Below are 57,671 nucleotides of genomic sequence, written 5' to 3'. Positions count from 1 at the left end.
GTATGCAGTTCGAGCAGTTTCTGGCGATGATGGAAGGCGGTCGTCATTTTGGCGGGCAATATCAGCAGAATGGTCATTATCAGGGAGCCGCCCAGCAGCGTGCGACGCTGGAAGATGCCTGTAAGGTGCTGGGGGTCAGCCAGAATGATGATGCCACAACCATTAAGCGGGCTTACCGGAAGCTGATGAGTGAGCACCATCCCGATAAGCTGGTGGCAAAAGGTTTACCACCAGAAATGATGGAGCTTGCCAAACAAAAAGCACAGTCCATTCAGGCCGCTTATGATCTGATCAAGAAAGAAAAAGGCTTTAAATAACGGCTGTCAGAAAGAAATTAACGGCAATTAAAAGTCGGCGATACATTCAAAATGCATCGGAGAACCATAAGCCGGGTGAGTGATAGACAGCTCCTGTGCGTGTAATTGCAGGCGAGGAGCTAACTCTTTTGCCTGTTGATGCGCATAGAACCGATCACCCAGAATGGGATAACCAAGTGCCAGCATATGTACCCGAAGCTGATGGGAACGTCCGGTGATAGGCGCGAGCCTGACGCGGGTTGCCTGTGCTTCATATTCAAGTACCTGATATTCGGTCTGTGCCGATTTTCCCGTTTCAAAGCAGACTTTTTGTTTCGGGCGATTCGGCCAGTCGCAGATTAACGGTAAATCAACCAGCCCTTCTTCCGGTTCTAATCTCCCCCAGACACGTGCGATATAGACTTTTTTCGGTTCACGCTCACGAAATTGTCGCTTGAGCTCACGTTCAGCCGCTTTGGTCAGTGCGACCACCATGATACCACTGGTCGCCATATCCAGCCGATGAACAGATTCGGCAGAGGGAAATTCGGCCTGTACCCGGGTCATGATACTGTCTTTATGTTCCTCAGCTTTTCCCGGAACAGAAAGCAATCCGCTGGGTTTATTGACAACCATAATGTGCTCATCCTGATAAAGCACATGTAACCAGGGGTCAGTCGGGGGATTATAAAACTCCAGCATAGTCGCTCCAATGGGTTTGGAAAATTGGGTTGGAAAAAATAACGGGGCGCATTCTAACAGCATATCGATGGGATAAAACAGAGGGGCACCTCGTTATGGATGCCCCTTATGACAGAATAACTATTCTTTATTGGTGAGAGACAACGACCAGACGAATTGCATCCAGACGCCAGTTTGCCTGATCCAGATTCAGCAACAGATGCTTATGCTCGGATTCAATGGCTTCCAGTTCATCATCACGGATATTCGGGTTGACCGCTTTCAGGGCTTCCAGACGTGACAACTCAGCGGACAGGACTTCATCAGCTTCTTTTTTCGCTTTCTCGATTAACTCACGCGCCTGTTGTTCAACCAGAGGTTCAGACTGCTGCAAAACAGCATGAACTTCTTTTTGAACCGCGTTAACCAGCTTGCTGGCATTATGGCGGTTGATGGCATTCAACTGACGGTTAAAACTTTCAAACTCCACCTGAGGTGCCAGGTTAGTGCCTTTCAGGTCCATCAATAAGCGTAACGGTGTCGGAGGCAGGAAGCGGGTTAATTGCAGGTGTTTCGGTGCCTGAGCCTCAACAACATAAACTAACTCAACTAACAGCGTACCAACCGGCAGTGCTTTGTTTTTCAGAATAGAAACTGCACAGCTTCCGGTATCGCCTGACAGGACAAGATCCAGACCGTTCCGGATAATCGGATGCTCCCAGCTCAGGAACTGAGTATCTTCGCGGGATAAGGCTTTTTCACGATCGAATGTAACAGAACAGCCATCCTGTGGCAGACCCGGGAAGTCAGGCACCAGCATGTGTTCAGACGGGTTGAGAATGATAATGTTATCGTTGCGATCTTCCTGATTGATACCAATGATATCGAACAGGTTCAGGGCAAAATTCACCAAATCAGTATTATTATCCTGTCCGGCAATGGTTTCAGCCAGAATCTGCCCTTGCTCACCACCGTTAGAATTCATCTCCAGCAGACGGTCACGGCCTTGCTCCAGCTGTTGTTTGAGCTGTTCGTGATGCGTGCGGCACTCGGAGATAAACTCGCAGAAGCCCGTTTGTTCGTTAGGCTTGGCAAGGAAATTCAGCAGCGTTTCATAGTACTTATCATAAATCGGGCGACCTGTCGGGCAGGTATGTTCGAATGCATCCAGACCTTCGTGATACCAGCGCAGCAGGACAGATTGTGCGGTATTTTCCAGATAAGGTACGCTGATCGTGATATTGCGGTTCTGACCGATACGATCCAGACGACCGATACGCTGTTCCAGCAAATCAGGATTGAAAGGCAGATCGAACATAACGAGCTGATTGGCAAACTGGAAGTTGCGTCCTTCGGAACCAATTTCAGAACACAGGAGCACCTGCGCGCCTTCTTCTTCGGAAGCGAAGTAAGCCGCTGCACGGTCACGCTCCAGCAGGGAAAGCCCTTCATGGAATACCGCACTGCGGATCCCTTCGCGTTCACGCAGAACCTGTTCCAGTTGCAGGGCAGTCTCCGCTTTGGCACAGATCACCAGTACTTTTTCATCGCGGTTTGCCAGCAGGAAGCCAAGCAGCCATTCAACACGGGGGTCAAAGTTCCACCATGTTGCATTTTCGCCTTCAAACTCCTGATAAATCCGTTCAGGGTAGAGCATATCTTTTGCACGCGCTTCCACCGTTTTTTTCGCCCCCATAATTTCAGACACTTTGATAGCAGTCTGATACTGGGATGGCAGTGGCAGCTTAATTTCATGCAGTTCGCGGTGAGGGAAACCTTTTACACCACCACGGGTATTACGGAACAGCAACCGGCTGGTGCCGTGGCGATCCATCAGCATCGCAACTAATTCACGGCGGGCGATTTCACTCTCTTCTTCCTGATTGCTATTCGCCGCTTTCAGCAGAGGTTCAATATCCTGTTCGCTGATCAGCTCAACAATCAGGTTTTGCTGGTCATTGCTCAGCGTTTCACCAGACAGCAGTAACGTTACTGCATCAGCAACCGGGCGGTATTTCTGCTGTTCGTCAATGAAAGCCTGATAATCGTGGAAACGATTTGGATCAAGGAGACGCAGACGGGCAAAGTGGCTTTCCTGTCCTAACTGTTCTGGTGTCGCTGTCAGCAGCAGAACAGACGGAATTTGTTCTGCCAGTTGTTCGATAACCTGATATTCGCGGCTTGGCGCTTTTTCACTCCATTCCAGATGGTGTGCTTCATCCACGACCATCAAATCCCAGCCCGCTTCCAGCAAATGCTCAAAGCGCTGTTTATTACGGCGAACAAAATCCAGCGAACAAATAACTAACTGTTCCGTTTCAAATGGATTATCGCTGTCATGCTGGGCTTCGGAATAACGGCCATCATCAAACAGAGAGAAGCGCAAGTTAAAGCGGCGCAGCATTTCCACCAGCCACTGATGCTGGAGACTGTCTGGCACAATAACCAGCACACGTTCGGCACGACCAGCCATCAGTTGTTGATGGATAATCATACCGGCTTCAATGGTCTTACCCAGACCAACTTCATCCGCCAGTAATACGCGCGGAGCATGGCGCTTACCGACTTCATTAGCGATATGTAACTGATGTGGGATCAAACTGGCACGAATGCCGCGCAGACCACTTTCTGCCAGCCGAAATTGTTCACTTTGATGCTTACGAGCACGGAAACGCAAGGCAAAGCGATCCATTCGATCAATCTGGCCGGCAAACAGGCGATCCTGTGGCTTATTGAATGTCAGCTTACTATCCAGAAATACTTCCCGCAGGATGACATTTTCTTCTTCAGTATCTAAACGAGTACCGATGTAGTTCAGCAGGCCATTCTCTTGTTGAACTTCATCGACCTTGAGTTTCCAGCCTTCGTGACTGGTCACGGTATCGCCCGCATTAAACATAACTCGGGTGATTGGGGAATCATTGCGTGAGTAGAGGCGGTTTTCTCCGCTGGCTGGAAAAAGCAATGTCACCATGCGCGTGTCAAGCGCCACGACTGTACCTAATCCAAGTTCGCTTTCTGTATCGCTTATCCAGCGTTGACCAAGAGTAAATGGCATAAATTTTGGCTCAGTTTTCTGTTAGATAATGTTATTTATGGTTGCAGGGTGGCTGCTTTTGTTGGATATCGATCATCATTGGTTATCGATAGGATTCGTATTTATGACTAGTTTTCATGACTAGTTCTGTGACACTTTTCGGGAGTAATTTCCCTTTAAAGGGGCGTTATGTTAATTGAAGCTGAGCAAGTCGTCACCTGCAAAAACATCAATTAATCGAAAGTAAGGTTCATTTGCCCTGTCAGCAGGGTAGTAAAATCATCCTGAAGAAACGGCAGAATGGCATCTGCAATCGGCATAATCTGCTTACTGATATAGTGTTCATAGTCCGGTGGAGAGGTGAGATTTTCCAGCGGCTCAGGCCCGGATTGCGTGATAATGTAACTAATCCAACCACCGCTCTGATACTGCAATGGGCGGTTTTTCTGCTTGTTGTACTCATCCGCCAGACGAGCAGCCCTGACATGGGGAGGAACATTGCGCTGATAATCAGTGAGATTACGCCGCAGCCGTTTTCGGTAAACCAGACGATTATCAAATTCACCGGCGAGCGTACTGGCGACATAATTACGTATATAATCCTGATAAGGCTTCTGATAAAAAATAAGGGAATACAGCTCCTGCTGAAATGCCTGCGCCAGCGGAGTCCAGTCACTTCTTACCGTTTCCAGCCCCTTAAATACCAATTTATCGCCGCTTAACCCGGCATAACGCTTTTTACTCCCTTCTTCTGCTCCCCTTACCGTCGGCATCAGAAAACGGCGATAGTGGGTTTCAAATTCCAGTTCTAGTGTACTTTCGAGGTTGAATTTTGTCTTGAGGTGATCTTTCCACCACTGGTTGACGTACTGAGTCAGCGAATGGCCAATCCGGCTGGCTTCTGTTTCAGAGTGAAGGTGTTTCAGGCAGACAAACGTGGAATCAGTATCACCATAAATCACCTGATAGCCTTTTGATTCAATTAATTTTCGTGTCTGGTGCATAATCTTGTGGCCGCGTATGGTAATTGATGAGGTTAGGCGCGGATCAAAAAAATGGCAACCGGAGGCACCGAGTACGCCATAAAAGGCATTCATGATAATTTTCAGCGCCTGAGCAAGCGGAGCATTGTTTTGCTGCTTTGCTTTATCTCGCTCATGCCAGATGTGAGTGACAATATCGGGTAAGCAGTGCTGAGTGCGGGAAAAAAATGCCTCCCGGAAACCGGGAACAGAATGTTCTTTATCGGGCTGGGCGAGGCCTTCCACCATTCCGACCGGATCGATAAGAAAAGTACGGATAATAGAAGGGTAAAGGCTCTTATAATCCAATACCAGAACGGAATCATACAGACCGGGGGATGAATCCATCACAAAACCACCGGGACTGTGGTCGGTGAAACTCGTTGGCTGAACAGGAGCCACATAGCCGATTCGGTGCATACGAGGCAGATAAAGATGAGTGAATGCAGCCACTGAGCCTCCAGCACGATCCACTGCTAACCCGGTGACAGTCGCCCGTTCCAGCAAAAATGCCATGAGATTGGTTTTCTCAAAAATCCGGTTGACCAGAATACAGTCCTGCAAATTGTAGTGAGCGAGGGCGGGTTTATCTTCCTGAAAGCGGCGATTAATTTCATCCATCCGGTCATAAGGGCTATCAATCGCTTTCCCTTCCCCCAATAACGCCTGAGCGACATATTCAAGGCTGAACGAAGGAAAATTCCATGTTGCGGTTTTCAGCGCATCAATACCATCAATGATCAGGCGGCCCGCCGCAGAAGCGAAAAAATGCCCGGGTTTAAAACCATGTTCGCGCCATTCAAGTACCCCTTTTCCACGACCAAACCGCAGGGGAATGTTATAGCGTTCAGCATGTTTCTGGAGCACTCTTAAATCAAACTGAATCAGGCTCCAGCCGATAATTGCATCGGGATCGTAAACTTCCAGCCACTCATTGAGCTTCTCCAGCATTTGTGGACGACTGGCAACATATTCCAGCTTGAAATCCAGTTCCTGCTGTTCACCATTCTCCGATCCCAGCATAAATACCGTTTTCTCTCCGCAGCCTGCCAAGCCGATAGAATACAGCTCGCCATGCTGACTGGTTTCGATATCCAAAGAAACCCATTTCAGGTTGGGACGATAGTCAGGATTGGGCTTCATTTGATAACTCCCGTCGGATTTTTGGCTAAACCAGACGGGAGCAGTAATAAAACGTTCCATCATAAAGCGATCCGGCGGACGGATATCGGTTTCGTACAGGGGAATATTCTGTTCCTTGAGAACCTTTTCAAAATGCTGTAGATGGTGGTATTGTGAACAATACAAAGCGGAGACAGGCTGGCGGTTAAAATCTTTCAGAGAGAGTTTTTTCAGCTCATAATGGCGCTCCTGAGCCAGCCGTTTTTCAGCTTCAGGCAAATCACGTTGAGGGATAAAGGCGACAGCTTTCTGATGAAGGATAGTAATACGTCGGCTACCTTTATCCGTGGCTAACCAATACACCAACTCAATACCGGATGGCGTATCTTTCCAGTGACGAGACAGGATGAAACCTTGTTCAGCGTGATTTATCTGCATACTATTTTAGCTTTAAGGTAAGGCACACTTTCTTTTGTGAGGGATAGGCTTTAATTATAGCATTTCATGTTTATTTATACAGTTGTTTTTGTAGCAAGCTGATATCATGACGGTCGATAGATATCATTATTTATTCTCATATATTGAGATTTTTTTACAAACGATATTAAGGTTTGTTGATATTTGGTGTTCATCATTTACTCCTTCTTATACATAATGGATTTCAAGATGCATCGCGGCGGCAAGGGAGCGAATAGATGATCGTATGTTGGTTAAAAACAGGTTAAATATAAATGAGGTTAATATATGCCATTTGAGCCTCCATTCAGAGACAAATTTCAGAAAGGCGATTTGATATATGGGTTATCCCAAGAAATTATAAAGAGATATTCAACTAAAATTGAATTTTTTGAAGATGCAAAAATTCATTATGATAATAAAGATTATCCTCCGATAACGATTGCCAGTTACTTAATTCCTTCAGAAATAAGGAATATGAATAATTATATTAAAAATCATAAGGATAGTAAAAATCCTGAGTGTATCAATAGAATGAATTTTGCTAAAGAACAATTGCAATATATAGAAAATGAAAAGTATAAGAAATATAAAGAAAACTATTTTAATCATTTAAGATTAAATGAAAAATACCGTAGTGTCACTGAGAGTGAAAAATACACTGATCAGCTCTTGGGAAGAAAAAGTAAAGGAGGATTATCTTGGGTAACAATAGGTAATGACCTATTAAATAACCAAAATAACCAACTGACGAGAGATATGCATGTTCATTTCATACTTGATGGTCTCGAAATGGAAAGTATCGTTAACAAAAGTGGGCAATTTAAAGATAGTATAACTGGAAAAGAGTTAAGGTGGATTTTCAGAAATAGACAACATCCTAATGTTGCTGCAAGAATTCAATTTTGGAAAAATAATTGTCCTACATCTGCGCCTTGGAGACTAAACCCGATATGGAGACCGTATCTTTATCATCTGGCAGAAAAAAAGGATAAGAAGAAGAGCGATATGAAGGAAGGTTAACATGCATCAAAATGAGTATTGCAAAAATGGGAGAGCATAGATTTATGTTCTCCTAAAAAACCGACTTTCGTCATCTTGTCTTGGAAGTATTATCTAAAAAATAATTTATTGATAATAAATTGAAAGTGTATCATATATCATCAGGCAACCTAGAAAGATAAGAATAATTCCGGGGATAACTCCTAGAATCAAATGAGATTTATTGGGGGAAAGTTTTTGTATTCTAGAAAATAAGAAGCAATACAACATGTTAAAAAATGTTGCGCCTAAACAAAACACACTACCGAGAATCAGTATTAGATAACTAGGGCTACCAGAAGTTATAAATTGAGGGAAAAATGAAACAAAGAATAATCCTACTTTAGGATTAAGAACACTAATAACAAATCCTCCTAAGAAATCATAGTTTTTTGTATTTTTTTTATGACTATTTTGTTCGCTGTTTTGCTTAGTCGTTATGGGGGAAGACTGAATAATACTCTTGCCCATCCATATTAGATAAACAGCACCAATTAATTGAATGACTCCAAAGAGTGATGGGTTTGACAGAAGTATAGCGGTAATACCTAACCATGTAATAAATATATAAAAATAATAACCGACGGCTAATCCAGTAGCTGATAATACGGCACTTCTTTTCCCCTTTGTATAATACTTCCCTGTTACATAAACAACATCAGCACCAGGAATTGCGTTTATGGTAAGGCTTGCAACCAAGAAAAGCCCCCAGTTAATATCAAACATGTTACTCTCCTAGCTTATATAAATGAAATTTTTTCTCAGCCAGAAGCTTAACATCTTCAGTAAAATTTTTGCTATAAAATAATGGGCTCTCTAGACTTTCATCGGTAGGAATAACATCCTGAAAACTGAAATTTGATTTGTTTTTTAAGTAGCTAGACATGAGATCAAATGCTAATAAATAAGATTCACCTTTAACAGCCCAGATAGAAGGTAATGACCAAAGTGATTTTATTTTTTTAAACGTTATGATTTTTCCGGTATCAATTCCAGAATCCACATAATGAATGGTAGCTCCGGCTGCTTTTTCTATATTTTCTCGAGATCCGGTAGTCATAAGCTGTTCAATGGCGTACATTCCCCTTGCATAAGGCAAAATGGCAGAGTGTGCATTAACAATTCTACCTTGAAAATAGCTGAGCCAGCAAGGCTTCAAAATAACATCCAGAAAAACTATAGCACCACTATTATCTAATGATAATTGAGAGTTGATGCATTGTTCGAGAAAAGCACAATCTAAATTACCATTATCAATAACATGTGCCTTTTCAAGTGGAGTACTTCTGGGAACACCATATTTAAGAGCAAGATATTTTTCTGATTCGCTAAGGCCTTGGTATACTTGTTCTAGTAAAGAAATATCATTCTTATTGATAGTTAATTTTCTTGATAACTGTAAATGTGCCTCTTTCAATGAGTTAGGATCGAGTTTTCTAGTATTTCTAACTATCCAAAATATATTTTCCATTGAAATTTTTTCTGCAAGGTAGCTGGTATGAAAAAATGCTTCAGTCATGCATGTGTACATTATTATTTACCTCAGAATATATTTTATTATTGATATTTTAACCCTGATTTACTATTCCAGAGTATTAAGAGTAATATTATACTTTAACAGTAAATGACTTGATGGACTAACAATACAATATCGTATCTGACCACGGATTAATGAGAAAAAACCAATGAATGTTACACGTATTTCGTCGTTAATTAATATGTCAGCTAAAGTAAGTTGACTAAAGTCATAATTTTTTAACTTTTTATTTTTAATAATTAAAGGTTATTTTATAGATCAGTTTTAGAATAACGCTTGTTATTATCATACTTGATAAATAATATTGTTTTTCGTTAAAAAATAATATTATTTATTTTGATGTTTTGTCATTTTATTTTAATGATATATGGCATGGGTTTTTCATTTGATTTAATGTTATTTTAACAATAGTTATATATTTTACTTTACTTTCAACATATCTAACGCTTGTAAGGGTGTAGAAAAATAGTGAGTGGGAAATAATAAAAATGATTGTTGATAACCCATATGATTTACTGTTTTCAAAAGCATTTATAAAGATAGATATTGGTAATGGAATTAATGTAAACCTGAAACTTGAAGGGTTTTCGGCCACTGGGTCAATAAAATTTAAATCAGCACTGCACATGATAACGCAACTGGAACTTGAGGGAAGGTTATTTCCAGGTATGCGAGTTATTGAAAGTTCATCAGGAAACCTTGGTTTAGCATTATCAATGATTTGTGCTGCTAAAGGCTACAAATTTACTTGTGTCAGCGACCCTAACATTTCACCGCAGACCGCGCGCATCATTGAGGCCTACGGCGCAGAATTAATTGTTGTGCAGACACGGGATGAAAATGGCGGTTTTCTTGCTACTCGTATCAACCTGATCAAATCAATGCTTGCGCAGGATGAACAGTTGCTTTGGGTTAACCAATATGAAAATGAGGAAAATGTTAGGGCTCATTATCTCTCAACTGGACCAGAGATTCTGAACGCTTTTCCCACGCCAGATTATGTCTTTATTGGCGCAGGTACAACTGGCACATTAGGCGGGGTATCACGCTACCTTCGGGAACATGCACCTTCTGCCCGTATAATTGCAGTGGATAGTAAAGGGTCTGTCACTTTTGGCCATCCGGCCGGAAAACGTCTTATTCCCGGTCTTGGTACCAGCAACCCTCCTGCTATCCGGACCCACTCAAGTTTTGATGAATTACTGATGATCCCAGAAATTGATACTGTGGCAATGTGTCATCGGTTAGCTCAACGTGGCCTATTGTTAGGGGGATCGTCAGGCACGGTTCTGGCTGGTGTTGAGCTGTATGCTGCTACTCTCCCTGTAGGATCATGCATAGTGGCTATCTCACCGGATATGGGAGATCGTTATATCGATACCATTTATAACCCCAGTTGGGTCAAAACTCACTTTCCTACTCTGCTGCCGAAATCTGAAGTTGTATAAGACACGTTAAATAACACATGAATAAAAGGTAATTATGGCAAATACAACACCTTCTTTTACGGTAATTGGTGCCGCACAAATCGCTCCTTGGCTGGATGCGAACCCCGACATGCTTGTGAAGGCAGTCAAACAGGCTTACCTGCAACACGCTCACGGTAAAACTATCAATCCGGACAGCTACTTCCTGCGTTTTCCAAATCACCCACAACAGAGAATTATCGCTTTGCCTGCTTCCATTGAAAGTGATGATGCGATTACGGGTATTAAGTGGATATCCAGCTTTCCAGAAAATATTGATAAGGGATTGGATCGGGCTTCTGCAGTGCTGATTATCAATGATAGACACACTGGTTATCCGCGTGCTTGCCTTGAGGGTAGTCTGATCAGTGCGGCGCGTACCGCCGCTTCGGCAGTACTCGGCGCCAGTTATTTACATCCGACACCTAAAAAGATTAAACGGCTTGGTGTAATAGGCTGTGGGCCTATTGCGCATAATACTTTGGGACTACTAGTAAAGTTGGGATGGGAAATCGATAAACTTTGCATGTGCGATCTCAGTGAAACCCGCATCCAAATATTTCGTGATAAGTCTGCTGGTTGGGTCGGTACCAGCTACAGTACGTCGCTGGAATCCACAATCCGTGAATCAGATATGGTACTGATTACTACTTCAGCAACTCAGCCCTATATTACTTCACCCGCTTGGTTTAGCCATGCTCCGACTGTTCTGCATATGTCGTTGCGTGATCTGGCTCCGGAAATAATTTTAGCAGGGCAGAATATAGCGGATGATGTCAGCCATTGCCTGAAGGCGCAGACTTCCCCCCACCTTGCCAGCCAGCAGGTAGGCCATCACGATTTTATGGCGGGAGGGATCGCTGATTTAATCGAACAGCGCATTGTTCCTGATAATAAACAACCGCGTATATTTTCGCCGTTTGGCATGGGGATCCTCGATCTGGCAGTAGCGAAGCAGCTACTGGACACACTCAGTACCGATGATAAAGTATGCATTGATGACTTTTTCCCGGACTCATATAGTAGGAATTAATTAGTAAGAATTAATCGAAACTGAGTAACATAATTAGACGAGATGTTCTTCACTGTTTCTGATTTCGTCACCACTTTCCGGTGTGATGTCTGGAGAGCGGTTAATCTCACCATTAAAGATGGCCTTTTAATGTCTAATACCGCTTGTTTAAGTACGGGCGGTTACAAAATAACCTCTGAAATAGTAAAATCAGCTTTCAATTATGAAGTAATATCACTTGTACACATTATTGCTTGTGACTGTAAGAGAAAGTTACTTGAAATTGAAAACTCTTCATTGCAGAAATATAAGAAGTATTCCAATAAAAATTGATTTTCATCGGCGTGGAATAAAAAAATGAAACAACGAATAGTGTCAGGAGAATCGTATCATATTGGCTTTGAACTTGTTAAAAATTTAGTTCAATCTGAAGAAGTCGATGCCATAATGGTTGAAAGATTGCAAAGAAAGATTAGTTTAGAGGGAATATGGAAAAGTATTATTCCTATTGAATATAAATCAAACTGGGTGATGGATGGAAACCATAGATTAAATGTCGCGTATGGACTTGGATTGTTATTTATACCTGTAGTGAGGTTAAAATATAGTGATCACAGAGTAAAAGTATATGATTGGAAGGATAATAAACCATATTGCATTAATAATATCACACGCGAAATAGAGAATAAAAAAATTCTTCCCTATAAAACTACGAGGCATTTTTTTAATCCCTCACTGCCAGATGTTAACTTTGCTTTAGATACTCTTTGTGATAGAAAAGTATGGTCACAGATTAAATCTGTTGATGATTGTGTATAATTGATTAACTTAAACTAATTCCTTGTTTAATTAAATAAAATGAGATGATATTCTGAGAGTGATATAGATATTTTTGTGATGGTATAAAATAAAATTTATGTTTTATAATGAAGTGTTTCAGGATTCTAAGAAAAAACATTAATAATTGTAGGGGGAAGTATAATATCGTTTATTAAATATTTTTAAAAAATAATGACTATTATGATGAGACTATCACTTATAAAAAGGTTATTAAGTTATGTAAAATAATCTTGGGTCATTTTTATAGTAAGGCGTTTTTGTGAACTCCATAACCAATTTATTTTCTCCTGGCAGTTATTCTATATATACACAATGAATTTCAAGATGCGTCGCGGCGGCAAGGGAGTAAATCCCTAGGAGCATAGATAACCGTATGTTTATAAAAACGGTGACTGGGGTGAGTGAGCGTAGCCAACAAAGCGACAATTTAAAAGACGAAATATAAAGACGAAGTATATAGCAATACTTTGGGAATTCTGTTTTATTAAAACGCACTATTACCAGCATGAAATTTCGGTACTACTAATTATATTTAACAATTTCTGATAAGTTAGAGTTTTTTATTTATGCTAATGGCTTATCAGAACGTACACATGGGATTAGTAATGCATAGTTGTTTTCTGCCGTAGCTCTGAGTGCTGAACAAGTTAATCAGTCAATAGAAAATAACCCTACCTCTGATCATTATTTAATATTAATAAGCAGAAGAAATATGAATGAGAGCAATAAAATAAATGGTTTTATAAAAAATAGTGTTGAAGATTCTTTTTTCCCTAATGTTGATTTAAGAGAGGAAATAATCAGTTATGTAAATGAATCAATCAATGAACGCATTTCCAATTTAGATTATGCTCCGGTTAGTCCAATTTTATCTAAGCATGATATTATTGAAATTATATCAAAATATGATTTTAATAAAAATAATCATCCCCAAGATGTATTGAATGATGTCTTTGATTTGCTAAATAATGGTATTGTGCATGTTACAAGCCCAAATTATTTTGGATTATTTAACCCAACATCTTCTTTTTGGGGAGGTATAGCTGAATTTATAACATCAATATATAATCCACAAATGGCAGCTTGGAGCCATGCTCCGGCTTGCGTTGAGATTGAAAATAAAATTATTAATTATTTTGGTATTACTGCAGGTTACCGTAGTGAAGAAACAAATGGTATTTTTACCTATGGTGGGTCAGAAGCTAATTTTACAGCTCTTATATGCGCATTAGTTAAAAAATTTCCTGATTATACAATCACAGGATTATCAAAAATAAATGGTAATCCTGTGTTTTATGTTTCGAGTGACAGCCATTTGGCATGGCTCAAAATTGCAGTACAGTCAGGTCTAGGAAAAAGCGCTGTACGGCTGATTATGGTAGATAAAAATGGAAAATTTGATGTCAAAAAATTAAGGGAAGCCATTGAGAAAGATAAAATCAGTGGAAAACAACCTTTTTTTGTCTCTGCAACGGCTGGGACTACAAATGCAGGGATTATTGATCCACTTGATGATATTGCTGATATCTGTAAAGAGTATGATTTATATTATCATGTTGATGCTGCATGGGCCGGAGCAATATTGCTCAGTGATACATATAAACATCTTTTAAAAGGTATAGAGCATAGCGATTCAATAACATTGGATGCCCATAAATGGCTGGCGGCACCAATGGGTACAGGTATGTTTATTTCTTCTTGTCCCGGCATTCTTAGTAAATCTTTTGCTGTTTCAACAAATTATATGCCAGATAAATATGAAGATAATCTTGATCCTTATGCCAGCTCTGTCCAATGGTCACGGAAATTTAATGGTTTAAAACTATTCATTCCCATGGCTATCTTAGGACATACCGGTTTCAGAAACATGATTGAGCAACATATTGATCTGGGAATATATTTAAAACAGAGATTGATTGAAAATAGATGGGAAGTTATCAATCCTTCAGATTTACCTATTGCATGTTTTATCGATTCTGATGGTCATATGACAGAAAATATATTAGCGGCAGTGTTGGAAGATAATAGTCATTGGCTCTCAATGACCCATTACGCAGGTGTGAAAGCATTGCGCGCTTGTATAACCAGTTTTAGAACAACTAAAGCAGATATTGATAAACTAATTTCTTGCTTAAATAAATCAAGGGAGATGAGATAATGAGAATGGTATGAAATATTTTTTGTGGCAGTGTAGAAATAAAATTTAGATTTTATAATGAAAGTATTTCAGGCTTCTAAGCAAAGAAGCCTAATTGACATTGATCTCGGGGATGATCCGTACCGTCCATTTGCAATGGGCTTTAACTTCGTCTGTCTTATGACAGTTAACGATAAACCACATCAACTTTAGTTATATCTCATCCAGAATAAAAAGCAGCGAATTCCACAATATCTAGTCATTGGGAGCATGGCCTTAGCTTTTCACTCACAACTTATCCTATCCCCAAAATTCCGGCCTCAGGCACTTCCCCCTTCACCAACTTCTCCGTGGCACCGTCATAATAAATTTCACCATCTACAATCAACAGGGAACGCGGAGCGATTTTAGCGGCATCATCAAGATTATGGGACACCATCAGTAAAGTCAGTTTCCGATCTCTGCATACCTGATCCAGTAATTCCAGCATTTCATTACGTAAGGCGGGGTCGAGAGCAGAAAAAGGTTCATCCAGCAATAAGATGGGCTGTTGACGCACTAAACAGCGCGCCAGCGCCGCCCGCTGGCGTTGTCCACCAGAAAGTTGGGCAGGCAGGCGGTTCAGATATTCTGTTAGTGATACCTGCGATGCAATTTGTTGCAGTGTTTGCTGCTGTTGAACACTTAATTTAAGTCCGGGATGTAAACCCAGACCGATATTTTGTTCAATGGTTAAATGGGAAAACAGATTATTTTCCTGAAACAGCATGGATACCGGGCGATTGGAAGGGGATGTATTGGTATGATTTTCCCCATTCAGCCGGATATCACCGCGTTCTGCGAACTGAAATCCTGCGATTAAACTTAATAATGTACTTTTACCCGCTCCACTCGGGCCGAGGATGGCTATGCGCTCACCCGCCTCAATACTGACGTTGAAACGCATGGCAATTTGTTCATAGGTATAAGTCACATTTTCAAGTTTAATCATGGCGTCGGCCCGGTAAGCGTTCAAGCACACTGAACAAAATAAAACAGAGGAGCAAAAGCAGGAAAGCAGTGACTGCTCCATCCTGACTGCGGTATGCCCCGATTTGCTGGTAGAGATAGAAAGGCAGGGTACGGAAATTTTCGTCACCAAATAACGCCACAATGCCAAAATCCCCGATTGACAGCACACTGGCAAAAGCCAAAGCCTGTGCCAGCGGGATTTTCAGGGCCTTAAGCTCAATCCAGCGCAGTCGATTGAATCCCTTAATATTCAGGGAGTGGCACAATGGATTGTAGCGCGCTGCCAGATCGCGCATTGGGTTATCCAGTACTTTTAACGCATAGGGAATTGCGATTAAGGCATTGGTCAGGATAACCAGCCCGTAAGGAGAATCAGGTAACCCGATGGTATTATTCAGCAGAATGAAAAAGCCTGTCGCAAGCACAATACCCGGCATCGCCAGAATCAGTAAGCCACTGCTTTCCAGAGCCTGTCCCCAGCGCGATAAATGACGCAGGTATAATTCACGGCTGCTCCATAACAGCATCATCGTCAGGAAGATACACAACAACCCCGCTCCCAGCGCGATAACAATGGAGGTTGTGAACGCCTGCCATAATTCGGGTTTACTGAGGACATCTAACACCGCACTGTTCAGCCCATCCATGATGACTGCCAGTAACGGCGGGAGCAGAAGCAGTAATGCGATAGTGATAAGCAATCCGTCACATAACTTTTTCGACCAGGAATCCTGTGGGTTACGCCATTGTTGCTGATGCCCATAACCTACCGAAAGTATGCCTTTAAGCTTTTGGCTCAGTAACACCAGACCAAGACAGCAAAAGAGTTGGATAAGTGCGAGCAGAGCGGCCTGACCCAGATCGTAGTCATACTTGATAGCTTGATAAATAGAGAGTTCAATCGTGGTTGCAGAAGGGCCGCCGCCTAATGTCAGTACGGTGGCAAAGCTGGCGAAGCACAGCATGAAAATCAGTGCGCCTGTTGGCAAAATCTGGCGGCGCAGGTAAGGCCATTCGACAAAACGAAAATGTTGCCACTCATTCATACCAAGCTGAGCTGCAAGCTGCCGTTGTTCTATTGCAATATTTTCCAGTGACTGGAGTAATAAGCGTGTAGCCATCGGCATATTGAAGAAAATATGTGCCAGTAAAATACCCTGAAGACCATAAGGTGTGAAATGGTATTCAATTCCTATCCACTGGCAAAGACTGGCCAGCCAGCCAACGCGTCCGTAAACAGTCAGTATGCCAAACAGAGCGACTAAAACCGGCAGAACCAGCGTCATGGCACACAGGCGTAGGAAAAGCGTTCTGCCCGGAAAGCGGCGGCGATAGAGCGCTCTGGCCAGAAATATGGCGGGTATCACTGAAAATAAGGCGGATAAAAATGCTTGCCAGAAAGTAAAACGAATCACATGCCACAAATAGCTGTCATTCAGAAATACCTGCCAGTGACTTTCAGGCGCATAAAAAAACAGTACGCCAAAAGCGGAAAGCGCAATGAGGAGCAACAGGCCGGAGGCAATTACCCCCGGCAATAACCAACCCGCGATTAACGGCTTACAGCACTTTGCCATGTACGGATCCATTGTATTCGGTGTTTTGCTACTTCATCTGCGTTGAATTGCAGTGATTTCTCTGGCACAGGCAGTTGTTTGAACACTTCTGGCAGAGGAATATCAGTAACAGGATACATCCACTGTGTAGTCGGAAGAACTTGCTGGAATGTAGGGGAGAGCATGAATTGCATGAATTTCTGAGCCAGTTCAGGCTGCTTGCTTGAAGCCAGCTGTGCAGCAACTTCAACCTGTAAATAGTGCCCCTCATCAAATATGGCTGCGGCATAATTATTCTTTTTCTCGGACATGATGTGATAGCCCGGTGAGGTGGTATAGCTGAGCACCATATCGCCTTCTCCTTTCAGGAATAACCCGTAGGCTTCACTCCAGCCTTTAGTTACCGTCAGCGTTTTCTTGGCTATGTTCTGCCACTCTTGTGCGGCCTTATCACCATAGAGTTCCTGCATCCAGAGTAAAAAACCTAAGCCGGGGGTACTGGTGCGCGGGTCCTGATAAATAATCTTCCAGTTCTGCTGGCTGTTAATGAGCTCAGCCATACTTTTTGGGGGATTAGGCAGGGTGTTTTTATTGTAAATAAAAGCAAAATAACCGTAATCGTAGGGAATAAAAGTACTGTTATTCCAGGTGAAAGGCAGTTTTAATTTTGTGGTATCAATGCTGACAGGGGTGAATAACCCTGTCTGTTGAGCAGACTGAATCAGGTTATTATCTAAACCCAGCACGATATCAGCCTGGGTTTTTTTACCTTCCATTCTTATACGGTTCAGTAAAGAAACACCATCCTCCAGCGCAACGAGTTTTAATTCACAGTCACACTCAGATTCAAAAGCTTTTTTAATAGCCGGGCCTGCTCCCCACTCGGAGGCAAACGAATCATAAGTATAAACAGTCAGTGTAGGCTTAGCCTGTGCTGCCTGAGCAAAGGCACATGCAGAAACCGATAATGCACTGATTGCGATCAACCGGGAAAATAAACGCTTAAACACTTTGCTCTCCTGTCGTTATTAATAGTGGTTATTAATAATCGTTATTAGCACTCATAATTAAACAAGTGACCAGCAGGTTGGTAAAGGATTTGAGAAAGTGTCTGATAAAATGACTGCTATATATCAATGAGTAGTGGCTCAAATCCCTACGCCGGTACCAACCGGATCAGGTTCTACGGGTTTGCTCTCAGCGATGTTGTCCGACAACAATCGCACCCCGTTGAGATGAGCATATTGTAGAGGCTAAAGTAGTGACTGCAAAGCCTCATTAATATATCTGACATCTTTCTGACTATTTTTTCTGATTTATTGGCTGTGCTCACATTCCTGCTATCGTTTTATAAATAGGCGGAGATCCGAGTTCCAAAGGGGTGTTTCCTTACCGCCGGGATGCAATTCTAAATCCATTAGGTATAGAGGTTTACCGCTTGAGGGGAGTGTGAAACAATTAGCTATCTTTTCAAATTCGTTTTATCGAGAGGTAGTCTGGTGATCGATGATGATGGCTACCGCCCGAATGTAGGAATTGTAATTTGTAATCGTCAGGGGCAGGTTCTGTGGGCCCGCCGTTATGGACAGCATTCATGGCAGTTCCCCCAAGGAGGTATCAATCCGGGAGAATCGCCAGAGCAAGCGATGTATCGTGAGTTGTTCGAAGAAGTTGGTTTAAGTCGCAAAGATGTACGGGTTTTAGCCTCCACTCGTAGCTGGTTGCGTTACAAATTACCCAAACGTTTGGTGCGTTGGGATACAAAGCCCGTTTGTATCGGGCAAAAGCAACGCTGGTTTTTATTGCAGCTGCTTTGCAGTGAAAAAGAGATTAATGTGCAGCGCAGTAGTACACCAGAATTTGATGGTTGGCGGTGGGTGAGTTATTGGTACCCTGTCAGGCAAGTTGTTTCCTTTAAACGGGATGTGTATCGCCGTGTGATGAAAGAGTTTTCCTCCATCGTGATGCCAGTACAGGAATCAGCGCCACAACCCTACTCAGCCTATTATCGTCGTAGAAGAAGTTAGGTAATTGTTATGCTCATGCGCTTACGGGAAATTGTTGAAAAGGTTGCGATGGCAACGAATTTATCGGAAGCGCTTGAGCTGTTAGTTAATGAAACCTGTTTAGCAATGAACACGGATGTTTGTTCTATTTATCTGGCCGATCATCAGCGCCAGCGTTATTACCTGATGGCAACCCGGGGGTTGAAGAAGCCGGGAAAGCGCACGGTCAGCCTCTCCTTTGACGAAGGTGTTGTGGGTGAAGTCGGGCGCTTGTCAGAGTTAATCAACCTTGCTGATGTACGTGATCACCCCAGCTTCAAATATATTCCTCAAGTAAAAGAAGAGAATCTCCGGGCCTTTTTAGGTGTTCCGATCATCTACCGCCGCCAATTGCAGGGGATTTTGGTCGTTCAGCAAAATGAGCGGCGCTCGTTTGATGAAAGTGAAGAGTCTTTTATGGTGACTCTTGCCATGCAATTGGCGGCGATCCTTGCTCAGGCCCAGGTTCGTGGATTATCAAGTCAGTATTGTCAGACCCATATCAAAGCACTGGCGGTCTCTCAGGGTATTGCGATGGCTCAGGGCTGGCAGGATTGTTCCCAGCCATCACTTGAGCAGGTATCTGAAGCGTTAACACTCGATTATCAGGCAGAACGTTCCCGCCTGACCCGTGCGCTTGAGCAGGCAACAGCAGAATGTCGCCGGATAAGTAAACGCTTTACTGCCAGCTCGCAGAAAGAAAGTGCTGCTATTTTTGATCTCTATTCCCACTTACTGAATGATCCGAAACTTAAACAGGATCTGTTCCACTCAGTTGATAATGGTTTTATCGCAGAGTGGGCGGTAAAAAGTGTTGTGGAGAAATATGCGGAACAATTTGCCAATCTTCAGGATGCCTATATGCGGGAAAGGGCTTCTGATCTACGGGCGCTCGGGCAGCGGTTACTCTTTCATCTGGACGATGATTTTACCGGCAATAGCCAGTGGCCAGAGCGTTTTATTCTGGTGGCAGATGAACTCAGCGCTAACTTACTGGCTGAAATCCCGCAGGATAAGCTGGTGGGTGTTATTGTGCGTGATGGGGCAACGCATTCACATTCTGCAATCTTAGTCAGGGCGATGGGAATACCGGCGATTATGGGTGCTGATATTCATCCGGAATTGCTGCATAACCGAATGTTGATTCTGGATGGTTATCGGGGAGAATTTTTCATTGATCCAGAGCCGCTGGTTGTTCAGGAATATCGCCAGATCATTGAAGAAGAGCGGGTTCTCAGTAAACTGGCCGAAGGGGGGCAGCAACAAAAAGCCCGGCTTAAAAGTGGAGAGAGGGTGCGGGTTCAACTCAATGCAGGGTTGAGCCTGAAATATGAGCAACAAATAGGCGATAGTATTGATGGCGTCGGGTTGTATCGTACTGAGATCCCTTTTATGCTGCACAGCGGTTTTCCATCAGAAGATGAACAGAAAAATCGCTATCAGGAAATGCTGACACTTTTCCCTGACAAATCAGTTGTATTGAGAACACTGGATATTGGTGCTGACAAACATCTTCCTTATATGCCTATTAATGAAGAAAACCCTTGCCTTGGTTGGCGGGGAATTCGCATAACGCTGGATCAACCGGAAATATTTCTGATCCAGCTTAGGGCGATGTTGAAAGCGAATATATCGATCGGAAATCTGAAAATATTGTTGCCGATGGTAAGCTGTATTGAAGAGATTGATGAAGCCAAAAAACTGATCAACAGGGCAAAGACAGAAGTTGAACAATCCGCTGCCACAACCATTGCGATGCCACAAATTGGCGTCATGGTAGAAGTGCCCTCTCTGATCCTGCTGTTACCACAATTGAAGAAACGCGTTGATTTTATCTCTATTGGCACCAACGACTTAACTCAGTATTTACTTGCGGTGGATCGTAATAATACCCATGTTGCTTCTTTGTATGACAATCTTCATCCGGCAATGATTAAGGCCTTAAAACAGATTGTTGATGAAAGTCAGCGCATTGGTTTACCCGTTAGTGTTTGTGGTGAAATGGCGGGTTTGCCGATGGGGGTGCTGATATTAGTTGGTTTGGGTTATCGTTGCCTGAGCATGAGCGGTCGGAGTATTCCACGAATTAAATACCTATTACATCATTTAGATTCCGCAGAACTGAGTTATTTTATTCAGGAAATCCTGAGAGCAGAAACCACCCAACAGGTGAAAGAAATCTGTTCTGCTTTTATGGAAACCCACGGCCTTGGTGGGCTGGTGCGTGGTGGCATTTAGCCGCCCATGCTATTATTTACCATTGTTATTTAAGGTGATCGGTTATTTACGGTGATCTGTTATTTACAATGATCTGCCTTAGGGCATTCACACAACATTATTTTTAGTGGGGAACGATGAGCACTAGCTATCTGGCATTTCCTAATATTGATCCGGTCATATTCTCAATCGGGCCGGTATCACTTCACTGGTACGGTTTTATGTATTTGGTTGGCTTTGTTTTTGCCATGTGGCTGGCAAATCGTCGGGCAGCAAAACCAAATAGTGGCTGGGAGAAGAACGAAGTAGAAAACCTGTTGTATGCGGGGTTTGTCGGTGTATTCCTCGGCGGGCGTCTCGGGTATGTTCTGTTCTATAACCTCCCGGTGTTTATGGAGAACCCCCTGTATCTGTTTAAGGTCTGGGATGGCGGGATGTCTTTCCACGGCGGGCTGATCGGTGTTATTTGTGCCATGTGGTGGTTCTCCCGCAGGACGAAACGTCACTTCCTGCAAACCGCCGATTTTGTTGCTCCACTGGTTCCTTTTGGCTTAGGCATGGGGCGCATTGGTAACTTTATCAATGGCGAACTGTGGGGGCGTGTTACGCTTGATACACCGTGGGCAATGTTGTTCCCCGGTTCTCAAAGTGAAGACATCGCACTGGCAACTAAAGACCCTTCTTTATGGCCTATTCTGGAAAAATATGGTGTTCTGCCCCGTCACCCCTCACAACTGTACGAAATGATACTGGAAGGCATCGTACTGTTTATCATCCTTAATTTATTTATCCGTAAGTCACGCCCGATGGGAAGCGTCTCAGGATTATTCCTGATCGGTTACGGTGCATTCCGCATCATCGTTGAGTTTTTCCGTCAGCCTGATGCCCAACTCGGATTATTTGATGGGATCAGTATGGGGCAGATCCTTTCCATCCCAATGATTTTAGTCGGGATATTGATGATGATATGGGCCTATAAACGTCCCAGCAACAATAATACCGGCAACAATACGCGAAAAAATACGCAGAAAGACAAGGTACAAGAGGCAAAATGAAACAGTATCTGGATTTAATGAAAAAAGTGCTGGAAGAAGGCACAGCAAAAGATGACCGCACAGGCACAGGAACACTTTCGATCTTTGGTCATCAGATGCGTTTCAATTTGCAGGAGGGTTTTCCGCTGGTGACAACCAAGCGTTGCCATCTTCGTTCCATTATTCATGAATTGTTATGGTTTCTGAATGGTGATACTAATATCAAATACCTGCATGAAAATGGTGTCAGTATCTGGGACGAATGGGCTGATGAAAATGGTGATTTAGGCCCGGTTTATGGTAAACAGTGGCGCTCATGGGGAGCACCGGATGGCCGCCAGATTGATCAGCTGACCAGCGTTATTGAACAGTTGAAAAGTGACCCGGACTCGCGTCGGATCATCGTTTCTGCCTGGAATGTCGGAGAACTGGATAAAATGGCACTGGCACCATGTCATGCTTTCTTCCAGTTCTATGTGGCAGATGGCAAACTGTCCTGCCAGCTTTACCAGCGCTCCTGTGATGTTTTCTTGGGGCTACCATTTAACATCGCCAGCTACGCATTGTTGGTGCATATGATGGCTCAGCAGTGTGATCTAGAAGTGGGTGATTTTGTTTGGACGGGTGGTGATACTCACCTTTATAACAACCACATGGAACAGACGAAACTCCAACTGAGCCGCGAACCGCGCGCATTGCCGAAACTGGTTATCAAACGTAAGCCAGCATCGTTGTTCGATTATCGATTCGAAGACTTTGAAATCGAAGGCTATGACCCGCATCCGGGTATTAAAGCACCGGTTGCAATCTAATTCTGATTTAATTCAGTCAGTAAAAATAATTACCTATTTTTTCCGTCCCCGTTTTGGGGATGGAAATATTCTTTTTATATTTAGATATCATTGGATAAGTAAACCAGTAAAGAAAAAAACAATTTAATAAATTATCATTTCTGGAAAACCTGAATACCCTTCACAGAAGAAATAAATTAACGAAAAAGTGACAAAGATATACTGCATGGATTTCAAGATGCATCACAGCCAATAAAGAGTGAGAGTTTTTGAAATGAAAAGTAAATCTATTGAAAAAAAAGTGGAAAGTTTTTCGGAGGATATATTTCACGCCTGTTCAATGAAAGTACCGTCAAGTAGTGAAAAAATACGATTGCAACATGGAGAGCATGGCGGAAGTTGTGTCTTTTTCAATCCGACTGGTACTGATACCCGTTTTGGTTTAACTGACGGGATAAATGGCACAATGTATCTGGCGAGTGATCCCCTGACGGCAATGAAAGAAGTATTTCAGGGGAAGTTGGGGATTCGGGAATCTGATCTGGAAAATTTCTATATTGGTATTGTTGTCATCGAAAAGGATCTGAAGCTCCTTGATACAACAAAATTAATAAAGAAAACCTCGTTGACACTCAACGATATGACCACATCATCCCGGAAAACAACTCAATTACTGGCCAAAAAAGTCCATGTAGCTGGGCTGAATGGGATCAAATTTTCTTCTAACGTGACGACTGAAGAATGTTTTGCTCTATGGCATGATGTTCCCGATGGAACCGGAATTGCAGTCACTAAAGCGTATTCTATACAGCGCCTTAGTGAATTTGAATATCAGGGAGAAGCTGTGGCAGATATTCTGGTAGAACAATTAGGAATTCCGGTAGAAGAAGGCTGATATTGAAATTTATAGAATATAAAGACAGATAGGGGAAAATTATCCCCCTTTTCCTGATTATGCGGCATCCTGAGAGCCGTATAAGTGAACAAGATGATGCAATTCCTGCATAACGGCATCAGATGCCCCCTCTTGTAATAACTGGGCAACGCTAAATTCTTTTCCTTCTGGAAATATGCCATTCAATGCGGTATTACGTTTTTCCATAAAGAATGAATATTGCAGGCGATCACTAAACCCTTTTTCTTTCAGTAAAGGCAGTAATTGACCAATTCCTTTTAATACACCTTTATTAGAAATCTTGCTGTTATCAGTAAACTGAAATACTGGAAAATAAAATTCCCCATCAATATTTAGTGCTAACAGTTTTCCCGCATCTTTCCAATTTTTAACGGTCACTTTCGATACACCTAATTGCTTGGCAGCTTCTGAGGAGGAAAGTACTCCGCCATCTTTTTTCAGGTTTTCCATGAAAATGAGCTTACTTTTTAAGCGGCGCAATAGCGTTTTCTTTTCAGGAGTAATTTCTTCTATTGCCATCGCCTTAGTTGTGCTGGCCAGAACTTCAAACATAAATTCAACATCACTCTTTCCCAATATACGTTTATCGATATGGGCCTGACCTGAGGTAAATGCTTTTCTTATGATGTCAGAAACAGTTGCAATGCGGTCTATCACTACATCCGTGTCGTTGTAATCACGGGCTTGGGCATAAGTGTTCATCTGATACTCCTTATGTAAGTTGCATCTTGAAATATGCAGAAGGTAAGCTATTTTATTAACGATTTTATATTTAGCATAGTATATTAAATCATTAATGCGATCAAATTTCAATCAGTTATGTCATTATTGCAACTGTGCGGAAATGGTTTTACTCACATCTCAGATGTACGATGATTCCAGAGTCTCTTGGTGATATTACCGAGCAGGTTCGCAAATAAAATGTAACCCCGCAATATACTGATTTCTTTCCTCAAATCCTCTCGCATAAATAGAAACTGACGCTTTTACTCTCTTTCGGATTGAAGATATTTTACCTGTCGGAATGAATTGCGGCATAGGCTGAATACTGATGGGGAATAAACAAAATGGATTCACGCTATTAGAACTGTTGGTAGCAATGGTTTTAGTTTCTATGAGTCTGCTCTGGGGGCTGTATAGCTGGGGAAATTATCAGAACAGCCTGCACTTACAATCGGCAGCGCAGAATGTGTTGTCGTTTATGGAGAGGCAGCAGGCTCTGGCTAATTATCAGAACCGGGAACGGACATTATGGCTGGTGACCGGTCCGCCCTGGTGTCTGGTTTCATCAGTCACTAAAAGCAGTGATTGCCATGAAGGTGAGGGCGAACGGGTTAGCTCCCCCCATGATGATGTGTTTCTGGCATCAGCAACCAGCCATCGAATTGATTTTTATGGTATCCGGAATACCGCAATGCCAGCCAGCTTTGCGCTGGCAAATGCTGCCGGAGAAATAAGTGTTGTGATCTCAGGGCGGGGCAGGATCAGGACATGCAGTAATAATCTAAATCAGCTGCCTGATTGTGAGGGAATAAAAAACCTATGAGCTGGGCTATTGGCTATTGCAGGCAAAAACAGTCAGGTTTTTCCCTGTTGGAAGTGTTAGTGGCCATGTTGGTTGGTAGTGTCATTTTTATTGCGATGGCAAAAACCTATCCGGTTTTATCGAGTCAGATACTCGATCTTTATCGTCAGTATCGTCTTCATTATCTGGTCAACCGAGTGGTACATATGATGGAAAAAGATCTCCGGCGAGCGGGTTATTGCCTGAACAGAAAGCAATGTAAAGGGGAACCGCTGGTGATCCAAAATAAACAGGCTGAATCTATAAACTCCTGCTTTATTATCGCTTTTGATCTTAATTTAAATAATCGCTGGGAAGAACCTGAACATGCAGCCTCTGAATTCTTTGGTTATCGGCTAAATAATCGCATTCTAGAATGGAAAAGAGGGGCGGTAAACTGTCAGGACAATGGCTGGGAACGGCTTTTTGATCCCAAAGAGGTAAATATTGATAAGTTTCACCTTGAACAATCGCGGTCACCGCATGGGGTAATATTTATCACGTTATCCATCAAGGCCAGTTGGGTGAAATCTCCTTCTATTATTCATCATTATCGCACCACAATCCGGTTGCGTAATATCAGGAAATAATTCGGTGAATCAACACGGGTATTCAAGATGCGAACAGCAAAGCGGAAATGCCTTATTGATCTCTATTCTTATGATGCTGACATTAAGTTTGATGACGCTGAAAGCACTTCATTATCAACAGGAAAACGCCATGTTAATGATGTTCGATGAACAACGGTATCTGAATGCTTTTCAACAGGCAGAATCATCTCTGTCGTGGGGAAAAGTCCAGTCATGGCCGCTTGAGTCACAAGAACTGGAAAACTGGTACTGTTTACAAAAGCCCGGCTCTTATCTGAAAAGCTGCCTCCGGCACTTTGAGGACAATCTTTTTCTGTTAAGGGGAACGGCACAGTTTGCATCTGGAGAACAGCTTGAATTTTATCAATGGATGAAACGGATGAAATACTTAAATCGGGATACACTTATTCCTACTGAAAGTGGCTGGCTGGATTTTTGCCCTGTGACTCAGGCTGCTTTTTGTTTATGAACGTTGTTTATGAAAATCGTTTATGAAAATAGCCCCGATAAACCAGAGAAATAACCGACAGAGTGGCATAAGTTTGCCGGAGGTTATGGTGGCATCTGTGGTGTTCGCTATCTCCCTGTTAGGTTTGATGCGTTACCATCAGGCGCTGTCATCAAATTTTCAGCAGTACTGGCTGCAACTCAAGGCAGTAAAGCTGGCACATGAACAATTGGAACGATATGAACCATCAGAAGGCAAACCTCCACGGGATGAAACAGCTCCACAACAAGGGTGGGAAACTGAGTTTCAGCAGGAATTTGAATTATCGGGGTGCTACCGGATAACGGTGAAGGTGACAAAAGGCTATAATCCTTCAGGTAAATTAGAACGCTGGTTTTGTGCAGGTGGGAGTATTGATGTTTACAGTTTATCATTCAAATCAACTTGATCTTCTGAAGGAGTTGATGACGAGATTTATTAGGGAAAAACCTCTCGCCAACCCATTTGACAAAGAAGTGATTCTGGTTCAAAGCCCCGGTATGTCACAGTGGTTGCAAATTCAGTTGGCTGAAAAACTGGGGATTGCGGCAAATATCGAGTTTCCACTACCGGCAACGTTTATCTGGCAGATGTTCACTGTGGTATTACCGGACGTTCCTAAAGAAAGTGCATTCAGCAAAGATGCTATGAAATGGAAACTGATGACACTTTTACCTGATCTGTTAACAGAACCTGAATTTATAGCACTCAGGCATTATCTTGATCAGGATAACGATAAACGCAAAATTCACCAATTGGCGGGTAGGGTAGCTGACCTGTTTGACCAGTATCTGGTTTATCGTCCGCAATGGCTGGAAAGTTGGGAAAAAGGGCAACTTGTTGAAGGGCTGAGTGCCAGTCAGGAGTGGCAAAAGCGGCTATGGGTTGCACTGAACGAATATACTCTTCAATTGCAGCAGCCTATGTGGCATCGTGCCAACTTATATAGCCGGTTTATTTCAACGCTGGAAGAGGGCAATTTTCCACGAGAAAAACTGCCTTCACGGGTTTTTATCTGTGGCATATCTTCCCTGCCACCCACTTATATGCAGGTAATTAAGGCGCTGGGGCAACAGATTGATATCCATCTGATGTTTACCAACCCATGCCAATATTATTGGGGGGATATTCAGAGTTATACATTTCTCGCCAGACTGAACAGCCGTAAACCTAAACATTATCGCACTCAGAAAAACCTAGAGCGGTTCCGAGACCCAGAGAATGCCCCTTCTCTTTTCAACGAAGAAGGTGAACAGGAACTGAGTAATCCGTTATTGGCATCATGGGGAAAACTGGGACGAGATAATCTTTATCTGCTGTCACAGCTGGAGCCAGATGCTGATATTCATGGCTTTGTTGAACAGGAGCCGGGCTGCCTTTTACATCAGATTCAGCGTGATATTCTGGACCTTGAAGATCATGCCCAGATTGGTTCCACGGAAAACACATTCAGTAATAGCCTGAAAAAACGTCCGATCGATCGAAAAGATCGCTCAGTGTCTTTTCACTCATGCCATAGCCCACAAAGAGAAGTGGAAGTTTTACAGGATTATGTCCTGCGCCTGTTAGATGAAAATCCCTCTCTGACGCCACGGGATATTATTGTGATGATGGCGGATATCGACAGTTATACACCTTATATTCAGGCTGTATTCGGTAATGCCCCGAGTGAACGTTATATTCCTTTTGCTATTTCTGACCGTAAAGCCCGTCAGGCACATCCGGTATTACAGGCTTTCATTACGCTGCTGGATTTACCTCAAAGCCGTTTTACCGCAGAGCAGGTATTGGCACTATTGGAAGTCCCGGCACTGGCGGGTAAATTTTCAATTCAGGAAGAAGGGCTGCGTTTATTACGTCGTTGGGTAAAAGAATCCGGGATCTGTTGGGGGCTGGACGATGACAATATTGAAGCGCTGTCCCTACCTGCTACAGGGCAGAATACCTGGCATTTTGGCCTGACACGTATGCTATTGGGTTATGCGATGGATAGCCATGCTGGGCCGTGGAATGATGTTTTACCTTATGATGAATCCAGCGGATTGGCAGCAGAGCTGGCAGGGCAACTGGCTGAGTTTCTGATGGAGCTAAACCGCTGGCGCAAGATCCTGAGTGAAGAACAGCTTCTGGCGGACTGGCTCAGTATTTGTCCGCAATTGCTGGAAACCTTTTTTATTGCAGATCATGAAACAGAACTGGTATTGGCATTGATTACCCAGCAATGGCAGAAAGTAGTAGAAAATGGCCTGTATGCGCATTATGACCAAAAAATACCGCTGGTATTGTTGCGTGATGAACTGGCACTTCGTTTTGATGATGAAAAGATAAGCCAGCGTTTTCTGGCGGGTTCACTGAATTTCTGTACCCTGATGCCCATGCGTTCTGTTCCTTTTAAAGTTGTTTGTCTGCTGGGAATGAATGATGGGGTTTATCCGCGAACTATTCCGCCACTTGGCTTTGATCTCATGGCAGAAAAAAGCCAGAGAGGTGATCGGAAACGGCGTGATGATGACCGCTATCTGTTTCTGGAGGCCTTGATCTCAGCAGAAGAATGTCTTTATGTCAGCTATATCGGTAAATCCATCCGCGATGATAAAGAGTGCAACCCCTCCGTGCTGGTGAATGAATTGCTGGATTATATTTGCCAGAGTTGCCGCTTGCCGGAAGATGAGATGCTGAATGTTGATGACAGCGCAAAAAGGATCAGAAACTATTTATTGCTCCAGCATACCCGTGTCCCTTTTGCGATAGAAAATTTTCAGCCTGAACATGAACAACAAAGTTATGCGGCTGAATGGCTGCCGGCGGCCAGTTTGCAGGGCGTTTCCCCGGTTTATTTTGGTCAGCCATTAGATTGTGACACCAGCGAAATAAAAGAGGTATCACTGGATGAGCTGGTGCGGTTCTATCGCCATCCGGTCAGGGCATTCTTCCAGCAAACACTGAAAGTCCATTTTGTTATTGAAGAAACGGAGCTGCCTGAAGAAGAGCCTTTTGTATTGGATCACCTGCAACGTTATCAATTCAACCAACTATTGCTAAATATCCTGATTGAACAGGAACAGCCTGAATCGCTGTTTTATCACCTGCGTGCATCTGGCGGGCTGCCGCATGGCGCATTTGGGGAAGTGTACTGGCTTAATCAGTTGGAAGCGATGCAGTTACTGGCAGATAAGATCCGTGAAGAGAGAGTAGAGAGTTCTGTTATTGAGCTATGCTATGAATTGGATACTGTCACGTTGACCGGAAAGGTGAATAAAGTTCAACCGGATGGAATTTTATGTTGGCGTCCAGCGAACTTAACTGCCAATGATGGTATCCAACTATGGATTGAGCACCTTGCCTATTGCCTTTCTGGAGGAGACGGCGAAAGCCGCATATATGGAAGAGAAAACAGTGCATGGCGTTTTTCGTCATTATCGGTTAACGAAGCCAGAGATTATCTGAATCATCTGGTTGCTGGTTATTTTCAGGGAATGACAGAGCCTCTTCCCCTATTTTGCCGGAGTGGTTGGGCATGGCTTGAGGCTTGTTATGACAGGGAAAACCAGCAGATCGATTTTAGTGAAGAAACTCAGCAAAAAGCAGAAAGTAAATTAATGCTGCAATGGCTGGGAGCACAAGGAAAAAATGGTGAAATTAACGATGCATATACTCAAAGGGCATTCAGGCAGGTAGATCAATCGTTTTGGGTTCGCATGAAACACGAGGTACAGAGTTATTTGTTACCGATGGCGCACCATCTAAAAAAGACATAACAGGCAATAGGGAGAATATTAGGTAATGCCTAAACATGTTATTCGCATCATGACGATGCTTTTTTTATTTTTCTGGGAAGTCACCGTATATGCCAAACCGTCTTGGCAGCCGTTACCGGAAACGATTCATAAAAGTGAACGTGACTCACGTGAATATCGCGCTATCCAACTGCAAAATGGTATGACAGTCCTGCTGGTTTCAGATGAAAAAGCGGTTAAGTCTCTGGCGGCTGTAGCACTTCCTGTCGGTCATGTGGAGAACCCGGATAATCAGCTTGGGCTGGCCCATTATCTGGAACATATGGTGCTGATGGGGTCTAAACGCTACCCTCAGCCGGGCGGTTTTGCCGAGTTTTTGCAGAAAAACGGAGGAAGCCGTAATGCCAGCACTTCATCTAACAGAACCGCTTTTTATCTGGAAGTTGATAATGGAGCTTTAGCAGAGGCGACAGATCGTATGGCCGATGCACTGGCCGAGCCTTTGCTGGATCCGGTCAATGCAGATCGTGAGCGTCATGCCGTTGATAACGAGATGACCATTGCCCGTGCAGGTGAAGGGCATCGAATCTGGCAGATCCGTTCAGAAACGCTTAATCCGGCCCACCCTAACGCCCGTTTTGCTGGTGGTAATCTGGAAACACTGAAAGATAAGCCAGACAGTAAGTTACAGACGGCACTTATGGATTTTTATCAGCGCTACTATTCAGCCAATCTAATGAAAGGGGTGCTGTATGGAAAACAGCCTATAGACAAACTGGCTCAAATTGCCGCAGAGACTTTTGGCCGTATTCCTAATCGGAATGCTTCTGTGCCTGCTATCACAGTCCCGGCGATAACGGAGAAGGAAGAAGGCATCATTATCCATTATGTGCCATCCAAACCGTACAAATCATTGCAACTGGAGTTCAGTATTCCTAATGAAATTGCGAATTTTCGCAGTAAAACCGAGGGTTACATTAGTTATCTGATTGAAAACCGCAGTGAAAATACTTTATCTGATTGGTTACTGAAACAAGGATTAGCCGAAGGGATCAGCGCCAGTGCTAACCCAAATGTTGATGGTAATTCGGGTTCATTCAGTATTTATGTCGAATTGACCGACAAAGGCCTTCAACAGCGTGATCAGGTTATTGCTGCCATCTTTTCTTACATTAACCTGTTGAAGCAGAAAGGCATTCAACAGAGTTATTTTGATGAAATGGTTAAGGTATTCAATTTGTCATTCAAGTACGCATCAATCGTACGGGATATGAACTATATTGAATCGTTAGCCGATACGATGCTGATAGTGCCGGTTTCCCATGTGCTGGATGCCCCCTATCTTGCTGATAAATATAATCCTAAAGCCATTCTCAGACGATTGGATCAACTGACACCTGAAAATGCCCGCATCTGGTTTACCAGCCCGGAAGAGCCACACAACAAAGAAGCTTATTTTGTTCAGGCACCGTATCAGGTTAATAAAATCAGCCCAAAACAGCTTGAGGAATGGCAAAAACTTGAAAAAGGAATGTCATTTTCTTTACCGGAACTGAACCCTTATATTCCTGATAACTTAACTCTGATTAAAGCATCGGGTAGCCAGAAACATCCCCGAATGATTCTGGAACAGCCTAATGTGCGTTTGCTTTATATGCCGAGCCAATATTTTGCGGATGAACCGAAAGCAAACATCGTGCTGGAGCTACGTAATGCTGATGGTATGAAAAGTGCTAAAGAACAGGTGACCTACTCACTGTTATCTTATCTATCTGATCTTGCACTGCATCAGCTTGGCTATCAGGCATCAGTCGCCGGTATGAGTGCATCAGTCGGGTATGCGGATGGTCTGCAAATAGGAGTATATGGTTATACTCAGCATTTACCTGAATTATTAACTTCTACCATTAGCCAGTACATGGCATTTAGGCCAACTCAGACTGAGCTGCAACAAGCGAAGTCCTGGTATCGTAACCAACTGGAAATGGCGAATGAAGGCAAAGCTTATGAAATGGCAATGCAGCCTGTTTCCCGCTTATCCGGCGTGCCTTATATCGAACAGGCTGAACTCCTGAAATCACTGGATGGCGTCAGCATTGATGATGTTATTAAATACCGTCAGAAGATGATCCAAAGTGCTGCTTTACAAGCGATGATCTTTGGCAATTTAACTGAAAAGCAAAGCGTTGACATTATTAACTCTGCACATAAACAGCTCGGGAATCAGGGAACAGAATGGTGGAGTGGTGAGCATATCGAATTGGATCGCCCTTATGCCGTGAATTTCGAAGGTACTGCCAGCAGCACCGATAATGCGTTGGCTGAGATTTATATTCCAACGGGATATGATCGCAGTACTGGTGCTGTCTATTCCAATCTGTTGAGTAGCATTTTATCTCCCTGGTTCTATGATCAATTAAGAACAACAGAACAACTGGGCTATGCAGTTTTCGCTTTCAATACAAGGGTCGGAGAGCAGTGGGGGCTGGGATTCCTGTTGCAGAGTAACAGCAAGCAGCCGGATTACCTGCACCAGCGATATCTGAGCTTCTATCAGCAGGCTGAAAAGAAATTACGGGCGATGTCTGATGCTGAATTTGAGCAGTATAAAACGTCATTACTCACGGAAATGCGTCAGCCGCCACAAACGTTTTCTGGAGAGGCATCCCGTTACAGTCATGACTTTGGTCGTAATAACTTCAGTTTTGATACCAGAGAAAAATTACTGACTTCTCTTGAAAAAGTGACTAAAGCACAATTGATGGAGTTTTACGATAAAGCAGTCATGAAACGTCAGGGATTGGCACTTATTTCACAGATTACCGGGAAGAAAGGCTCACTTCATCAATATGCGCAGTTGAAAGGTTGGAAAACTTATCCGAATGTATCCACCTTCCAGAAAAAACTACCGGTTAAGGTGAATGCTCAGTGAGCACAGAAATACTCAGTAACATAACGTCTCATAAACTTAACCCATTAACATTGCCGTTGCATGGTCAGCGGCTAATTGAGGCTTCAGCAGGAACAGGAAAGACCTATACGATAGGTTTACTCTACCTGCGCCTGTTACTCGGACTGGGCGGCGATGCCGCCTTTTTCCGTCCTCTTAATGTTGAAGAGATCCTGGTTGTAACTTTTACCGAAGCTGCAACAGATGAATTACGTGGTCGTATCCGTGACAATATTCACCAGCTACGGCTGGCATGTATTCGGCAGGATAACGACGTGAGTGATCCGGTTTATCAGCAATTGCTGGCCGAGATCCCTGACAGGCAAAGTGCCGCCGCTTGGCTACTGGCTGCTGAACGTCAGATGGACGAAGCGGCAATTTACACGATTCACGGTTTTTGTCAGAGAATGCTGGTGCATAATGCGTTTGAATCCGGTGTATTGTTCGAGCAGACACTGATTCAGGATGAATATCCTCTGCGTAAGCAGGGGTGTGCAGATTTCTGGCGTCGTCACTGTTACCCCTTATCACTTTCAATGGCGACGGTAATTAGTCAGGAATGGAGTGGGCCGGAGGCTCTGCTGATGGATGTTTTAGCCCATTTGCAGGGGGACATGCCTTATATCGTTAATGCGCCGGATGAGAATGAAACCTTAGTCAGCCGACATGAAAAGATAATTGCCCTGATCGACGGAGTAAAACAGCAGTGGAATGAAGCAATACCGGATTTACAGGCGCTGATTGAAAATTCTGGGGTAGATAAGCGTAGTTACAGTAAGAAAAATCTGCCTAACTGGCTGAATGAGGTTTCTGAATGGGCCAACTCACAAACCAGAGATTATCAGCTTGCTGAAAAACTGGATAAATTCTGCCAGTCAAGGCTGGAAGAAAAGGCCAAAAAGGGCGAGATTCCCCACCATCCTGTATTTGCTGCTATTGATGATTTATATCAGCAACCGCTGACTCTGCGCGACATTATCCTCTCTAAAGCGATTGTTGAAATACGCCAGTCCGTTAATCAGGAAAAGCTGATGCGTGGGTATATGGGGTTTGATGACCTGCTGACGCGATTAGACATTGCCCTGAAACGGGAAGGAGGAGAGCAGCTTGCGGAGACGATCAGGCAGCGCTATCCCGTTGCCATGATTGATGAGTTTCAGGATACCGACCCGCAACAATACCGGATCTTTCAGGCTATCTATCGTAATCAGTCGGAAAATGGCCTGTTGTTCATTGGCGACCCTAAACAAGCTATTTATGCGTTTCGTGGCGCGGATATTTTCACATATATCCGGGCTCGTTCTCAGGTCAGCGCCCATTACACGCTGGAAACTAACTGGCGTTCTTCCGCACCGATGGTACAAGCTGTTAATACGCTGTTTTCTCATACTGAGAAGCCGTTTCTGTTTGACCAGATCCCGTTTATTCATGTCAATTCCGCAGAGAAAAATCAGAACCTGAAATTCCTGCTCAATGGTCAGGAACAGACGGCCTTACAGTTTTGGCTTCAGTCTGTAGAAGGCGTTTCAAAGGGTGAATATGAAAAGGGGATGGCAAAACTGTGTGCCGCCCAAATCAGAGACTGGTTACAGGCAGGGCAAAACGGTGATGCCTGCTTGCAACAAAATGAAAAGTGCCGTCCGGTTACTGCGGCGGATATTACGGTACTGGTGCGCAATCGCCGTGAAGCAGCGTTGATCCGTGATCAATTGAATGAACTGCAAATCCAGTCGGTCTTTCTTTCCAATCGTGAAAGCGTGTTTGATACGCTGGAAGCGAAAGATTTGCTCTGGCTTTTACAGGCGGTGTTAGCACCGGAAAAAGAACGTGTACTAAGAAGTGCATTAGCCAGTAGTTTATTCGGTCTGAGTGCCCGTCAGATTGATGAGCTGAACCATGATGAAAATAAATGGGATAAGCTGGTGGATGAGTTTGATGGTTACGCGCGGCTGTGGCGTTCACGTGGTGTTCTGCCGATGCTGCGGGCGGTTATGGGGAAATATCAGATTGCAGAAAACCTGCTGGCAGGTTACGAAGGTGAGCGTCGTCTGACTGATATCATGCACATCGGTGAGCTGTTGCAGGAAGAATCATTACAACTGGATAGTGAACACGCAGTCGTTCGTTGGCTGGCACAACAGATTTCCCGCCCTGATCCACAGTCAGAAAGCCAGCAAATGCGGCTGGAAAGTGATAAGCATCTGGTACAGATCTGCACTATTCATAAATCAAAGGGACTGGAATACCCGCTGGTCTGGCTGCCTTTTATTTGCAGTTTCAGGAGACAGGAGCAGGCCATTTATCATGACCGTCAGAATTTTGATACCCATTTCAGTATGTTTCAGGATAGTGAGAAGCTGGAATTAGCGGATGAAGAGCGTTTAGCTGAAGATTTACGTCTGCTTTATGTGGCTCTGACGCGTTCGGTATATCACTGTAGTGTCGGTGTTGCGCCGCTGATTGTCGGCAATAGGAAAAAAAGCGGAGATACGGATTTACACTTTTCTGCTCTTGGTTATTTGGTGCAGAAAGGGGAAAAAGGCAATGCTGAATTACTGCTGCGTAGCCTAGATGAACTCCGGGATGACAATATTCAGGTGACACAGCCAGAAGATTTCGGAGATGAACAGTGGGATCCACAACGGGAAAATACGCTGTCTCTGGTTGCCAGAAAATTTCGGCGTTTCATTCGGGATGACTGGAGAGTGACCAGTTATTCCGGCTTACAAAACTCGTCTGCACATTCATCTTCCCTGCTCCATACCAGCGCATTCGGTGAATCGGTGGAAGTGATTGTGCAATCCATTGCACCGAAACTGGATATTGATGTCAGCGGTGAAAAACAGGCTGAACCATCATCGCTGATGACACCGCATACTTTTCCCCGTGGAGCAACAGCGGGGACTTTTTTGCATTCTATTCTGGAAGATCTGGATTTCAGTTCCCAGCCGGGTCAGCTTTGGCTGGAAGAAAAACTGTCAACAGCAGGGTTTGATGAAAGCTGGGCACCGGTTTTGCAACAATGGATGACAGATATTCAGACGGCAGAATTGAATGAGCAGGGTATGCGCCTTGCGGATATTCCGCGCCATCATCAACAAAACGAGATGCAGTTTTATCTGCCTGTTGATCAGTTGCTGCATTCTAATGCGCTGGATGCGGTGACCCACCGTTATGATCCATTGTCAGCACAATGCACACCATTATCTTTTCATCAGGTGAAAGGCATGTTGAAAGGGTTTATTGATTTGGTGTTTTGCTGGCAGGGTAAGTTTTACGTGGTGGATTATAAATCAAACTGGCTGGGAGAAAGTAGCGGTTCATATACTCAGGAAGCAATGGCCGCAGCTATGATAGAGCATCGGTATGATTTACAGTATCAGCTCTATACACTGGCCTTACATCGTTATCTGCGTCATCGGCTGGTGAACTATGATTATCGGCAGCATTTTGGTGGAGTGATATACCTTTTTCTGCGTGGCATCGATAATAATAATCCGGGGCATGGTATTTATCGCTATCTGCCGCCGGTTGAGTTTGTTGATGAACTGGATGCGCTTTTCAGCGCGGCTGGTGAAGAAGAGAAGGTATGAGTGCAGTTCTATGAATGTCATGATGTCATTATTGCAGCAGGCAGTGGCCCAGAAACTACTGCGCCCATTGGATGTACAATTTGCCTATGCGATGGTTGAAGATGAAAACCCATTGCTGTTATTAATTACCGCCTATTTGAGTGCGGAAGCGGGAGCCGGTCATGTTTGTCTGCCCTTAGAGCGTGTTACTCCTGAACATTTATTTGAAGGGCGTAACCCTGAGCTGGTGGCATCACTCTGGTCTTTGGCTGGGGAACCTTCCCGGCAACAGATTATTTCTGCATTGCAGGCCTGCCCTGCCATTGGGGACGGGCAGTCTCCTACACCGATCATACTTTCCCTGCGTGGGCTTTCTGATTATCGCCTTTATCTACAGCGTATGTGGCAGAGTGAGTGTCAGGTAGCGGCATTTTTTGCTGATGTGGCATTGGCGGACGATATTGATGAAAAACAGTTACGCAGCATCTTAGATGAGTTATTTGGTGTTATTGATCAAGATCTGGCTGATGAAGAGGCAACTGACTGGCAGAAAGTAGCCGCTGCGGTTGCGGTGACCAGCCGTATCTCCGTTATCTCTGGCGGCCCCGGAACCGGGAAAACAACGACGGTAGCAAAACTACTGGCTGCGTTAATTAAGCTGAATGAGGGGCGGCAATTAAGTATTCAGCTAGCTGCTCCGACGGGGAAAGCGGCGGCCAGATTGACGGAATCGCTTAGTGAAGCGGTGAGTAAGCTTGCTTTGACGGATGAACAGCGACGGAGTATTCCTGATCAGGCGCAAACTATTCATCGTTTATTGGGAGCACAACCGGAAAGCCAGAAACTTCGTTACCACCGGGGTAATCCGCTTTCTCTGGATATTCTGATCATAGATGAAGCTTCTATGGTGGATTTACCGATGATGGCCCGTCTGATTGAAGCCTTGCCGGCAAAAGCGAAAGTCATTTTTCTGGGGGATAAGGATCAATTGGCGTCTGTGGAAGCGGGAGCGGTCTTAGGGGATATCTGTCGCTTTGCGGAACAGGGTTACAGTGTGGCTCGTGCAGCACAATTGTCCCGGTTAACTGGCTGCCAGTTAGCATCATATTCAGAGCCTGAATCGGAAGATGCGGCGTTGGCAGTACGTGATAGCTTATGTTTGCTGCGTAAAAGTTATCGTTTTAATTCCGCATCCGGCATCGGGCAACTGGCCTCAGCGGTCAATCAGGGGAATAGCAGGCGTGTTTCCACGGTACTGAAACAACCTTTGTCTGATGTGTACTTTAACACTCTGGCTGATGATGAAGATTATCAGCGATTACTGACTGAAACTGCTGAAGGTTATCAACGATATTTGACTCTGGTGAAAGAAAGAGCCTCTGAAAAGGAGATTCTGGCCGAGTTTAACCGTTTCAGATTACTCAGTGCATTAAGGGACGGGCCATTTGGTGTCAGTGGGTTAAATCAGAGAGTAGAGCAATTATTGCATAGTAAAGGGATGGTTGTTTTACCGAGATATACAGGTAATCGGCACAGCTACATCAAAAAAGAATACGCAGAAAAAGAAAACCGGGGCTATGTCGGTCGGCCGATTATGATCCTACGTAATGACAGCACATTGGGGCTGTTTAACGGGGATATCGGCATTATGCTGAAGGATCAGAATGATGAGCTGAAAGCCTATTTTCAGTTATCTGACGGGCAGATAAAGCCTTTCCAACCGAGTCGATTGCCTCTGCATGAGACAGCATATGTAATGACAGTACATAAATCACAGGGCTCTGAGTTTGAGCACACGGCATTAGTGCTGCCGACTCAGTTTTCTTCTGTTGTCAGCCGGGAGCTGGTCTATACAGCGTTGACCCGCGCCCGTGAGAAACTGACTATTTATGCGCATAAAGCAGTTCTGGTTAAAGCGGTAGCAACACCCACTCAAAGACGGAGTGGGCTGGCCGAATGGTTTAAAGCCTAATTTCTTCTTTAATGGATTTTCAGGTTTAACATCAGGATCTTGGAGCGGCGCTGGTAATTGTACAGCGCCTGTTTTTCCACCGGTAACATCGTAATCTCTGCGGGTTCAAAGCCTTTTTCCTGAAACCAGTGAATGCTTTGTGTGGTCAGAACAAATAATTTTTCCAGCCCGCTCTGCCTAGCCTGATTAATGATTGCACCCAATAAAACTTCACCGCGCGCAGAGTTCTGATAATCCGGGTGTACAGCAACACAGGCCATTTCGCCGATTTTCTCTTCAGGATAGGAATAGAGTGCTGCACAGGCGATAGTGATATTATCGAGTTCTATCAGGGTGAATTTATCGATTTCCATTTCTAGTTGTTCGCGTGAACGGCGAACCAGAATTCCCTTTTGCTCCAGTGGGCGGATCAACTCAAGGATGCCTCCAATATCATTGATATTAGCCCGGCGGATCTGTTCGGATCGCTCCATGACAATCTGGGTGCCGATGCCTTCGCGGGAGAACAATTCCTGAATGAGTGAGCCATTCTCCTGATAACTGAGCAGATGACTGCGCCGAACGCCACGGCGGCAGGCTTTAATGGCTCCACGCAGAAAACGTACTGTTCCGGAGGAGTAATCACCGGCGTTTTCCAGATTATTCAGTCGTGTTTCTCCTTCATTGGGGAACATTTCTGATAAGGTATGTCCTTCAGCATCGGTGACCCCTTGTGATGAACAGAACCCTATCAATTTTTCGGCTTTCAGTTTAATTGCCAGTTGTGCGGCAATTTCTTCCGTTGTCAGATTAAAACTTTCACCGGTAACGGAAACAGCAACAGGCCCAATCAGTACAATGGAATTATTATCTAACTGCTGATTTATGGCCTCATCATCAATTCGGCGAATTTTTCCGCTGTGGTAATAGTCGATACCATCATCAATACCTAAAGGCTGAGCAATAATAAAATTGCCGCTCACGACATTAATATGAGCGCCTTGTAATGGTGTATTACTGAGGCTCATAGAAAGGCGGGCGGTAATATCAAGTTGTAGTAGGCCTGCGGCCTGTTTAACCAAATCCAGTGTTCGGGCATCGGTTACCCGGGTGTACTTGTGATAAACCGGCTGGCAGTGATGTTCTGTGAGATTTTGATCGATTTGCGGGCGGGCACCATACACGACAACCAGACGAATGCCGAGACTGTGCAGCAAACCGATGTCATTGACGATATTCGGGAAGTTTTCATGGGCGATAGCTTCACCACCCAGCATAACGACAAAAGTTTTGTTGCGATGTGCATTGATATACGGAACCGAATGCCGGAAGATTTCGACCAATTCGGTACTACTTTCTTTCATGAAGCTCCCCTTTAATGAATTTTTATTCGTGTTTTTTATATTTTTATTCATTGAGGAAGAAATGGCAAGAGTGAGTACGGATTAAAAGAATACTATTATTTATATGGGTATTAAGCTATTGAAGGGACAGGAAATGCTTTTTTTGATGACAGTTTGGTTGTAATTAATTAGAGTTTCCCACCTGACTGTCTTTTGCTTTTTAACAAAAGTTACTGTTTGATTGTTTTAAATGGAATAAATAATGAGTCATTCAGACCATAATTCTTCGCGTCGTCGTTTACTGAAAGGTACAGCGGCTCTATGGCTATTAAGTATCAGCCCCGTAGGGCACGCTGCTGCATCAAAAGTGATTGCTGTCCGTATCTGGCCGGCATCGAGTTATACCCGCGTGACGCTGGAGTCTAATATTCCTCTTAAATACCGTCAGTTTTCACTTGTGAACCCAAACCGTATTGTCATTGATTTACAAGGGGTTCAGCTTAATAGTGTGCTTAGCAGTATGGGTTCGAAGATTCAGAAAAATGACCCTTATCTGAAACTGATACGAGCCGGGCAATTTGATCCTAAAACGGTACGTCTGGTATTTGAAATTAAACAATCTGTTTCACCGTATATTTTTACTTTGCCACCGGTTGCGGGATTTAAACACCGTCTGGTGCTGGATCTCTATCCAAAAGCAGCGAAAGTTGATGATGATCCGTTACTGGCGCTGTTGGAAGAGTACAACAGCGGAAATCTGGAAAAGCATATGCCGCCAAAGAGGAAAAAAGCCGGCAAGGCAGGAAAAGACAGACCGGTTGTGATAATGCTTGATCCGGGGCACGGTGGTGAAGATCCGGGCGCTATCGGCAAGCATAAAACCCGTGAGAAAGATGTTGTTTTACAAATTGCCCGTCGCTTGCAGGCTCTCATTAAACGTCAGCCGGGGATGAAAGTATATATGACCCGCAATGAAGACGTTTTTATTCCGTTGACTGTCAGGGTTGCAAAAGCACGTAAAATGCAGGCAGACCTGTTTGTCTCTATCCATGCGGATGCTTTTACTAATCGTACGGTTCGGGGCTCTTCTGTATTTGCGCTGTCGACCAAAGGGGCAACCAGTAATATGGCCCGTTTTCTGGCTCAGACTCAGAATGAGGCTGACCTGATTGGTGGAGTCAGTAAAAGTGGTGACAAGTATCTGGATCATACCATGCTGGATCTGGTTCAGACCGCGACGATCAATGACAGCCTGAAATTCGGGGATGAGGTCCTGACACGAATGGGGAAAGTGAATAAGCTGCATAAAAACAGTGTCGATCAGGCTGGATTTGCCGTATTAAAAGCACCGGAAATACCGTCCATTCTGGTTGAAACTGCCTTTATCAGTAATCCGGAAGAAGAAAAAAAGCTACGTACTGCGAAGTTCCAGCAGCAAATAGCAGAGTCTATTTTTTCGGGTATTAAAGCCTACTTTAAAAATGGGGCAGAATTAGCACGAAGGTGAAATATTTTCCCAAAAAAATTAGAGTTTTTTATCTAGCATATTAGATGCCGGTTAATCTCAGTATATTGTGTTAATAGGACTATTTAACTGGAATAAAGTAATTAAGGGTTTACATCATGACGCGATTTTACTTAGTTTTGGCTATCTTAGGTGCAGTAATCCCGTGGTATTTTGTTTTCCTGTTTTTAGCCGAAAATGGCTTAAACATATCTTTGTTTATACAGCTTTTATTGGGAAATGATGCCACTTGTTTCTTTGTGGCTGATGTTGTTATTTCAGCTATTGTTTTAATTTTCTTTGTTGTTTATGAAAGCAGGCGCCTGAAAATGTCAAATGGCATTTATTCCCTGTTAGGTTTGTGTATTGGTGTATCATTCGCATTACCATTATTTCTCTATATGAGAGCAAGGTATATGGAAAAGGCGGTAAATTTTGCTGAAAAAGAAGAAAATTACAGGAATGAATAAGCTAATTGGGAATCTGAAAAGGAAGAAATAAAGATGTGAATCTGAGAATTGGTTGCGGGGGCCGGATTTGAACCGACGACCTTCGGGTTATGAGCCCGACGAGCTACCAGACTGCTCCACCCCGCGTCCGTCTAACTACTGCAAATGCTGAATTGTCTCGATAAACGTGATATCGAATTGGTTGCGGGGGCCGGATTTGAACCGACGACCTTCGGGTTATGAGCCCGACGAGCTACCAGGCTGCTCCACCCCGCGTCCGTCTAACTACTGCAAATGCTAAATTGTTTCGATAAACGTGATATCGAATTGGTTGCGGGGGCCGGATTTGAACCGACGACCTTCGGGTTATGAGCCCGACGAGCTACCAGGCTGCTCCACCCCGCGTCCGTCTAACTACTGCAAATGCTAAATTGTTTCGATAAACGTGATATCGAATTGGTTGCGGGGGCCGGATTTGAACCGACGACCTTCGGGTTATGAGCCCGACGAGCTACCAGGCTGCTCCACCCCGCGTCCGATGTGGGCACACTATACTCTGGATCCTTTCCGTTGCAAGCTTTTTTGTTGATATTTACCAATTTTGTTTGCTTATGGGTTAAAAACAAAGCGCTCTGTTTTATTTTTGTTCACTTGTGATTTAAGTAGCATAATCTATTTTTTTCTAACTACATTTTATTATTTATACAGGTTTGATATTGTTCGCTGTCAGATTAGGGATGGCAGGAAATGGAGCATAATATGAAACTTTGGAGTAAATATTTTTTATGTGGCGTCGCCATTTCTTTACTATCTGCTTGTCATCAGCGCCCGCCTGAACAAGGGCAGCAAACTGGACAAGGACAGCAGTATAAGGATGGCCATTTTACTCAGGATTTCCGGCTGGTTGATACACCAAATACGCAAGGCTCTCCCGTCAATATCAGTGATTTTGCCACTCAGGTGAGATTAATCAGTGAAACTTCTCCCAAACTATATGCCAACCATCGCGCAACTTTTGATGCGATTGAAAACTGGACTCAGTATGGTGGTGATGTCCGCAATTTAAATCAGTTCGGTCTGCTTGCTTATCAGATGGAAGGCGAAGACAACTACGGTAATGTCAAATTTACGGGTTACTATACGCCTATTTTGCATGCTCGCCACAGCAGGCAAGGGGAATTTAAATATCCTCTGTACCGGATGCCGGATAAATCAGTTTCCCGCTTACCGGATCGCTCAGCTATCTATAATGGTGCCCTCGATAAAAAATGGATCATCGGCTACAGTAATTCCCTGATTGATAATTTTTTCATGGAAGTGCAAGGAAGTGGTTATGTGGATTTTGGTGATAACAGCCCGCTAACGTTTTTCGGCTATGGCGGGAAAAATGGTCAGGTTTATCGCAGCATTGGCAGGGCATTGATCGATAAGGGAGATATTCCCCGTGAAAAAATGTCAATGAAAGCGATTCGTCAGTGGGCTGAACAGAATAATGAATCTGATGTGAGGCAAATTCTGGAGCAAAACCCGTCTTTTGTGTTTTTTAAACCGGAACCATATACCCCGGTTCGGGGAGCCAGCGCCGTGCCTTTAATTGCCAAAGCCTCAGTGGCATCAGATAAAATATTGGTTCCGCCGGGAACAGTATTACTGGCAGAAGTGCCTGTACTGGATAATTTGGGCCAGTTCACCGGGCAATACCGTATGCGTCTGTTGGTATCACTGGATGTCGGCGGGGCGATAAAAGGCCACCATTTTGATATTTATCATGGTGTTGGTGGCAGCGCCGGAGAAATGGCTGGTTTCTATAATCACTATGGACGTGTCTGGATATTAAAGAAAGCATCAACTGGCTTTTTGGCGGCAAACCAGTAAGATCCTGCTCAGTTCAAACTATCGATCACCTATCATCTTTTATCTATTCATGACCGATTACCTGTCAGGAAATAACGGTATCAGCTGGGATAGGTTTTATTCAGGATTTATTAATGATGCAAGTTTCTCTCTCTGATGCTTATCTTCAACGTTTTGCTGGTACTGCACGGTTATATGGCCAGAAAGCGCTTTCATTATTTGCCCGTTCACATGTCTGCGTTGTCGGTATTGGTGGTGTAGGATCATGGGCGGCGGAAGCGTTGGCTCGCACGGGCATCGGGGCGATCACGCTGATTGATATGGATGATGTCTGTATCACGAATACTAACCGCCAGTTGCACACACTGGTACAGAATGTCGGGTTAGCAAAAACCGACGTGATTGCGGAGCGGATACGGGCAATCAATCCTGAATGTCGCGTCACCTGTATTGATGACTTCGTTACACCGGATAATGTGGCGGTACTGATATCGGCGGATTTTGATTATGTCATTGATGCTATTGACAGTGTTCGCCCGAAAGCTGCTTTGCTCGCTTATTGCCGTCGTTATAAGATCCCTGTGGTGACAACCGGAGGCGCTGGCGGGCAACTCGATCCCACTCAGATTCAGGTAGTGGATCTAGCTAAAACAGTGCAAGACCCTTTGGCTGCTAAATTAAAAGAACGCCTGAAATCTGATTATCGTGTTGTGAAAAACGGTAAAGGAAAACTGGGTATCGACTGTGTTTTCTCAACAGAACAGTTGGTATACTCACAATCTGACGGCACAGTGTGTGCGGCTAAAAGTACGGCTGATGGCTCGAAACGGATGGATTGTGCTTCTGGTTTTGGTGCCGCAACCATGGTTACGGCAACTTTTGGGTTTGTTTCAGTCTCTCACGCATTGAAGAAAATGGTCGCCAAGGCAGAGCGGGAGAATCGTCTTTAGCAATGTCACCCCGCATTTCTAGGCGGGGTGAATAATGAATCTACTAATAATTAACTGGGGTAAATAACGGTGTTAATTTTGAAACATCGACGGTCTTTTCTGCCTTATCAAGGCTATAAGTTTCTTGTAATTTCAACCACAGCCGGGGGCTACTACCGAGAACTTTAGATAATTTAACGGCCATCTCTGGTGTCACAGATGCTTTACATGTTACGAGCCGCTGGGCTGTAGAAGGTGCAACATTTAATGCTCTAGCAAGGTCACGAATACCTAAACCTAACTCTTCTAAAGCATCGGCAATAACTTCACCGGGATGAGGGGGGTTAAACATCTTCATTAGTGATAATCCTCATAGTTAACAATATATGCGTCACCATCAATAAACTCGAATGTCACACGCAAATTCCCTGACACAGTAACCGACCATTGACCTTCTCTATCACCAGTTAGTGGGTGTAGTCTGTATCCGGGTAAATTAATATCCCCGATAACTTCTGCATCATTAATCACCGCAAGTCTCTGCCTGAGTTTTTTGGCATGTTGGGAGTTAATGCCAGATGTCTTTCCCGTTTCAAAAAATAAACGCAATCCCTTATGTTTGAAGCTTTTGATCATACCTCAATGCTCCCTGTTGCGCTACAAGGAGCACTGTATATCCCTGTATCATCTGACGCAACACTTTTTCAGTAATCAATTATAGGAAATGCTGGTAAAACATCAGATCCAGCAGCGAAATATACTATAAAGTACCACTTTGATAAGTACGGGCGATTTCCTGTATAGCGTTAATCAGGGATTTGACACCATTAACTCGTGAGCCACTGAGTTGTTGTTTAAGGCCTGCTTGCTGAAATAGTTCGATTAATGGTGTCTGCAAGACCTGTTCCGGTGTTTTTCCTTCCACTATGGTCAGGATAAAAGCCAGCAAGCCTTTTACAATACGGCCTTCACTATCACCGTAAAAATGCAGGCGGTTCTCAGCAAGTAGTTGGTGCCCTAACCAAACCCTGTTTTCACAGCCTTTGATTTCAATTTGTTGTTGTTTCAGCTCATCGGGCAGAGCCGGTAGTTTTTTGGCAAGCCCGATAAGCTGCCGGTAGCGATCTTCCCACAATCGGCATTGCTCAAATGTTTCCATCAACTGCTGCTCTGTAATTTCGGTTCCGAATGGATGCGGAGCAACAATAGATGTTGACGGTATTCGGGTTGAAAGTGATGTCATCAGTTATTTAATCCTCAAGCAGTGACAGGGCGAATTTGACCGCACTGACTAATTTATCTGCATCTGACCTATTGTTATAAGGCATAAATGAAGCCCGTAGGCATCCGTCTATCCCTAATGCATCAAGCAGAGGCTGAGCACAGTGTTGCCCTGAGCGCAGGGAAATATTCTGTTCAGCAATAAGCATGGCCAGATCGCTATGATGTATATCGGCAATATTGAAAGCCAGCAGACTGGAACCCGTTGAGCGATAGCTGGTAAAGCTCGGTATCGCACTCAGTTGTTGCTCTGCATAATCAGTCAGGGCAACGGCATAGGATTCGGCAAGTGGAATATCGACAGTTTTTAACCAGTCGAGAGTAGCCGCGAAACCAATAACACCAGCCACGTTCGGTGTGCCTGCTTCAAAACGATAAGGAACGGCTTCTGGAGTGAAGCCGTCGAAAGAAACTTGAGTCAGCATTTTTCCGCCACCCTGCCATGGGGACATTGCATTCAGTAATGTTCCTTTGCCATACAGTGCCCCCAATCCATTCGGGCCATAGAGTTTATGAGCGGAAAAAGCATAAAAATCGATATCTGAACGCTGTACATCAACAGGTGAATGCACAATTCCCTGAGCGCCATCAACCAGTACCAGACAGTTATATTGATGAGCGAGGGAGGTGACCTGTTCCAAATCGACCGCAGCCCCGGTGACATTTGACATCTGGCTAATCGCAACCAGCCGGCTTTTTTCATTGAGCAGTGTTGCCAGCGTATCAATTTCTGGTTGGTATCGTTTTTGTTTATTTGTGCCAATCGGCCATTTTACAACTTTAGCGCCGGTCTGTTCTGCCAGAATCAGCCACGGCAGCAGGTTGGAATGATGTTCCTGCTCACTGACGATAATTTCATCACCCGCTGATAAGCGGGAACGAAAGTACCCTTGTGCAACCAGATTAATGGCTTCGCTGGTGCCTTTTGTCCAGATAATATCTTCCGGTTGTGGGGCGCTGATCAATTCAGCTACTAAAGAACGTGCCTGTTCGTAGCGCTCTGTCATTGCTTGTGCCGTTGCGTGTTGGCTGCGGTGAACTGTCGCACTGTGATTCTGGTAGTAGCATTGAGTTGCCTCAACCATACACGCGGGCTTGAGGGAAGTTGCTGCACTGTCCAGAAATACTGCCGGTTCTGGAAACTCAGAGGATGGCTGTAGGGCAGGAAACTGGCAGCGAAATTTTTCTGAATCAAAGGATTTCATAAATGATGTTAATTAGAGTCGTAAAAGAATTAATTTTCTTTAATCAGGTTGGAGGGATTTTACAGCAAAGCAGCGAAAAAAAGCACCGCAATTGCGGTGCATAAAAAAATCACTATGGACAGACAGGGTAAATGTACAGGAAGTGAAAAATAAACTGTAGCATACACTACAAAGTCTGGTTTCCCAGACAACTTGCAAACACAACATCACAACCACAAAGCCAAAAGTACCTATGTATTGCTGCAAATTTGTATCACTCCAAATTTGCCCGCGACAGAGCTACTTTTCGTTCCGGCTTAGGAAGTGCGCACACTATAGGGATTTGCTGGTATATCATCAATGGACAAATTATAATGCTTCGGATTACAAAAACTAATACCTGAGAGAAAAGAGTTACCGGTATCGTAACCACTATATAAGAAACCAACATGTCCAAACGTTTACCACCACTCAATGCGTTACGAGTTTTTGATGCTGCTGCACGTCATTTAAGTTTTACTAAAGCGGCAGAAGAATTATTTGTTACTCAGGCTGCTGTCAGTCATCAGATGAAAAGTCTGGAGGATTTTCTGGGGCTGAAACTTTTTCGTCGTCGCAACCGCTCTTTGTTGCTGACGGAAGAGGGGCAAAGTTATTATCTGGATATTAAAGAAATATTCACCGCCATTAATGAAGCGACCCGGAAACTTCAGGCCCGTAGTGCCAAAGGTGCACTCACGGTCAGCCTTTCTCCCAGTTTTGCTATTCAGTGGCTGGTGCCACGGCTTTCTGGTTTTAATCAGAGCTTTCCGGGGATTGATGTGCGGATTCAGGCCGTGGATCGGGAAGAAGATAAACTGGCAGATGATGTTGATGTCGCTATTTTCTATGGGCGGGGAAACTGGCCGGGGTTGCGGACAGACAAGCTCTATCCTGAATACTTACTGCCTGTTTGTTCACCTTCTTTATTAATGGGTGAGCGACCGCTGAAAACACCGGCAGATCTTGTTAATCATACTTTGTTGCATGATTCTTCCCGCCGCGACTGGCAGGCCTACGTTCGCCAGCTTGATATGCAGCAGTTGATCAATGTCCAGCAGGGGCCGATATTCAGCCATAGTGCTATGGTGATTCAGGCTGCGGTACATGGGCAGGGCGTAGCGCTTGCCAATAATGTGATGGCGCAAAATGAAATTGATGCAGGGCGTCTGGTGTGCCCGTTTAATGATGTTCTGGTCAGCAAGAATGCATTTTATTTGGTTTGTCAGGATAATCAGGCAGAATTGGGCAAGATTGCAGCTTTTCGTAAATGGGTACTTACACAAGCTGCGAGCGAACAGGAAAGACTTGGCTTTATTACAAGCGAATGACATTAACGAATGAGAGCAGGAGCAGCGCAATGAATAGCCGTGCAATGCTTGTTTTTTCCGGAATAAGTGGCTTCTTCTACGTGGCCTTTGGAGCGATGGGAGCTCATCTTCTGGCATCGGTGCTGACACCGAAGCAAATAGAGTGGATTCATACCGGCCTGCAATATCAGGGGTTACATACATTGGCATTGATGGCGCTGGCGGCTGTACTGATAAGGCAACCCGTGATGTTATTTAGCCGGGCAGGAATATTTTTTGTAGCCGGGATCATCCTGTTTAGTGGCAGTCTTTATTGTCTGGCCTTTTTACCGCTAAAATTTTTGGTTTATCTGACACCAATTGGTGGGTTCAGTTTTCTCATCGGTTGGTTATGTGTATTAATTGGCGCTCTGCGTCTAAGGAAATCGGCGCTTAGCCATGAATAAAGTTGCTTTATATTGCCGCCCCGGGTTTGAAAAAGAGTGCGCGGCAGAAATTACGCATAAAGCCGGGCAGAAAGAAATCTACGGTTTTGCCCGCGTGAAAGAAAACAGCGGTTATGTGCTGTTCGAGTGTTATCAGCATGATGATGCCGATCGCCTGATCCGTGAAATCCCATTCCGTGAGTTCATTTTTGCCCGCCAGATGCTGGTTGTGGGTGAATTGCTGAAAGATTTACCTCAGGAAGATCGTATCACGCCTATCATTGGCATGCTGAGCGGTGTTATTGAACGTGCAGGTGAATTGCGCGTAGAAGTACCGGATACCAATGAAAGTAAGGAATTGATGAAATTCTGCCGTAAATTTACAGTTCCTTTGCGTAATGCGATGAGACAAGAAAAGCTCCTGCTGGCAAAAGAAAATCCCGGTCGTCCGGTCATTCATGTCTTTTTCATTGCCCCAGGATGTTGTTATGTAGGGTATTCTTACAGTAATAATAACTCGCGTTTTTACATGGGTATCCCGCGTCTGAAATTCCCGTCAGATGCACCAAGCCGTTCGACGCTGAAATTGGAAGAAGCTTTCCATATGTTTATCCCTTATGACGAATGGGAAGAGCGTCTTGATAGTGGTTTGTATGCTGTGGATCTGGGAGCCTGTCCGGGAGGCTGGACTTACCAGCTAGTGAAACGCAGCATGATCGTTCATGCCGTAGATAACGGGCCAATGGCTGAGAGCCTGATGGATACCGGTCAGGTTAAACACCATCGTGTTGATGGTTTCAAGTTTGAACCATCGGTAAAAAATATTTATTGGTTAGTCTGCGATATGGTGGAAAAACCGGCGAAAGTTGCCCAGCTTATGACTGACTGGCTGGCTAAAAGCTGGTGCCGTGAAGCAATTTTCAACCTTAAATTGCCGATGAAAAAACGTTATGAAGAAGTGGCTCATATATTGGAAAAAATTGAGATTCAATTGAAAGAAAGTGGGGTTAATGCCCAGATTCAGGCAAAACACTTATATCATGATCGTGAAGAAATCACCGTACACGTTCGTCGCATTTGGTCTGCTTATGCAATGTATCGTGATTTTTAATTGAACGCCTCCTATTTTCCGGTAGTTACCTCTTAAACAATCTGAAAATGCCCCGGTTATTTGATTTTTTACATAACCGGGGCATTTTTTATCTTTCTTTTTTCTAAATTTAAAATCACAAGAAATTTTCACCTAAGTTAACTCTTTATTTGAATTAATTTCATATATACAAAGATGTATTTTTTAATAAATAAAGAAAGATTCTTTTTTGTTAACGCAATCGTTTATTTTCAAATTAATAATTAGACATGGAAATTAAATATGTTTAATGTATAACTTAAAATGATGTATCAATCATTTTTACACAGCCAGAAACTGACGTTATTTTATCCAAGAGTTTTGCTTCTAATAACTTGCTTAGGAAGAATAATAAACTTATATACCCGCTATTATAGAAATTGCGGGGCATAAACTATGAGTCTTTTTTTACAGGAGATTTATATGACCTCAAAGAAAAAATATACCTATACGGGGTTATCCGACTCTAACTCTCACTCTGTACAGGATGTGACATCACTATTATCAGCCTACGTTCCAAACTCTGATCTAAATATCCGCGTTATTCATAAGCCTTTAGGGGATAAGGCCCCAGATGAGCTTTTGCGGACCAACTTCCATTGGGGGAATAATAAAGTCGGCTCTTCCGGCACATTAGAATTAACCTATCATTTTTTAAAAACAGCACCTTCTATTATGCCTAGGTTTGATATTTCAGACTTCCGGGCTTTTAATTCGGAACAAAAAGAAGCCGCCAGACTTTCATTACAATCTTGGTCTGATGTTGCCAATATAAAATTTACGGAAGTCAGCAAACTTTCCGATGCTAATATCACTTTTGGTTTCTTTGATTATAGTACGAATGGCGATTATGCCTTTGCCACTTTACCAAGAGGACAAAATACAACGTATTCTTGGTACAACGCGCAAAACCATACTTTCAAAACGAATGATATCGGTGTAAATGGCTACGGACGACAGACGTTTGTTCATGAAATCGGGCATACTCTGGGTCTGGAACATCCTGCTGATTATGATGCCTCTGACGCAGTAAGACCAACTTATCCTAATGTCGGCCAATATTTCGAAGATAGCCGTGCTTATACCGTAATGAGTTATTTCAGTGAGAAATTCACAGGTCAGGATTTTCAGGGGAATTACTCATCAGCGCCATTATTGAATGATATTACTGCTATTCAGGCTCTGTACGGTGCCAATATGGAAACCCGTAAAGGTGATACCGTATATGGCTTCAACTCCAATACCGACCGCGATTTTATGACAGCAACAGATGCTGACAGCGAACTGCTGTTCAGTGTTTGGGATGCGGGCGGGGAAGATACATTTGATTTCTCCGGTTTTACCCAGAATCAGCGTATTAATCTGAATGAAGGCGCATTCTCTGATGTGGGCGGCCTGAAAGGTAATGTTTCGATTGCACGCGGCGTGGTGATTGAGAATGCGATTGGTGGCAGTGGTGACGACATCATCGTCGGCAACAGCGCAGATAATATCCTGAAAGGTGGTGCAGGCAATGATGTCATTTATGGCGGTCTGGGCGCTGATCATCTTTGGGGCGGTTCAGGCAAGGATACTTTTGTCTATCTGGATGGCAAAGAGTCACTGAAAAGTAACCCGGACTGGATCCACGATTTTGTCTCAGGTGAAGACAAAATCGACCTGTCGCAATTTAACTTCGGAAGCAAAGGCGATCTCAAGTTTGTTAACTCATTCTCAGGTAAAGCAGGTGAAGTCTTACTGAATTATAACGAGTTAACGGATGTAACAGATATGTCTATCAGTCTCGGAGGAGAATTAGCTGGAAATGATTTTCTGGTGAAAATTATTGGTCAGCCATCGCCTGAAATGGATTTCATCGTTTAATCGGATAGGCTGCTGTCTCTTTTGAGGCAGCAGCCATTTATAGGGTGAGCTGTGATACAACAACATCTGGTTTCCTTCAATATCAATAGGCTGTCTAATTCATTGAAGTTTTTCACTCTATCGATAACGGTATCTTTATTTTTCATTGGAGGATGTATGGCAAGTAGTTTGAATCTCCCTGAACCGACTGAACTGACAGGCATCTGGCAGGTTACGGATAAACATCAGGTATGCAGTATCGAACTGACTGATGTGCGTTTACCGGAAGGTTCTATTTGGGCACTGAAAAGTGACGACTGTCTGACAAAAATGATAGGAAACCCGGTAGCAGGCTGGCGTGCGGCACCTGATGGTATCACTCTGACGGATGCAACGGGTTATGGTCTAGCTTTTTTTAGTCAGGGTTCTGAAGAGTGGGTCGCTTATCTTGTCGATGGCCGAGAGCTGGTTATGACATTAAAAAGTAAAGAATAAACAAAATTAAGAAAACAATATCCCCAGTGCTTTTCAATAAAGTGTTTTTCGAGAAACTGAAATTTGCTGGGGATAGTGAAAACAAGACAAAGATAAGAACATAAATAAGCGACTTTCTTTTGATAATGAAGTCTTCTGATAATGAAGGGATTTCTGTGAAATTACGCCATTCAAAAGGTGAAATGACGGATATTATCCGTGCACGCAGCAAAGTATTCTGGACAATCGGTTTATTTACAGCATTTATTAACTTACTGATGCTGGTTCCCTCCATTTATATGCTTCAGATATATGATCGAGTTCTGCCGTCCAGTAACACAATGACTTTGCTGATGTTAACGCTGATTACGCTGGGCATGTACGCCATCATCGGTGGACTGGAATATATTCGGAGTCAGGTTGTTATCCGTATCGGCAGTCAGTTTGATATGTGCCTGAATCAGCGCGTGTATACCGCATCGTATGAATCTAATCTGAAAAATGGTTCGACAGATGCGGGACAAATGCTGAATGACTTATCGACTATTCGCCAGTTTCTGACGGGAAGCGCACTGTTTGCTTTTTTTGATGCTCCCTGGTTTCCGGTTTATTTGGGCGTTATTTTTCTGTTCAGCCCCTATTTAGGATTATTGGCACTGGTTGGAGCGCTTATCCTGATTGCGCTGGCTGTTCTGAATCAGTGGTTATCTCATTCTCCTCTGGCACAGGCCAGTCATCTTTCCCTGCGTTCGGCTAATCTTGCCAGTACCAATTTACGCAATGCAGAAGTCATTGAAGCATTAGGCATGTTACCGGCACTGCGCCGACGCTGGTTCAGCCTGCATGAACGTTTCCTTAACTTTCAGCGTATCGCCAGTGAAAGGTCTGCATCGATTACAGCCATCACAAAAACAGTGCGCATGGCATTACAGTCCTTGATCCTTGGTTTAGGGGGCTGGCTGGCAATTGAAGGCAATATCACGCCCGGTATGATGATTGCCGGCTCAATCCTGATGGGGCGGGCGTTGTCTCCGATTGAACAGTTAATACAGGCATGGAAAAGCTGGAACGCTGCCCGTCTGTCATGGCAGAGGCTGGATAATTTGCTGAAAGCACAGCCTGAGCGGAAAAGCGGAATGACGTTACCTGCTCCTAACGGAACGCTGTTGTTAGAAAAAGTGTTTGCTTCTCCGCCCGGAAAAATTAAAGCCGCTAAATCCACTGAAAAGAATAAGCCTGTTTTGCAGGATATCAGCTTTTCCCTTGAAGCCGGAGATATCCTCGGTGTTATTGGACCCAGCGCATCAGGAAAATCCACTCTGGCACGCTTGCTGGTTGGTGTCTGGCAAGCTCAGGAAGGTGTGGTGCGGCTTGATGGTGCCGATATTTACCAGTGGAACAAGGATGAGCTGGGTTCTCACATCGGTTATTTACCACAGGATATTGAATTATTTGCCGGAACGATTGCGGAGAATATTGCCCGTTTTAATGATATTGATGCGGAAAAAGTCATCTCAGCGGCTGAGAAGGCTGGTGTACATGACCTAGTGCTCAATCTTGAACAGGGTTATGACACGCTGATTGGTGCCGGAGGTATGGGATTATCCGGCGGACAGAAACAGCGGATCGGGTTGGCTCGGGCGCTTTATGGTAATCCATCGTTGGTTGTGTTGGATGAACCTAATTCCAATCTGGATGATATCGGGGAAAAAGCACTGAGCCGAGCGATTAACCAATTACGTCAACAGGGAAAAACGGTAGTGGTAATTACCCATCGTCCGGCACTGCTCTCCCAAACAAATAAAGTTTTGCTGTTAGTACAGGGAAAAACGAAACTATTTGGCCCATCTCAGCAGGTTATGGCGGCATTGGCACAGTCCGCATCAGTACAGACAACACCTGTACAGGCGAAACGTGCCGATAATATGAATTTGTCTGGGAGCTAAAATGTCCGAACAGACCAACATAAAACAGACTCAACATGATGAACCCGCATTACTGCCGCTGGATGCAAGTCGTTATCTGCGATTGGGCTGGCTGGTTATTGGTATTGGCATTCTGGGGTTTTTAATATGGGCGGCATTTGCTCCGCTCGATAAGGGTGTCGCTTCTTCCGGCATGGTCGTGGTGGATGGTAACCGTAAGACTGTTCAATCCCCGACTAATGGCATCATCAGGCAGATTTTAGTGGCAGAAGGAGAACATGTCAGAGCTGGTCAGATATTGATTCAGCTCAGTCAGGTTCAGGTTAATGCCCAGATTGATTCTCTGAAACAGCAGTGGCATACCATGCTGGCAACGGAAGCGCGTTTACTGGCTGAGCAGCAGGGTGCAGATGAATTGGTTTTTCCAGAGTCTTTACAGGCCCAGTCTTCAGAGCCACGGATTGACAATATTCTGGCGTTACAAAAACAACTTTTTCTTTCCCGGCGAGAGATACTGAAAAGTGACTTAGCGGGAATGAAACAGTCAGAAGAGGGTGTGATTGTTCAGATCAAAGGATTGCGGGAGGCAATGGCAAATAAACAGCAGCAGAAGGCTTCACTTAAAGAACAAATCACAAACCTGCGACCACTGACAGAAGAAGGCTATTTTCCCCGCAACCGTTATCTGGAATTACAGCGCAACCAGATTGAGTTAAGCGGCAGTATGGCTGAGATGGCAGGACGGATCGGGCTGCTTGAAAAGCAACAGCAGGAAACGCAACAGCGGATTATTCAGCGACAGGCGGATTATCAGCGTGAAGTTCGTAGTCAGCTTGCTGATGTACAGGTTCAGGCTAATGAACTGCACAATAAACTGGAAACTGCGCAGTTTGATTTATCCCATACCTCGATTGCGGCTCCTGTTGAGGGGACGGTAGTCGGACTGAAGGTTTTTACTCAGGGAGGCGTTGTTACATCAGGGGAAAAATTGATGGAGATCCTGCCTGAACAGCGTGCACTGGAAGTTGAAGCCCGCCTGATGGTACATCTGATTGATAAAGTTGAGATCGGTCAGAACGTTGACCTGATGTTCACGGCGTTAAACCAGAACCGTACACCTAAAGTGACTGGGAAATTGTTGGTTATTTCCGCCGATCGTTTAGTGGATGATGTGACCCGAGAATCCTATTACCAGATCCGAATACGGGTGACTCCAGAAGGTATGGCGAAGCTGACGGATTTACACATCAAACCCGGAATGCCGGTTGAGGTTTTTGTAAAAACAGGGTCACGCTCATTGCTGAGTTATTTATTCAAACCGCTGGTGGACAGAGCATCAACATCGCTGATCGAGGAGTAGTGGAAATGTTAAGGCATCATCAAACTACAGGGAAAAATACAAGGAAACGTTTTGTGCTCCTGTCGTTATTTTTAATCACTGCTCCCGCAATATTGCATTCAGCTTCGGTCAGGGCACTTTCCCTGACGGAAGCTTATGCTCTGGCGTTACATCATGATCCAACGTTTCAGGCCGCGATAAAAGAGCAGGAAGCCGGGCAGGAAGAGAAAGCGCTCGGGCGGGCAGAGTTATTACCTAAGTTATCCATTAGCTATCAGAATGCCCCAAAGAACTGGCAGCAGATGGAATCCAGTTCTCCGAATACAAGGGGGCATCAGGTTAAAGAGCGTTTTGATCGGCAGTATGACAGCTACAGCGGCGTACTGCTCCTGACTCAGCCATTGCTCGATATCGAAGCCTGGTCACGTTATCAGACCCGTAAGGCTTATGCGCTGATGAGTGATGCCCGTTTTCGGGCTGACAGCCAGCTATTGGCTGTCAGAGTCGTGAATAGCTATGTTGCTGTCGCGTATGAGCAGGACAGGCTGGCGCAGATAGTGCAGCGGCGTATGGCCTATGAAAAGCAGTTGGAACTCAATCAGAAATTATTCACTTCCGGTGAAGGAACCCGCACGGATATAGCAGAAACTCAGGCCCGTTACAGTCAGGTTCAGGCGGATGAGTTGACTGTGCGGGATGAGCTGGATGCGGCAATTCGTGACTTACAGCTATTAGTAGGAACGCCATTACCGACCGATATCCCTGTGACTCGTTTATCGAATGTTGAGCATTTCAATACCATAAATCTGATGTTTGAACGCTATGCCGATTGGGAACAGGCTGCATTGCGTCAAAATCCTCAATTAGCGGTCGCTCGCCAGAAAATTGATGTGGCATATCAGGATATTAAACGTAGTCAGGCAGGATATTTGCCGAAACTGGAATTATACGCTTCTCATAGTGAAAATAAATCCGGTACTGACAACACCATCAATCAGAAATATCGTACAGATTCTATTGGCGTGCGTGTTTCCATGAATCTCTATAACGGCAATGGAACATTGGCATCTGAGCGTCAATCGGCGGCTAATTATGATAAGACCAAATATGAATTGGATGCGCAGGCAGGGGAAATCCTCAATGCACTGCGTCGCCATTATAACGGGTGTGTTAATGGGCAGAAGCGGATACGTGCTTATGAAGAAGCGGTAAAAGCCGCTGAATTGCAGGTACAGGCAACGGAAAAAAGCGTCCTGTTGGGGCAGAGGGTAAATGTGGATGTATTGAACGCAGAGCAGCAACTTTATACTGCCCGTCGTGAGCTTTCTCAGGCGAAATATGATTATATGAAAGCTTGGATTGGGCTATTGAATGAATCAGGGCAGCTAAATAGCGAACATATTCAGCTGCTTTCTCATTATTTTGGTTGAACCCTGAATTTTGGTTGAATTCGTTACCCGAATTTGATTCAGAGACGGTTCAGCCTGAGTTGTTGCAAGTTACCATGCAGAGATAAATCGGTTTTTAACGAAGCAACTTCACGGCAGATATAGGCCATTTCTTTGTCAGACGCCAA

At 44.1% G+C, this 57,671-nt stretch carries 46 protein-coding genes, 4 tRNA genes and 1 riboswitch (2 of these 51 cut by a window edge); of the genes, 31 read left to right on the top strand and 19 right to left on the bottom strand.

Annotated features, from left to right (window positions below; translation table 11 throughout):
- On the top strand, window positions 1-317 hold the 3' end of the coding sequence (gene djlA, locus Xsto_RS05610) for a co-chaperone DjlA (protein ID WP_099108966.1). Its footprint begins 493 nt before the window's first position; the window shows 317 of its 810 coding nt (coding positions 494-810); the start codon falls outside the window, past its left edge; its stop codon occupies window positions 315-317.
- A gap of 27 nt (window positions 318-344) precedes the next feature.
- Here the strand turns inward: djlA and rluA are convergent, their stop codons facing one another.
- The 3 genes from rluA to Xsto_RS05595 form a co-directional block, all read right to left on the bottom strand.
- Window positions 345-998 carry a bifunctional tRNA pseudouridine(32) synthase/23S rRNA pseudouridine(746) synthase RluA gene (rluA, locus tag Xsto_RS05605; RefSeq protein ID WP_099108965.1) on the bottom strand — a complete coding sequence of 218 codons (654 nt, stop codon included), beginning with the start codon at window positions 996-998 and terminating at the stop codon, window positions 345-347.
- 127 nt (window positions 999-1,125) lie between these two features.
- Window positions 1,126-4,035, bottom strand: a complete 2,910-nt coding sequence (gene rapA, locus Xsto_RS05600; protein WP_099124340.1) for an RNA polymerase-associated protein RapA — start codon at window positions 4,033-4,035, stop codon at window positions 1,126-1,128.
- 212 nt (window positions 4,036-4,247) lie between these two features.
- Complete coding sequence (locus Xsto_RS05595; RefSeq protein ID WP_099124339.1) at window positions 4,248-6,596, bottom strand: DNA polymerase II; 2,349 nt, start codon at window positions 6,594-6,596, stop codon at window positions 4,248-4,250.
- Between the two features lie 306 nt (window positions 6,597-6,902).
- Here Xsto_RS05595 and Xsto_RS05590 point away from each other — a divergent pair, with 306 nt between their 5' ends.
- Window positions 6,903-7,637: a hypothetical protein gene (locus Xsto_RS05590; protein WP_099124338.1), complete on the top strand. Its 735-nt coding sequence runs from the start codon at window positions 6,903-6,905 to the stop codon at window positions 7,635-7,637.
- Window positions 7,638-7,742: 105 nt separating this feature from the next.
- Here the strand turns inward: Xsto_RS05590 and Xsto_RS05585 are convergent, their stop codons facing one another.
- Both Xsto_RS05585 and Xsto_RS05580 read right to left on the bottom strand, forming a co-directional pair.
- The gene (locus Xsto_RS05585; protein WP_099124337.1) at window positions 7,743-8,381 is read right to left on the bottom strand and encodes a LysE family translocator; all 639 of its coding nucleotides are present in this window, start codon (window positions 8,379-8,381) and stop codon (window positions 7,743-7,745) included.
- Window position 8,382: 1 nt separating this feature from the next.
- The gene (locus Xsto_RS05580) at window positions 8,383-9,174 is read right to left on the bottom strand and encodes a formyltransferase family protein (protein ID WP_169926592.1); all 792 of its coding nucleotides are present in this window, start codon (window positions 9,172-9,174) and stop codon (window positions 8,383-8,385) included.
- A gap of 506 nt (window positions 9,175-9,680) precedes the next feature.
- On the opposite strand from Xsto_RS05580, the gene sbnA reads away from it, so the two are divergent.
- From sbnA to Xsto_RS05555, 4 genes are all read left to right on the top strand, one after another.
- Window positions 9,681-10,640 carry a 2,3-diaminopropionate biosynthesis protein SbnA gene (sbnA, locus tag Xsto_RS05575; protein WP_099124335.1) on the top strand — a complete coding sequence of 320 codons (960 nt, stop codon included), beginning with the start codon at window positions 9,681-9,683 and terminating at the stop codon, window positions 10,638-10,640.
- Between the two features lie 34 nt (window positions 10,641-10,674).
- The gene (sbnB, locus tag Xsto_RS05570; RefSeq protein WP_099124334.1) at window positions 10,675-11,691 is read left to right on the top strand and encodes a 2,3-diaminopropionate biosynthesis protein SbnB; all 1,017 of its coding nucleotides are present in this window, start codon (window positions 10,675-10,677) and stop codon (window positions 11,689-11,691) included.
- Between the two features lie 336 nt (window positions 11,692-12,027).
- Window positions 12,028-12,489 carry a ParB N-terminal domain-containing protein gene (locus Xsto_RS05565; protein WP_099124333.1) on the top strand — a complete coding sequence of 154 codons (462 nt, stop codon included), beginning with the start codon at window positions 12,028-12,030 and terminating at the stop codon, window positions 12,487-12,489.
- 733 nt (window positions 12,490-13,222) lie between these two features.
- Window positions 13,223-14,668 (top strand): pyridoxal phosphate-dependent decarboxylase family protein, encoded by a 1,446-nt coding sequence (locus Xsto_RS05555; protein ID WP_099124331.1) that lies wholly within the window; start codon window positions 13,223-13,225, stop codon window positions 14,666-14,668.
- Window positions 14,669-14,942: 274 nt separating this feature from the next.
- Here the strand turns inward: Xsto_RS05555 and thiQ are convergent, their stop codons facing one another.
- Genes thiQ through thiB form a run of 3 tightly spaced genes read right to left on the bottom strand, consistent with a single transcriptional unit; the run spans window position 14,943 to window position 18,224 of the window.
- Window positions 14,943-15,638: a thiamine ABC transporter ATP-binding protein ThiQ gene (gene thiQ, locus Xsto_RS05550; protein WP_099124330.1), complete on the bottom strand. Its 696-nt coding sequence runs from the start codon at window positions 15,636-15,638 to the stop codon at window positions 14,943-14,945.
- Window positions 15,631-17,235: a thiamine/thiamine pyrophosphate ABC transporter permease ThiP gene (thiP, locus tag Xsto_RS05545; protein ID WP_099108955.1), complete on the bottom strand. Its 1,605-nt coding sequence runs from the start codon at window positions 17,233-17,235 to the stop codon at window positions 15,631-15,633. The genes thiQ and thiP overlap by 8 nt, the downstream gene beginning before the upstream one ends.
- Entirely contained in the window at window positions 17,211-18,224 is a 1,014-nt protein-coding gene (gene thiB, locus Xsto_RS05540) for a thiamine ABC transporter substrate binding subunit (RefSeq protein WP_099124329.1), read from the bottom strand. The genes thiP and thiB overlap by 25 nt, the downstream gene beginning before the upstream one ends.
- A 125-nt stretch (window positions 18,225-18,349) precedes the next feature.
- Window positions 18,350-18,454, bottom strand: a riboswitch (TPP riboswitch).
- Between the two features lie 259 nt (window positions 18,455-18,713).
- On the opposite strand from thiB, the gene rppH reads away from it, so the two are divergent.
- The 5 genes from rppH (at window position 18,714) to Xsto_RS05515 (ending at window position 24,196) form a co-directional block, all read left to right on the top strand.
- Window positions 18,714-19,241 (top strand): RNA pyrophosphohydrolase, encoded by a 528-nt coding sequence (rppH, locus tag Xsto_RS05535; protein WP_099108954.1) that lies wholly within the window; start codon window positions 18,714-18,716, stop codon window positions 19,239-19,241.
- Between the two features lie 9 nt (window positions 19,242-19,250).
- Entirely contained in the window at window positions 19,251-21,497 is a 2,247-nt protein-coding gene (gene ptsP / locus Xsto_RS05530; RefSeq protein WP_099124328.1) for a phosphoenolpyruvate--protein phosphotransferase, read from the top strand.
- Between the two features lie 116 nt (window positions 21,498-21,613).
- The gene (lgt, locus tag Xsto_RS05525; RefSeq protein ID WP_241537898.1) at window positions 21,614-22,531 is read left to right on the top strand and encodes a prolipoprotein diacylglyceryl transferase; all 918 of its coding nucleotides are present in this window, start codon (window positions 21,614-21,616) and stop codon (window positions 22,529-22,531) included.
- On the top strand, window positions 22,528-23,322 hold the full coding sequence (gene thyA, locus Xsto_RS05520; RefSeq protein WP_099108952.1) for a thymidylate synthase: 795 nt from the start codon (window positions 22,528-22,530) through the stop codon (window positions 23,320-23,322). The genes lgt and thyA overlap by 4 nt, the downstream gene beginning before the upstream one ends.
- A 253-nt stretch (window positions 23,323-23,575) precedes the next feature.
- Window positions 23,576-24,196, top strand: coding sequence for an RES family NAD+ phosphorylase (locus Xsto_RS05515; RefSeq protein ID WP_099108951.1), 621 nt, complete (start codon window positions 23,576-23,578; stop codon window positions 24,194-24,196).
- A gap of 57 nt (window positions 24,197-24,253) precedes the next feature.
- Here the strand turns inward: Xsto_RS05515 and Xsto_RS05510 are convergent, their stop codons facing one another.
- The gene (locus tag Xsto_RS05510; RefSeq protein WP_099108950.1) at window positions 24,254-24,919 is read right to left on the bottom strand and encodes a hypothetical protein; all 666 of its coding nucleotides are present in this window, start codon (window positions 24,917-24,919) and stop codon (window positions 24,254-24,256) included.
- A 349-nt stretch (window positions 24,920-25,268) separates the two neighbouring features.
- Here Xsto_RS05510 and Xsto_RS05505 point away from each other — a divergent pair, with 349 nt between their 5' ends.
- Genes Xsto_RS05505 through recD form a run of 8 tightly spaced genes read left to right on the top strand, consistent with a single transcriptional unit; the run spans window position 25,269 to window position 39,089 of the window.
- Entirely contained in the window at window positions 25,269-25,763 is a 495-nt protein-coding gene (locus tag Xsto_RS05505; RefSeq protein ID WP_099124327.1) for a prepilin peptidase-dependent protein, read from the top strand.
- On the top strand, window positions 25,760-26,371 hold the full coding sequence (locus Xsto_RS05500) for a prepilin peptidase-dependent protein (RefSeq protein WP_099124326.1): 612 nt from the start codon (window positions 25,760-25,762) through the stop codon (window positions 26,369-26,371). Before Xsto_RS05505 ends, Xsto_RS05500 begins: the two co-directional genes overlap by 4 nt.
- A 4-nt stretch (window positions 26,372-26,375) precedes the next feature.
- Window positions 26,376-26,840, top strand: a complete 465-nt coding sequence (locus Xsto_RS05495) for a YgdB family protein (protein WP_244590342.1) — start codon at window positions 26,376-26,378, stop codon at window positions 26,838-26,840.
- 22 nt (window positions 26,841-26,862) lie between these two features.
- Window positions 26,863-27,267, top strand: coding sequence for a prepilin-type N-terminal cleavage/methylation domain-containing protein (locus tag Xsto_RS05490; RefSeq protein ID WP_099124325.1), 405 nt, complete (start codon window positions 26,863-26,865; stop codon window positions 27,265-27,267).
- Window positions 27,236-30,616: an exodeoxyribonuclease V subunit gamma gene (recC, locus tag Xsto_RS05485; RefSeq protein ID WP_099124324.1), complete on the top strand. Its 3,381-nt coding sequence runs from the start codon at window positions 27,236-27,238 to the stop codon at window positions 30,614-30,616. The genes Xsto_RS05490 and recC overlap by 32 nt, the downstream gene beginning before the upstream one ends.
- Before the next feature lie 25 nt (window positions 30,617-30,641).
- Window positions 30,642-33,527 carry a pitrilysin gene (ptrA, locus tag Xsto_RS05480; protein ID WP_099124323.1) on the top strand — a complete coding sequence of 962 codons (2,886 nt, stop codon included), beginning with the start codon at window positions 30,642-30,644 and terminating at the stop codon, window positions 33,525-33,527.
- A complete protein-coding gene (gene recB, locus Xsto_RS05475) occupies window positions 33,524-37,138 on the top strand; it encodes an exodeoxyribonuclease V subunit beta (RefSeq protein ID WP_099124322.1) in 3,615 nt (1,204 codons plus the stop codon). The genes ptrA and recB overlap by 4 nt, the downstream gene beginning before the upstream one ends.
- 19 nt (window positions 37,139-37,157) lie before the next feature.
- Window positions 37,158-39,089: an exodeoxyribonuclease V subunit alpha gene (gene recD, locus Xsto_RS05470; RefSeq protein WP_211284293.1), complete on the top strand. Its 1,932-nt coding sequence runs from the start codon at window positions 37,158-37,160 to the stop codon at window positions 39,087-39,089.
- Window positions 39,090-39,097: 8 nt separating this feature from the next.
- Here recD and argA read toward each other — a convergent pair whose 3' ends face one another.
- Window positions 39,098-40,432 (bottom strand): amino-acid N-acetyltransferase, encoded by a 1,335-nt coding sequence (argA, locus tag Xsto_RS05465; protein WP_099108942.1) that lies wholly within the window; start codon window positions 40,430-40,432, stop codon window positions 39,098-39,100.
- Window positions 40,433-40,673: 241 nt separating this feature from the next.
- Between argA and amiC the strand changes: the two genes are divergently transcribed.
- A complete protein-coding gene (amiC, locus tag Xsto_RS05460) occupies window positions 40,674-41,918 on the top strand; it encodes an N-acetylmuramoyl-L-alanine amidase AmiC (protein WP_099124320.1) in 1,245 nt (414 codons plus the stop codon).
- Between the two features lie 116 nt (window positions 41,919-42,034).
- The gene (locus Xsto_RS05455) at window positions 42,035-42,385 is read left to right on the top strand and encodes a DUF2834 domain-containing protein (protein WP_099108940.1); all 351 of its coding nucleotides are present in this window, start codon (window positions 42,035-42,037) and stop codon (window positions 42,383-42,385) included.
- Window positions 42,386-42,434: 49 nt separating this feature from the next.
- Here Xsto_RS05455 and Xsto_RS05450 read toward each other — a convergent pair.
- The 4 genes from Xsto_RS05450 to Xsto_RS05435 all read right to left on the bottom strand — a co-directional run bounded on the left by Xsto_RS05450 (window position 42,435) and on the right by Xsto_RS05435 (window position 42,898).
- Window positions 42,435-42,511, bottom strand: a tRNA-Met gene (locus Xsto_RS05450).
- A gap of 52 nt (window positions 42,512-42,563) precedes the next feature.
- Window positions 42,564-42,640 (bottom strand) — tRNA-Met (locus Xsto_RS05445).
- Window positions 42,641-42,692: 52 nt separating this feature from the next.
- Window positions 42,693-42,769, bottom strand: a tRNA-Met gene (locus Xsto_RS05440).
- A 52-nt stretch (window positions 42,770-42,821) separates the two neighbouring features.
- Window positions 42,822-42,898 (bottom strand) — tRNA-Met (locus Xsto_RS05435).
- 225 nt (window positions 42,899-43,123) lie between these two features.
- Between Xsto_RS05435 and mltA the strand changes: the two genes are divergently transcribed.
- Window positions 43,124-44,239 (top strand): murein transglycosylase A, encoded by a 1,116-nt coding sequence (gene mltA, locus Xsto_RS05430; RefSeq protein WP_099124319.1) that lies wholly within the window; start codon window positions 43,124-43,126, stop codon window positions 44,237-44,239.
- A gap of 116 nt (window positions 44,240-44,355) precedes the next feature.
- Window positions 44,356-45,168 carry a tRNA cyclic N6-threonylcarbamoyladenosine(37) synthase TcdA gene (tcdA, locus tag Xsto_RS05425; RefSeq protein WP_099124362.1) on the top strand — a complete coding sequence of 271 codons (813 nt, stop codon included), beginning with the start codon at window positions 44,356-44,358 and terminating at the stop codon, window positions 45,166-45,168.
- Window positions 45,169-45,211: 43 nt separating this feature from the next.
- Here the strand turns inward: tcdA and Xsto_RS05420 are convergent, their stop codons facing one another.
- From Xsto_RS05420 to csdA, 4 genes are all read right to left on the bottom strand, one after another.
- Window positions 45,212-45,505, bottom strand: a complete 294-nt coding sequence (locus Xsto_RS05420; RefSeq protein WP_099108938.1) for a HigA family addiction module antitoxin — start codon at window positions 45,503-45,505, stop codon at window positions 45,212-45,214.
- Window positions 45,505-45,783 carry a type II toxin-antitoxin system RelE/ParE family toxin gene (locus Xsto_RS05415; RefSeq protein ID WP_099108937.1) on the bottom strand — a complete coding sequence of 93 codons (279 nt, stop codon included), beginning with the start codon at window positions 45,781-45,783 and terminating at the stop codon, window positions 45,505-45,507. The genes Xsto_RS05420 and Xsto_RS05415 overlap by 1 nt, the downstream gene beginning before the upstream one ends.
- 124 nt (window positions 45,784-45,907) lie before the next feature.
- A complete protein-coding gene (gene csdE / locus Xsto_RS05410; RefSeq protein WP_099124318.1) occupies window positions 45,908-46,390 on the bottom strand; it encodes a cysteine desulfurase sulfur acceptor subunit CsdE in 483 nt (160 codons plus the stop codon).
- 7 nt (window positions 46,391-46,397) lie between these two features.
- On the bottom strand, window positions 46,398-47,633 hold the full coding sequence (csdA, locus tag Xsto_RS05405; RefSeq protein ID WP_099124317.1) for a cysteine desulfurase CsdA: 1,236 nt from the start codon (window positions 47,631-47,633) through the stop codon (window positions 46,398-46,400).
- Window positions 47,634-48,061: 428 nt separating this feature from the next.
- Here csdA and Xsto_RS05400 point away from each other — a divergent pair, with 428 nt between their 5' ends.
- The 8 genes from Xsto_RS05400 (at window position 48,062) to Xsto_RS05365 (ending at window position 57,525) form a co-directional block, all read left to right on the top strand.
- The gene (locus tag Xsto_RS05400; protein ID WP_099108934.1) at window positions 48,062-48,982 is read left to right on the top strand and encodes a transcriptional regulator GcvA; all 921 of its coding nucleotides are present in this window, start codon (window positions 48,062-48,064) and stop codon (window positions 48,980-48,982) included.
- Window positions 48,983-49,011: 29 nt separating this feature from the next.
- Window positions 49,012-49,407, top strand: a complete 396-nt coding sequence (locus Xsto_RS05395; RefSeq protein WP_099108933.1) for a DUF423 domain-containing protein — start codon at window positions 49,012-49,014, stop codon at window positions 49,405-49,407.
- On the top strand, window positions 49,400-50,497 hold the full coding sequence (gene rlmM, locus Xsto_RS05390; RefSeq protein ID WP_099108932.1) for a 23S rRNA (cytidine(2498)-2'-O)-methyltransferase RlmM: 1,098 nt from the start codon (window positions 49,400-49,402) through the stop codon (window positions 50,495-50,497). The genes Xsto_RS05395 and rlmM overlap by 8 nt, the downstream gene beginning before the upstream one ends.
- Window positions 50,498-50,938: 441 nt before the next feature.
- A complete protein-coding gene (locus Xsto_RS05385) occupies window positions 50,939-52,378 on the top strand; it encodes a serralysin family metalloprotease (RefSeq protein WP_099108931.1) in 1,440 nt (479 codons plus the stop codon).
- A 156-nt stretch (window positions 52,379-52,534) separates the two neighbouring features.
- Complete coding sequence (locus Xsto_RS05380) at window positions 52,535-52,852, top strand: AprI/Inh family metalloprotease inhibitor (protein WP_099108930.1); 318 nt, start codon at window positions 52,535-52,537, stop codon at window positions 52,850-52,852.
- Window positions 52,853-52,977: 125 nt separating this feature from the next.
- Complete coding sequence (locus Xsto_RS05375) at window positions 52,978-54,777, top strand: type I secretion system permease/ATPase (RefSeq protein WP_211284290.1); 1,800 nt, start codon at window positions 52,978-52,980, stop codon at window positions 54,775-54,777.
- 1 nt (window position 54,778) lies between these two features.
- Window positions 54,779-56,116 carry an HlyD family type I secretion periplasmic adaptor subunit gene (locus Xsto_RS05370; RefSeq protein ID WP_099124316.1) on the top strand — a complete coding sequence of 446 codons (1,338 nt, stop codon included), beginning with the start codon at window positions 54,779-54,781 and terminating at the stop codon, window positions 56,114-56,116.
- 5 nt (window positions 56,117-56,121) lie between these two features.
- Entirely contained in the window at window positions 56,122-57,525 is a 1,404-nt protein-coding gene (locus Xsto_RS05365) for a TolC family outer membrane protein (RefSeq protein ID WP_099124315.1), read from the top strand.
- A gap of 38 nt (window positions 57,526-57,563) precedes the next feature.
- Here the strand turns inward: Xsto_RS05365 and xni are convergent, their stop codons facing one another.
- A protein-coding gene (xni, locus tag Xsto_RS05360) for a flap endonuclease Xni (protein WP_099108927.1) crosses the window boundary here: on the bottom strand, window positions 57,564-57,671 show its 3' end. It continues 651 nt past the right edge of the window; only the last 108 of its 759 coding nucleotides appear in the window; the start codon falls outside the window, past its right edge; the stop codon is at window positions 57,564-57,566.

It is taken from the genome of Xenorhabdus stockiae (assembly GCF_002632825.1).
Taxonomy (GTDB): domain Bacteria; phylum Pseudomonadota; class Gammaproteobacteria; order Enterobacterales; family Enterobacteriaceae; genus Xenorhabdus; species Xenorhabdus stockiae.
This window is presented reverse-complemented; position numbering and strand designations above follow the sequence as displayed.

Excerpts from the sequence above, each read along its gene's own strand:
- rluA (WP_099108965.1), bottom strand. The coding sequence starts at position 998 with ATGCTGGAGTTTTATAATCCCCCGACTGACCCCTGGTTACATGTGCTT.
- rapA (WP_099124340.1), bottom strand. The coding sequence starts at position 4,035 with ATGCCATTTACTCTTGGTCAACGCTGGATAAGCGATACAGAAAGCGAA.
- Xsto_RS05595 (WP_099124339.1), bottom strand. The coding sequence starts at position 6,596 with ATGCAGATAAATCACGCTGAACAAGGTTTCATCCTGTCTCGTCACTGG.
- Xsto_RS05590 (WP_099124338.1), top strand. The coding sequence starts at position 6,903 with ATGCCATTTGAGCCTCCATTCAGAGACAAATTTCAGAAAGGCGATTTG.
- Xsto_RS05585 (WP_099124337.1), bottom strand. The coding sequence starts at position 8,381 with ATGTTTGATATTAACTGGGGGCTTTTCTTGGTTGCAAGCCTTACCATA.
- Xsto_RS05580 (WP_169926592.1), bottom strand. The coding sequence starts at position 9,174 with ATGACTGAAGCATTTTTTCATACCAGCTACCTTGCAGAAAAAATTTCA.
- sbnA (WP_099124335.1), top strand. The coding sequence starts at position 9,681 with ATGATTGTTGATAACCCATATGATTTACTGTTTTCAAAAGCATTTATA.
- sbnB (WP_099124334.1), top strand. The coding sequence starts at position 10,675 with ATGGCAAATACAACACCTTCTTTTACGGTAATTGGTGCCGCACAAATC.
- Xsto_RS05565 (WP_099124333.1), top strand. The coding sequence starts at position 12,028 with ATGAAACAACGAATAGTGTCAGGAGAATCGTATCATATTGGCTTTGAA.
- Xsto_RS05555 (WP_099124331.1), top strand. The coding sequence starts at position 13,223 with ATGAATGAGAGCAATAAAATAAATGGTTTTATAAAAAATAGTGTTGAA.
- thiQ (WP_099124330.1), bottom strand. The coding sequence starts at position 15,638 with ATGATTAAACTTGAAAATGTGACTTATACCTATGAACAAATTGCCATG.
- thiP (WP_099108955.1), bottom strand. The coding sequence starts at position 17,235 with ATGGCAAAGTGCTGTAAGCCGTTAATCGCGGGTTGGTTATTGCCGGGG.
- ptsP (WP_099124328.1), top strand. The coding sequence starts at position 19,251 with ATGCTCATGCGCTTACGGGAAATTGTTGAAAAGGTTGCGATGGCAACG.
- lgt (WP_241537898.1), top strand. The coding sequence starts at position 21,614 with ATGAGCACTAGCTATCTGGCATTTCCTAATATTGATCCGGTCATATTC.
- thyA (WP_099108952.1), top strand. The coding sequence starts at position 22,528 with ATGAAACAGTATCTGGATTTAATGAAAAAAGTGCTGGAAGAAGGCACA.
- Xsto_RS05515 (WP_099108951.1), top strand. The coding sequence starts at position 23,576 with ATGAAAAGTAAATCTATTGAAAAAAAAGTGGAAAGTTTTTCGGAGGAT.
- Xsto_RS05510 (WP_099108950.1), bottom strand. The coding sequence starts at position 24,919 with ATGAACACTTATGCCCAAGCCCGTGATTACAACGACACGGATGTAGTG.
- Xsto_RS05505 (WP_099124327.1), top strand. The coding sequence starts at position 25,269 with ATGGGGAATAAACAAAATGGATTCACGCTATTAGAACTGTTGGTAGCA.
- Xsto_RS05500 (WP_099124326.1), top strand. The coding sequence starts at position 25,760 with ATGAGCTGGGCTATTGGCTATTGCAGGCAAAAACAGTCAGGTTTTTCC.
- Xsto_RS05490 (WP_099124325.1), top strand. The coding sequence starts at position 26,863 with ATGAAAATAGCCCCGATAAACCAGAGAAATAACCGACAGAGTGGCATA.
- recC (WP_099124324.1), top strand. The coding sequence starts at position 27,236 with ATGTTTACAGTTTATCATTCAAATCAACTTGATCTTCTGAAGGAGTTG.
- ptrA (WP_099124323.1), top strand. The coding sequence starts at position 30,642 with ATGCCTAAACATGTTATTCGCATCATGACGATGCTTTTTTTATTTTTC.
- recD (WP_211284293.1), top strand. The coding sequence starts at position 37,158 with ATGATGTCATTATTGCAGCAGGCAGTGGCCCAGAAACTACTGCGCCCA.
- argA (WP_099108942.1), bottom strand. The coding sequence starts at position 40,432 with ATGAAAGAAAGTAGTACCGAATTGGTCGAAATCTTCCGGCATTCGGTT.
- amiC (WP_099124320.1), top strand. The coding sequence starts at position 40,674 with ATGAGTCATTCAGACCATAATTCTTCGCGTCGTCGTTTACTGAAAGGT.
- Xsto_RS05455 (WP_099108940.1), top strand. The coding sequence starts at position 42,035 with ATGACGCGATTTTACTTAGTTTTGGCTATCTTAGGTGCAGTAATCCCG.
- mltA (WP_099124319.1), top strand. The coding sequence starts at position 43,124 with ATGAAACTTTGGAGTAAATATTTTTTATGTGGCGTCGCCATTTCTTTA.
- tcdA (WP_099124362.1), top strand. The coding sequence starts at position 44,356 with ATGCAAGTTTCTCTCTCTGATGCTTATCTTCAACGTTTTGCTGGTACT.
- Xsto_RS05420 (WP_099108938.1), bottom strand. The coding sequence starts at position 45,505 with ATGAAGATGTTTAACCCCCCTCATCCCGGTGAAGTTATTGCCGATGCT.
- Xsto_RS05415 (WP_099108937.1), bottom strand. The coding sequence starts at position 45,783 with ATGATCAAAAGCTTCAAACATAAGGGATTGCGTTTATTTTTTGAAACG.
- csdE (WP_099124318.1), bottom strand. The coding sequence starts at position 46,390 with ATGACATCACTTTCAACCCGAATACCGTCAACATCTATTGTTGCTCCG.
- csdA (WP_099124317.1), bottom strand. The coding sequence starts at position 47,633 with ATGAAATCCTTTGATTCAGAAAAATTTCGCTGCCAGTTTCCTGCCCTA.
- Xsto_RS05400 (WP_099108934.1), top strand. The coding sequence starts at position 48,062 with ATGTCCAAACGTTTACCACCACTCAATGCGTTACGAGTTTTTGATGCT.
- Xsto_RS05395 (WP_099108933.1), top strand. The coding sequence starts at position 49,012 with ATGAATAGCCGTGCAATGCTTGTTTTTTCCGGAATAAGTGGCTTCTTC.
- rlmM (WP_099108932.1), top strand. The coding sequence starts at position 49,400 with ATGAATAAAGTTGCTTTATATTGCCGCCCCGGGTTTGAAAAAGAGTGC.
- Xsto_RS05385 (WP_099108931.1), top strand. The coding sequence starts at position 50,939 with ATGACCTCAAAGAAAAAATATACCTATACGGGGTTATCCGACTCTAAC.
- Xsto_RS05380 (WP_099108930.1), top strand. The coding sequence starts at position 52,535 with ATGGCAAGTAGTTTGAATCTCCCTGAACCGACTGAACTGACAGGCATC.
- Xsto_RS05375 (WP_211284290.1), top strand. The coding sequence starts at position 52,978 with ATGAAGTCTTCTGATAATGAAGGGATTTCTGTGAAATTACGCCATTCA.
- Xsto_RS05370 (WP_099124316.1), top strand. The coding sequence starts at position 54,779 with ATGTCCGAACAGACCAACATAAAACAGACTCAACATGATGAACCCGCA.
- Xsto_RS05365 (WP_099124315.1), top strand. The coding sequence starts at position 56,122 with ATGTTAAGGCATCATCAAACTACAGGGAAAAATACAAGGAAACGTTTT.